Origin of the sequence: Pseudomonas sp. Leaf15, assembly GCF_001421425.1 — a bacterium.
Lineage (GTDB): Bacteria > Pseudomonadota > Gammaproteobacteria > Pseudomonadales > Pseudomonadaceae > Aquipseudomonas > Aquipseudomonas salomonii.
Genome location: NZ_LMKI01000001.1, coordinates 54,697 through 109,782 on the forward strand (window position 1 = coordinate 54,697; position 55,086 = coordinate 109,782).

Genomic DNA, 55,086 nt, shown 5'->3' on the forward strand with positions numbered 1-55,086 from the left:
CCACATAGCTGCGCTGAACTTCATCGAAAAGCATCAGGCCATGCTCGGTGGGAATCAGCTTTGCGCCCGCGCGTTTGAACAAGGTCAACTGAGTCAAGGTTTCAAACCGACTCAGCTCGCGGCTGATAGTGGGCTGCGAGGTATGCAGGAGAGCAGCGGCAGCGGTTGCACTGCCGGTGGTCATGACCGCCCAGAACACTTCCACGTGGCGAAAACTGAAATTCATGAGCAAACCCACGCACTGAATTGAATGGGTCGAACCATATCAGAAATGAATAGATGGCCATCATTTTGATATTTTTTCTTTATTTTTTCGCCATGCACACTTGCATCGTCTGCGCTGAGAAAGTTGTCAGTGCGTTAATTGAGGTAGGAAGATGGACCATTTTAATTTTATCAACGGCCACTTACATGCAGAACAAGTGGATGTACGTGCCATTGTCGAACAGCACGGCAGCCCTGTTTATCTTTATTCGGCACAGTCGCTGAAAAATCACTATGCCGTACTCCAAAACGCATTTTCTGCACTGTCGCCTTTGATTTGTTTCTCGGTTAAAAGCTGCAGCAATCTCAGCGTCCTCAAGCTGCTGGTCGATCAAGGTTCCGGCCTCGACGTGGTCAGTGGCGGTGAACTCTGTCGGGCACTGATGGCAGGTGTGACCGCAGACAAGATAGTGTTCGCGGGTGTCGGCAAGTCCCATGAAGAAATCAGCTATGCCGTTGACGTGGGCGTATTCCTTTTTAATGTGGAGTCCGAGGCAGAGCTGCTGCGCCTGGATGCGGTCGCGTCGGCGGCCAACAAGCGGGTAAAGGTGGCCATTCGGGTCAATCCGGATGTGGCGGATGCCGGCACCCATGAGAAAACGGCCACCGGCGGCCGCCAGACAAAATTTGGCATACCGATTGAACGCGCCTATGAACTGTTTGCCACAAAGCGTTACGCGAGCGTCGATGTCGTTGGCATTCATATTCATCTCGGGTCTCCGATCCCGTCGGCCCACACTTACTTGTCTGCCATCGACAAGATTGAAGCAATGGTCAACCGGCTTCAGGCCGCTGACTGCTCGATTGAGTTCATCAATATCGGCGGAGGTTTTCCAGCGCAATACGGCAACGAAAGTAATCCCGTCTGTTCATTGACTGAAACGGGCGCGCTTATTTGCGAGCGTCTGCAAGAACTGAAACGTCGTGGTCTGCGCTTCATCATTGAGCCGGGCCGTTCGATCAGCGCGAACGCGGGCGTTTTACTCACCACGGTCGAGTACATCAAACAAGGCTGGGACCGCAAGATCGCGATTGTTGATGCGGGTATGAATGTTCTGCTGCGCCCCACTTTATACGGCGCGAATCACGTCATCTGGCCAACCCGATTTGGCGACTTTTCCGGCCATTGGACGGCGTTGAGCGAGAGCGTCCGTAAGACGGGAGCCGCGCCTCTGGAAGAAATCGACATTGTTGGCCCCATTTGTGAAACCGGCGATCACTTCGCATTAGGTCGGCCTTTGCCCGTCCTGGAGGACGCAAGCTTATTGGCGATTTTCTCATGTGGCGCTTATGGGATGAGCATGGCCAGCCAATACAACTCCCGAGGGCGCCCACCAGAAGTGCTGGTGGAGGGAGCACACGCCAGATTGATACGGCGGCGCGAATCCCACGATGACTTGATCGCGCATGAGCGCTGTGGTCTGGAGAACACTTAAAGCGCTTGAACAACCAAAGCCTGGTGGTCGACAAACCACCGGGCTCGCGCTACTTGAGAAAGTTGACCACCTGTTCGGTCTCGAACGGCCAATCCAGCTCCGCCCCGGTATCCAGGCGCCGAAGCACCGGGATGCGCAGCCCGTAGACTTCGGTGAGATCGGCGGGGTCGGTGATATCCACCAACTCCACCAACAAACCGTGTTCGACGAGCGGCATGATTTCGTCTTCGGCAACCTCACAAAGATGGCAACCCAGGGTGCCGAACAACTGGCATTCAGGCAGCATGGCGAATGGACCCGATCAAAAACAGGCAACCATTCTAAGCCCACCCACTCGACTGTGGCGAGCGGGCCAGTCGGTTGCCAAGCGGCCGATCAATCCTGGCTGACCGCGCCAATCTTGTGAATCGACAAATCCGCCCCGTAATACTCCTGCTCCTGGCTAAGGCGTAGCCCGTGCACGCGCTTGATCACGCCGTACACCAGCAAGCCGCCGCCCATCGCCACGGCCACGCCCAGTGCAGTGCCGATCAACTGGCTGATCAGGCTGACGCCGCCCAGGCCACCGAGTGCGGTCTGGCCAAAGATGCCGCAGGCGATGCCGCCCCACACGCCGCACAGGCCATGCAGCGGCCATACGCCCAGCACGTCGTCGATCTTCCAGCGATCCTGGGCGGCGATAAAGCACCACACGAACAAACCACCGGCGATCACACCGGTGACCAGCGCGCCCACCGGGTGCATCAGGTCGGAGCCGGCACAAATCGCCACCAGCCCGGCCAGCGGGCCGTTGTGCAGGAAGCCTGGGTCGTTGCGGCCGATCACCAAGGCCGCGACCGTGCCGCCGACCATCGCCATCAGCGAGTTGACCGCCACGAGGCCGCTGACGCCGTTGAGGGTTTGCGCGCTCATCACGTTAAAGCCGAACCAGCCGACGATCAGAATCCACGAACCCAACGCCAGGAACGGAATGCTTGAAGGCGCAAACGCGACCAGCCGCCCTTCTCTGTAGCGCCCATTGCGCGGGCCCAACAGCAGCACCGCCGCCAGCGCCAGCCAGCCGCCCATGGCGTGCACCACCACCGAGCCGGCAAAGTCATGGAAGCTGGCGCCAAAGCGCGCAAGCAACCAGGCTTGCAGGCCGAAATTGCCGTTCCACACCATGCCTTCGAAAAACGGGTAGATAAACGCCACGATCAGCGCGGTGGCACACAATTGCGGGGCGAATTTGGCCCGCTCGGCAATGCCGCCGGAAATGATCGCCGGGATCGCTGCGGCGAAGGTCAACAGAAAGAAGAACTTCACCAGGCCATAGCCGTGATCGGCGCTGATCACCGCGGCCGGCTGCATAAAGCTCACACCGTAGGAGATCCAATAGCCTATAAAGAAATAAGCCAGGGTCGAGATCGCGAAGTCACTGAGGATTTTCGACAGGGCGTTGACCTGGTTTTTCTGGCGCACGGTGCCGACTTCCAGGAACGCGAAGCCGGCGTGCATGGCCAGGACCATGACCGCACCAATCAGGATAAACAGGGTGTTGGAGCTGTGAACGAGGGTGTCCACTGCGCTTTGCAAATTTTCCATGGAGGTTGGCAGGCCTGCATTCAAGGCAAAAAGCACCAAAGCGGTTCAAGCCAGGGTTTCGCGCACTAAATTGGCACCACTGGCCCCGCCCCTCTTGAGGAGGCGTGAACCGCTTTAGCGCAGCGATCAACACAACGGGCCGTTGCCGACAGGGTTTTTCCGCGAGTTTGTGTGATTTAGGGTAAGGTTTTTCCAGGCATTGGCCTCGATCCGCCCTGACTCGGCGCAAGCCCCAGGGCCTGCGCACCAAGGCAAAGCAAAAGCTGTACCAGACAATTGAAGTGAACCTTCACCGAAACCGGTGACTCGAAACCACAAGTACGAAACAGATCAGCCAATCACGGAGATACCCATGGCCAGAAGAACTGCTCAGACTGCTCAAGAAATACTGATGGCGGATTTCCAAACCCTGGTCAGCGACACCGAAAAGTTGCTCGACGACACCGCCGTACTCGCCGGTGACCAGGCCGATGAGCTGCGCAGCAAGATTCACGAAAGCCTGCTCAAAGCCCGTGAAACCCTGCAACTGACCGAAGATTCCCTGCGTGAACGCGGCCAGGCCGCGGTCACGGCCACCGAAGATTACGTGCAGGCCAACCCTTGGCAGTCGGTGGGCATTGCCGCCGGCGTGGGCTTCCTGATTGGTCTGCTGGCTACAAGGCGCTAACTATCATGTCTATCGGCGAAACCGGCTCGTCCACGGGCACAAGTTCCACTTCACGACGCCTGGGCGCAGCCGTTCTGGGCCTGCTGCACAGCCACGTCGAATTATTTGGCATCGAGCTACAGGAACAGAAGGCCCGCACCGTTAGCTTGCTGCTGTTTGCAGGCTTGGCGCTGGTGTTTGCCCTGTTATTGCTGGTGGGGTTGTCGACGCTGGTGATGATCCTGGTGTGGGACACCGGTTACCGCCTGACCGGGATCATTTGCCTCTGCGTGTTCTACAGCCTGGCTGCGGCCTTCTGTGGGGTGCGTTTGAAAGCGGCGGTGTTCGATGAGTCCACGCCCTTCCATGCCACCCTCGAAGAGCTGGCCAATGATCGGGAGCGCCTGCTGCCATGAGCATGACTGAAATCCCGCAAAACACCTCGCGTCGGGAAATGCGCAAGGCGTTGATTCGCCTGCGCATGGAAATGCATCGCCAGGAGATCCGTCACGAGTCCCAGCAACTGATGGCGCCGCTGAACAAAATGCGCGACATGCGCCACAACTGGCAAGACAGCCTGGGCATTAAACACGCGCCGCTGTGGGGCGTGGCGGCGGTGACCCTGATGGGCTTTTTTACCGGCAAGGGCGCCAAGGGCGGCGGCATCAGCAGCCTGACGCGCCTGGTGCGGCTGGGTGCCGGTTTGATCCCGCTGATCAAATTGGCCATGCAGCGTAAAGGCTGAAGCTGGCTGGCTGCATTCTTGCAAACAGAATCGGCCCGGCCCTCGTTACTGAGGGCCGGGCCTTTTTTCGCCAGCTCTCTTAAGGAGGCCCCGTGATCGACGGGCAACCGCTCGCCTGCTTCCAACCCTTCATCGATACCGCCACCGGGCGCATTGCCGGCGTCGAAGCCCTGGGCCGCTTGCGTCAGGCCGACGGTCACTTGCAGTCGGTAGGCCCGCTGTTTGCCGACCCGCGCACACCGGGTGTGGCCCTGCGCCGCCTCGACCGGCAGATCCGCGAAAACGCCTTGAGCCGCCTGCATGAAGCACCCGTCGACTGGTTTCTGAGCCTGAATATCTCACCGCGCTGGATCAACCGCCTGCGCCCTGGCCAAGCCTTGCCCAGCCTGAAACAAATGCAGGCCCACAATGTCGATCCGCGGCGCATTGTGTTTGAAATCACCGAACTGGGCGGCGACATCCAGCGCCTGGCCGAGGTGGTCGCACGCTATCGCGACGCTGGCGCACGCATCGCCATCGATGACTTCGGTGCCGGCTATTCGCAACTCGACCGCGTACTGGCGCTGCAGCCGGATATTCTCAAGCTCGACATGCGCCTGTTCCAGGAAGCCGCCAAAGGCGGGCCGAGCAGTGACGTGGTGCGGGCACTGGCGCAAATGGCCGAAAAAACCGGCTGCTGGATCATTGCCGAGGGCGTGGAAACCGAGGCGCAACTGAATTTTGCCCTGGAGTGCGGCGCACGTTATGTGCAGGGCTATCTGTTTGCCCAGGCCCAACTGGACTGGTTTGCGGCCGATGCGTTCGTCGCGCGCTTTGCCCAACTGCGCGGGGTTTACGTGCAACACAAACTCGCCGAGCGTGGCCGTGTGATGCAGTTGCGCGTGCAATTGGCCGAGCTGATGAGCATCCTCCAACGCTGGGCGCAGGCCCGCGCGCCGCTCGATCAACTGCCCCAATTGCCGGATTTTCCATGGCTGCTGCGCTTTTACCAGTGCGACCGCCATGGCACCCAGCTGACGCCCAACTTCGAGTGGCGCCAGGATGCCTGGCAAGCCGACAGCCGCTACCTGGGCCACAACTGGTCATGGCGGCCGTATTTCTATTACCTGCTCGCTGAAGGCTGGGAGGAGCGGCGCCTGACCCTGTCGTCAACCTACCGCGACGCCACCACCAACCAGTATTGCCTCACCGCCGGACAGTTCTTCGATAACGGTCAGCGCTTGCTGTTAATCGATATCGATGCGGCCGGCCTGTAGATTTTTGCTTGCCGATGCCGCGCTGAACCGGGAAGCTGGGAGGGTCATTCACCGCACGGAGAGTAACCGCCTTGGATTGGCCCACCCTGCTTACCCGCGAACGTCTTGGAAAACCCCTGCACAGCCCGGAAGAACTCGGCCGTAGCCCGTTCCACAAAGACCACGACCGGATTATTTTCTCCGGCGCGTTCCGCCGCCTGGGCCGCAAGACCCAGGTGCACCCGGTGTCCAGTAACGACCATATCCATACGCGCCTGACCCACTCCCTGGAAGTCAGCTGCGTCGGCCGCTCCCTTGGCATGCGCGTCGGCGAAACCCTGCGCAGCGCCCTGCCCGACTGGTGCGAGCCAAGTGACCTGGGCATGGTGGTGCAATCGGCTTGCCTGGCCCATGACATCGGCAACCCGCCGTTCGGTCACTCGGGTGAAGATGCCATTCGCCACTGGTTCCAACAGGCGGCCGGACGCGGCTGGCTGGATGACATGAGCACGGCCGAGCGCAATGACTTCCTCAATTTCGAAGGTAACGCCCAAGGTTTCCGTGTGCTCACCCAGCTGGAATACCATCAGTTCGACGGCGGCACACGCCTGACCTACGCCACCCTCGGCACCTACCTGAAGTACCCCTGGACCGCCCGCCACGCGGATTCGTTGGGCTACAAGAAGCACAAGTTCGGCTGTTATCAGAGCGAGTTGCCGATCCTTGAACAGATCGCCCACAAGCTCGGCCTGCCGCAGTTGGAAGAGCAGCGCTGGGCGCGTCATCCGCTGGTCTACCTGATGGAGGCGGCCGACGATATCTGCTACGCCTTGATCGACCTCGAAGACGGCCTGGAAATGGAGCTGCTCGACTATGCCGAAGTCGAGTCGCTGTTGCTCGACCTGGTGGGTGACGATTTGCCCCAGACCTATCGGCAACTGGGCCCGCAGGATTCACGTCGGCGCAAGCTGGCGATTTTGCGCGGCAAGGCCATCGAGCACCTGACCAATGCGGCCGCACGCGCCTTCGTCGAGCAGCAGGACGCCTTGCTCGCCGGCACGCTGCCAGGCGACCTGGTGGAACACATGCACGGCCCGGCCAAGCGCTGTGTACTGGACGCCAAGGACATGGCGCGCAAGAAAATCTTCCAGGACAAGCGCAAGACCCTGCACGAAATCGGCGCCTACACCACCCTGGAAATCCTGCTGAACGCCTTTTGCGGTGCCGCCCTGGAGCAGCATGGCGGGCGCACGCCGTCGTTCAAGAACCGGCGCATTCTCGACTTGCTGGGCAACAGCGCGCCGAACCCGGCCTGGTCGCTGCACGCTTCGTTTCTGCGCATGATCGACTTTATCGCCGGCATGACCGACAGCTACGCCACCGAAATGGCACGGGAGATGACCGGGCGCTCCAGCCCACAATAAAACGTTGATCTCGCCGCCTGCGTCTCGTACAGACTTTACCTACGACGGGAACAGAGCGGCCTGATCGAATTCGCACATCGGCTCGAGGAATAATCGCGCAGGCTTCTTGCGAACCTGACACACAATTCCTACGTCACGCCCCTCTGACTGAGCCATGTGCCTTCTATGCCCATACCCTGTCTTCGAATCCTATTGGTGGAGGATCATCCCTTTCAGCTCCTGGCCACACAGTGCCTGCTCAAGAGCTTCGGTTTCGAGCAACTGACCCTTGCGGAAAATGCCGAACAGGCGATCCGCTCGATGTCCAGCGCTACCCACCCCTTTGACTTGATGCTGTGCGATCAATGCCTGCCTGACCTGCCTGGGCTGGAACTGGTAGACATTGCCCATCGCGGACACTTCATCACCGGCGCCATCTTATTGAGCAGCCTGCCGGCAACAGAATTGTCCAACCTGACACTCCAGGCCCGGCAGCGCGGTTTGCCTCTACTGGGTTACTTATTGAAGCCGCTGAATAAAGAGGCGCTGGCAGAATTGATTGCGCCACTGCACTCGATATAAATGTAGGACTATAAACACTGTTCACCGGTCAATTATCGCTGCAATACCCTCGTTGAATCCCTGACACCGCTCCAGGGCTGACTGATTCAACTATTGCTTACATCCGACGACGCAAAGCCTTATCGAACGGTAGGTCGTTACCTTTTATTATGTAGGAATTCTCCTGTTTTATATCTACTCCCCCCAACGCTCATCCTCCTCCCTCATCTTCTGAGCTAATGTGCCCGCTTTATTTGCACTTGCATGGAATATGATTATGAACACGGTTTTTATCATTGATGACCACCCGGTTATCCGGCTGGCCATTCGCATGTTGCTGGAACACGAGGGTTATAAAATCGTTGGCGAAACGGACAACGGGTGTGACGCGATACAGATGGTTCGCGAATGCCTGCCCGACCTGATCATTCTGGACATCAGTATTCCCAAACTCGACGGCCTCGAAGTGCTCTGCCGATTCAACGCGATGAACACCTCGATGAAAACCCTGATTCTGACGGCCCAGAGCCCGACGTTGTTTGCCACGCGCTGCATGCGCTCGGGTGCAGACGGCTATGTGTGCAAGGAAGGCGACCTCAGCGAATTGCTGAGCGCCATTCGTGCGGTGCTGTCGGGTTACAACTACTTCCCCAGCCAGGCACTCAATTCCAATGGCGTCGACAGCAAGGACGCACTGGAACTTGAACTGTTCAAGGCCGTGAATGACCGCGAACTGATGGTGTTGCAACTTTTCGCACAAGGTCGCACGAACAAAGAAATCGCCAAAGGTATGTTTCTAAGTAACAAGACAGTAAGCACTTACAAAAAAAGGCTGATGCAAAAACTTAAAGCCAAGTCCTTGGTAGAACTTATCGAGATGGCAAAACGAAACGCGCTAGTGTGAGAAAGCGGATGCCAAGGCGTATAAAGGACTATCTGATTATATTATTGGCCGGCCTGTGCTTGAGCACGACCGTGCCCGCAGCCCTTCAAATCGGACCGGAACACTTCACCTTATTGAGCCGCGTGGGTACCGTTCAACTCGATACTCAACTGGATAAGGCCCAGCGCCAGTGGCTACTGTACAAACGCGAGCTGGTACTGGGCACCTCGGCACCCGACTATCCGCCCTTCGACCTCACCTCCAGCGGTCGCGACTACGAGGGCCTGACCGCCGATTACGCAGGGCTGCTGGCCAAAGCCATGGCCTTGCCCGTCAAGGTGTTGCGCTACCCGACACGAGACGCCGCGATCCATGCGCTTGAAACCGGGGAGATCGACCTGCTGGGCTCTTCCAACGGCTTTGAGGCTGCCAACCCCAAGCTCATGCTGTCGCAGCCGTATGCGGTGGACCAGCCCGTACTGGTGACCCGCGAAGGTGAAACCCGCAGTTTGAGCGATGGCCTGGCCGGCCTGCGCTTGAGCCTTGTCTATCACTACCTGCCGTTGAGCGAAGTGGAAAAGTTGTACCCGCAGGCGGATATCCGCGCGTTTCCCTCTTATCAGAACGCGCTCAATGCCGTGGCTTTCGATCAGGCGGACGTGTTCCTGGGGGACACTATTTCCACCCATTACATGATCAACAAGGGCTACCTGAAAAACATCCACATGGCCAACTTCGGCAAGCATGAAGCCTATGGGTTCAGCTTCGCCTTGCGCCACGATCAGGACGTTCTATTGAGCATCGTCGACGCGGTGCTGGCGGCCGTCCCCATTAATGAGCGCGACAGCATCGCCAAGCGTTGGAGCGCCGGCAGCGATATCCTGCTGACCGACAAGAAACTGCAACTGACCCAGCGTGAAGAGCGCTGGCTCAAAGAACACCCGGTGGTCAAAGTCGTGGTCAATGAGACGTTCGCGCCGTTGACGTTCTTCGATGCCGACGGCAACTTTCGCGGTATTACCGCCGACCTGCTGGAATTGATCCGCCTGCGCACCGGCCTGCGTTTTGAAATCCAGCGCAGTCGCGAAGTCAGCACCATGATCGAGCAGCTCACCACGGGTAAAGCCGATGTCATCGGGGCCATTGTCCCCAGCGCCGAACGCGAGGCTCAGCTCAGCTTCAGCCGCCCTTACCTGGAAAATTCCTACGTCCTGCTGACCCGCAAGGAGCCCGACGCGGCCGCAAACCTGGAGCAGATGGCAGGCAAGCGCCTGGCAATCACCCTGGGCAACCCGCTGGAGAAAACCTTGCAAGAGGACTTCCCACAGATTCGTCTGGTGGAAGTCAGTGATACCTTCAAGGCTTCGGAAATGCTGGCCCAAGGCAGTGTGGACGGCGCGGTGAACTCGTTGGTCATCGCCAACTATTTCCTGGCCTCCCAGGTGTTCCAGGACAAACTGCAGATCAGCGCCAGCATCGGCACACTGCCCGCGACCTTCGCGCTGGCCACGCCACGCGGCGCCGTTGAACTGAGCTCAATCCTGGACAAGGCGCTGCTGAGCATCGCACCGGACGAAATGGGCGTGATCAACAGTCGCTGGCGCGGTTACACGCCGGCCTCCGACAGTTACTGGCGCAATTACCACCAACTGATTGCGCAAATCATCGTTGGCACCGGGTTGCTGCTGCTGATTTCACTGACCTGGAACGCCTACATGCGCCGCCAGATCAAGCACCGCAAAATGGCCGAGCGCGCCCTCAATGACCAGTTCGAGTTCATGCGTGCACTGGTCAATGAAACACCGCACCCGATCTATGTACGCGATCGCAAGGGGCTGTTGCAGACCTGCAATGACAGCTACCTGCAAGTGTTCGGGGTCAAACGCGAAGAGGTGATCGGCAAGAGTGTGGTGCAAATGGACATGGCGCTGGCCCCTGAGGCCGCGCAGTACCATGCCGACTACCAACGAGTGGTGGTGGAAGGCACTCCGCTGATCCTCGATCGCACCCTGCACATTCACGGCAAAAAACTCACGATCTACCACTGGATCCTGCCCTACCGCGACTCGGACGGCGAAGTGCAGGGCATCATCGGCGGCTGGATCGATATCAGTGACCGGCGCCAACTGTTCGACGAGTTGCGCACCGCCAAGGAACGCGCCGACGAGGCCAACCGGGCCAAAAGCACCTTCCTCGCCACCATGAGCCATGAAATTCGCACGCCGATGAATGCCGTGATCGGGATGCTCGAGCTGACCCTCAAGCGCGCCGACCAGGGCCATCTCGACCGCCCGGCGATCGAAGTGGCCTACAACTCGGCCAAGGACCTGCTGGAGCTGATCGGCGATATGCTCGACATTGCACGCATCGAATCCGGCCGCCTGAGCCTGGCACCCGAGCGCGTGAACCTGCGCGAAGTGATCGAGTCGGTGGTACGCGTCTTCGACGGCCTGGCCCGCCAGAAAACCCTCAGCCTGTTGCTCGAATTCGACACCCACCTCGACAACACCGCCGTGCTGATAGACCCGCTGCGCTTCAAGCAGGTGCTGTCCAACCTGGTCAGCAACGCGATCAAGTTCACCGAGCGTGGGCAGGTGAAGATCAAGGTGCAGGTGCAAGCCACCGAGCAGCCCCACGAGGTGCAGATGAAGCTGGTGGTCGAGGACACGGGCATCGGCATCAGCCGCGACGACCAACTGCGCCTGTTCGAACCCTTTGCCCAGGCGGACAACTCCGGGCACCTGGCCAGGAGTGGAGCGGGCCTTGGGCTGGTGATCTGTCGCAGCCTGTGCGAGATGATGGGTGGGCAACTGAGCCTGAGCAGCGTGCCCATGGTGGGCACTCAAGTACAGGTCAGCCTGAGGATGACCTGCCTCAAGCCCATTGAAGCGCTGGACGAGCTCAAGTCCCAGGCGCCGACAGCTGCGGCGGTGCTCAATGTGCTGGTGGTGGACGACCACCCGGCGAACCGTTTGCTGATGTGCCAGCAATTGGGTTACCTGGGGCACCAGTTCACGGCGGCGCAACATGGTGCCGCCGGGTTTCAGGCCTGGCGCCAGGAGCACTTCGATCTGGTGATTGCCGACTGCAACATGCCCGTGATGAATGGCTATGAGTTGAGCCGTTCGATCCGTGAATACGAGCAGCGAGAGCAACAGCTGCCCTGCGTGATCCTCGGTTTCACCGCCAATGCCCAACCCGAGGAAAAACTTCGTTGTGCGCAAGCGGGCATGAATGACTGCCTGTTCAAGCCCATCAGCCTCACGGCACTGGAGCAGCATCTGGCACAGATCAAACCGCAATCCGGCGGCCAGCGGCTGGAACTTGAGTGCCTGGACGCACTGACCGGCGGCGACCCGCAATTGAGCCGACGTTTGCTGGCGGAACTGTTGAGCAGCAGCCGTCAGGACCGCGAGGACCTGGTGGCCTTGATGGCCCGCCAAGCGGCGCCCCAGGCGATCATTGAGCAAGCCCACAAGATCAAGGGCGCCGCGCGTATCGTCCAGGCAAGTGCATTGGCCGCGCAATGCGAAGCGCTGGAACAGGCCTGTGCCCGCAACGAAGCGCGCGCCACGCTGGACGTGGGGGTCAAGGCCCTGGAAAAACTCATGCTGGAGCTGGAGAGGACGCTGCAGGTGCAGCTCCATAAGCTGGGCAGTCAATAACGGCGAGCCGCCCTCTCCTGCTGGATCAGCAGTCGGTCAACCGCAGGAAAATCGCCGCCAACTGCTCGATGCCTGCCTGGTCCTGCTCGCTGAAACGGGCCAGCGACGGGCTGTCCAGATCCAGCACACCCACCAGCAGGCCATCCTTGACCAATGGCACCACCAGTTCGCTGTTGGAAGCGCTGTCACAGGCAATATGGCCCGCGAATGCATGCACATCTTCCACCCGCTGGGTTTGGCGCGATGCCGCCGCCGCGCCGCAGACGCCACGCCCGAAAGGGATACGCACGCAAGCGATCTGGCCCTGGAACGGGCCAAGCACCAGTTCTTCATTGCGATTGAGGTAGAAGCCCGCCCAGTTCAAGTCGTCCAACTGGTTGAACAGGAACGCCGAGAACTGCGCACTGTTGGCGATAAAATCACGCTCATCGGCGAGCAGCGATTCCAGCTGCGCGCAGAGCATGGCATAGCCGTTCAGGCCGGTGCCGGCCTGTTGTAAATCGATCATGGTTGACGCTCCAACAACTTGAGACCCACCCAGTAACGGGCGAATTGATACGCGCACCGGCCGTTGCGGTTGCCACGCCCGGTGGCCCAGCGCACGGCCAGGATATCGAGGGCTTCATCACGCTGCCACTGCAAGCCGGCCTTGCCGGCCAGTTCGCCGATCCAGTGTTCGACCACGTCCAGGAAGTGCTCCTGGCTGAACGGGTAGAACGACAGCCATAGGCCAAAACGGTCGGACAAGGCAATCTTGTCTTCCACTGCCTCACTGGGGTGCAACTCACCGTCCACGCGCTTCCAATTGTCATTGTCGCTCTGGTTTTCCGGCACCAGGTGACGACGGTTGGACGTGGCATACAGCAAGACGTTTTCCGGCGCTTGCTCAAGGGAGCCGTCCAGCACGCTCTTGAGTACGCGATAATCGCCCTCACCCGCTTCGAAAGACAGGTCGTCACAGAACAGGATAAACCGCTGCGGCAGCTTGAGCAGTTGCTCGACCACACGCGGCAGGTCAGCCAGGTGGTCGCGCTCGATTTCAATCAGGCGCAAACCGGCCTTGGCATGCTGGGCCAGCAAGGCGCGCACCATGGAGGATTTGCCGGTGCCGCGCGAGCCCCACAGCAACGCATGGTTGGCGGGCAGGCCATCGAGAAATTGCTGAGTGTTGCGCGCCAGTTGCTCACGTTGCTTGTCCACGCCGATCAGGTCGGACAGGCGCATGTCCAGGCTCACGTCCAGCGGCAGCAAAAAGCCGCTGCGGCCTTCGCGCTGCCAACGGGCGGCGAGGCAATTATTCCAGTCGATGGCTTGACGCGGTGCCGGTAACAGCGGTTCCAGGCGAGCCAGAACCGCATCGGCCCGCTCAAGAAAGGCATTCAATCGAGAGTCCACGATTATTCCTCTGGCAAGTTCTTGCAAAAGATGGCGTATTGGCAACCCTGTGGCAGACCCCACGAGGCTGCGTATAAAACGATTCATGCCGGCCAAGCCAAAGCCTGTGGATGTTCAGCTATGCTTGCCGAGCGAAGGGAAACGTGAAGTGGTTCAACACCCGATGGATATCAAGTTCGCCCACCGCTTGTCTTATAAACAAGCTCGATTGACTGTGCTGGTCGGTTTCGTCTTGGGAACCTTGCTCAGTCTGATCCAAATCGGCATTGATTATGCCAGCGAAGACGCCTCGATCAACCGTGAAATACGCTCACTGATCGAAATCAGCCATAACCCTGCCTCACGTATCGCCTACAACATTGACGCCGAGCTCGCCCAGGAACTGGCCCTGGGCCTGTTGCACTCGCCGGCCATCATCCACGCGCAACTGGTCGATAACAATGGCGTGGTGCTGGCCGACGTGAACCGGCCGCGCAAGGAGAGCGCGTACCGGCCCATCAGTGACTTCCTGTTTGGCGCCAACCGCTTGTTTGAAGACCGACTGTTCCTGAGCCACATGCCCGAGGATTCCCTCGGCGTGCTGCGCCTGGACGTCGACACCTACGCCTTTGGCAGCCGTTTCCTGCACCGTGCCGAGATCACCCTGCTCAACGGGTTCGCCCGCAGTCTGCTGCTCACCGGCATTCTGCTGGGCCTGTTCTACGTGATGCTGACCCAGCCGCTGGTGCGCATCATCCGTGCGCTGAGCACCAGCAAGCAGGCCCGCCTGGATTGCCCGCCGGGTCACGAGAACGATGAAATCGGCGTGCTGGTGAACGTCGCCAACCAGCAATTCGAAAACATGCAGACCGAAATCCAGCAACGGCGCCATGCCGAGGACCGCCTCACCGAGTACCTGGGCCAACTGGAAGATATCGTCTCGGCACGCACCCTGGAGCTCAAGGCCAGCAACCAGCGCTTGAGCCAATCCAACGATGAACTCGAAGCCGCCAAATTGACCGCCCTGGCCATGGCCCAGGCGCGCGCCGCGTTCCTGGCCAATATGAGCCATGAGATCCGCACGCCGCTCAATGGTTTGCTGGGCATGATCGCGCTGTCGCTGGACAGCCCGCTGAACGCCGAACAACGCCAGCAACTGTCCATCGCCCACGATTCGGGCAAAGTGCTGGTGGAACTGCTAAACGACATCCTCGACCTGTCGAAATTCGACGCCGGCCAGTTGGAGCTCGAACGCATCCCGTTCGACCTCGGTTCATTGGTGGAAGACACCGCCAACCTGCTGTCGCAGAACGCGGCGCCGAGTGTCGAGTTGACCTGCTTGATCGACCCGCTGTTTCCGGCGCAGGTGATTGGCGACCCGACACGGGTACGGCAAATCGTCAGCAACCTGCTGTCCAATGCCTTGAAGTTCACCCGCTTCGGCCGCGTGGACGTGCGCCTCAGTGCCGAGGATGGCCGGGTAAAAATTGAAGTCTGTGACACCGGCATCGGCATTGCCCAGGAAGCGCAGGTGAAGATATTCCAGCCGTTTACCCAGGCAGGTGCGGGTATCACACGCCAGTTCGGCGGCACCGGGCTGGGGCTGGCGTTGACGCATAACCTGTGCGAAGCGATGAAGGGCCGCTTGAGCATCAGCTCGGAAGTCGGCTTTGGCAGCCAGTTCTGCGCCGACCTGCCGCTGCCCACACATTTGCCGGCCGCACGCCAAGCGCCACTGCTGGGCGAAGTCATCGCCATCACCAACGCCGGCAGTGGCCTGGCGGAATTGCTCGGCACCTTGCTGCCGGCTTGGGGGTTGGCGCTGCGCTGCTACTCCCAGGACGATGACTTGACCGGGCTGCGCCCCGACCTGCTGATCACCGATTGCCCGGAGTGCCTGTTCCGCCTGCGCCCAGGTATCAGCGCGCCGATCCTGCTGGTGACGGCCTATGGCAACTTCATGCCCAGTGAAGAAGTCGCGGCCCTGATGCCGCTGCAGCAACAGGCACGCCCGTTGAGTCGCAATGCGCTGTACCAGACTCTGCAACGCAACCTGCGCAGCGAAGCGCAACTGATCCTCGACCCTGTCCAGATGGACACCGCGCCCCTGGCACATCGCGCGCGCATCCTGCTGGTAGAGGACAACCCGGTCAATCAACTGGTGGCCAAGGGCATGCTCAGCAAGCTCGGCTGCGAAGTGATCGTGGCTGCCCATGGCGGCGAAGCGCTCAAATTGCTGGAAGAACAGCGCTTCGACATGGTGTTGATGGACTGCAATATGCCGGTGATGGACGGCTACGAAGCCAGCCGGCAGATTCGCCGCAGCGGGCGCTGGCCGGACCTGCCTATTGTCGCCCTGACCGCCAACGCCCTGGCGGAAGAGCGCGAACGCTGCCGGGCGGCGGGAATGGATGACTACCTGGCCAAACCGTTTCGCCGCGAAGAGCTCAAGGCCCTGCTGGACCTGTGGGTGCGGAACTCGACAAGCCTTTGATCTGCGCCAGCAACTGGTCCAGGCCATCGCGCAAGGCCTCGGCCTGATTCAGGTCGACGCCGCTGTCGCATAACAGCCGGGTTTTCAACGCATGGGCCTGGTCTCTTAGCTGCAAACCCGCCTTGCTCAAACTCAGGTGCATCTCACGCTCGTCCAACGTGCTGCGCTGACGCTTGACCAACGCCAGCTGTTCCAGGCGCTTGAGCAGCGGCGTCAACGTGCCCGAGTCGAGCATCAGGCGCTCGCCCAAGGCTTTGACCGTGGGTTGCGCCGGGGTCGCGCAGTGCCATTCCCACAACACCAGCATCGCCAGGTATTGCGGGTAGGTCAGGCCCAACTGATCGAGCATGGGCTTGTAAGCCCGCGTCACCGCTCGGGACGCGGCATAGAGCTTGAAGCACAGCTGGTCGTCCAGGGCCAGGGACACACGGGGCACGTCGGTCATTTGAGCAGGGCTTCGATCTCTTGGGTCAGGGCTTCGGGCTTGGTGGTCGGAGCAAAACGCTTGACCAACTTGCCATCACGGCCGATCAGGAACTTGGTGAAGTTCCACTTGATGCGTTGGGAGCCCAGCAGCCCCGGCGCTTGTTTTTTCAGCTGCACGAACAGAGGGTGGGCGTCGCTGCCATTCACGTCGATCTTCTTGAACAGCGGGAAGCTGACGCCGAAGTTCAGCTCACAGAACTCGGCAATCGCCCCTTCATTGCCTGGTTCCTGTTTGCCGAACTGATTGCAGGGAAAGCCCAGCACCACCAGACCTTGGTCCTTGTACTGCTGCCAAACCTGCTCCAGGCCCTTGTATTGCGGGGTGAAGCCACATTTGCTGGCGGTGTTGACCACCAAAATGGCCTTGCCGGCAAAGTCGGCCAAGGTCTTTTGCTCACCCTTGATGGTGGTGCACGGGATGCTCAGCAGGTTGTCGCTCATGGCAGCGCCTCGGATACGGGGAAAGAACTGCAAAGATAGTAGGCAATTTAATTGTGTGCAATTTAATTGACCGCAGTGATGCTTTTACATAGATCGTTCCCGCGCTCTGCGTGGGAATGCAGCCCAGAACGCTCTGCGTTCGCGTCTGAAGTCGTGACGCGGAGCGTCACAGGAGGCATTCCCACGCGGAGCGCGGGAACGATCAGTCACGATCAGTCAGCGTGGAACCAGGTCCAGGCACACCGAGTTGATGCAGTAACGCAGGCCGGTGGGCGGCGGGCCGTCGGGGAACACATGCCCCAGGTGCGCGTCGCACTTGGCGCAGGTGACTTCGGTGCGGATCATGCCGTGGCTGACGTCACGGATCTCGATCATCGCGCTGTCGGCAATCGGCGCGTAGAAACTCGGCCAGCCGCAGCCGGAATCAAACTTGGTGGTGGAATCGAACAGCGGCTCATTGCAGCAAATGCAGTGGTACACGCCATCGGTCTTGGTGCCATTGTATTTGCCGCTGAAAGGTCGCTCGGTGCCTTTGAGACGGCACACGTTGTACTGCTCCGGATCGAGCATCGCCTTCCATTCTTCAACGGTTTTCTGCAACTTATCCATCGGTACACCTCGGCAACTGAAAAACCCTGATCTGTGTCTTTTCCATGGATCAGGCGGCACGTATGATTGCGCCTCTTCAAAACGCCAGTCTGGCACCCGCGCTACCGGCATTCAAACGTATTTATGGGTGCGGGCCCCGCAGGTTTCGCAGTACGGTAGTGTCCACGCCGTCTGGATCGTTCATTTTCAGGATCACATCGCCATGCAGGTCAGCAAATCGAACAAGCTCGCCAACGTCTGCTACGACATTCGCGGCCCGGTGCTCAAGCACGCCAAACGCCTGGAAGAGGAAGGCCATCGCATCCTCAAGCTGAACATTGGCAACCCGGCGCCCTTTGGTTTCGAAGCGCCGGACGAAATCCTCCAGGACGTGATCCGCAACCTGCCGACCGCCCAGGGCTACAGCGACTCCAAAGGCCTGTTCAGCGCGCGTAAAGCCGTGATGCAGTACTACCAGCAAAAGCAGGTGGAAGGTGTCGGCATCGAAGACATCTACCTGGGCAACGGCGTGTCCGAGCTGATCGTGATGTCCATGCAGGCCTTGCTCAACAATGGCGATGAAGTGCTGGTGCCGGCGCCCGACTACCCGCTGTGGACTGCCGCCGTAACCCTGGCCGGCGGCCACCCGGTGCATTACCTGTGCGATGAAGGCGCGGACTGGTTCCCGGACCTGGCCGACATCAAGGCCAAGATCACCCCGAACACCAAGGCCCTGGTGATCATCAACCCGAACAACCCCACCGGCGCGGTCTATTCCAAGGAAGTGCTGCTGGGCATGCTCGAACTGGCGCGCCAGCACAACCTGGTGGTGTTCTCCGACGAGATCTACGACAAGATCCTCTACGACGACGCCGTGCACATCTGCACCGGCTCCCTCGCGCCGGACCTGCTGTGCCTGACCTTCAATGGCCTGTCCAAGTCCTACCGGGTGGCAGGCTTCCGCTCCGGCTGGATCGCCATCTCCGGCCCCAAGCACAACGCCCAGAGCTACATCGAAGGCATCGACATGCTGGCCAATATGCGCCTGTGCGCCAACGTGCCGAGCCAGCATGCGATCCAGACCGCCCTCGGCGGCTACCAGAGCATCAACGACCTGGTCTTGCCCCAGGGCCGTCTATTGGAACAACGCAACCGCACCTGGGAACTGCTCAACGCGATCCCGGGCGTCAGTTGCGTGAAACCCATGGGCGCGCTGTATGCCTTCCCGCGCATCGACCCGAAAGTCTGCCCGATTCTCAACGACGAGAAATTCGTGCTCGACCTGCTGCTGTCGGAAAAACTGCTGGTGGTGCAGGGAACGGCGTTCAACTGGCCGTGGCCGGATCACTTCCGCGTGGTGACCTTGCCGCGTGTGGATGACCTGGACATGGCCATTGGTCGCATCGGCAACTTCCTCAAGTCCTATCGCCAGTAATGTAAAAGTCGCTGTACGACCACCATTCGGTCGTACAGCGAGTATCTGGCAACACTTCTCTAGCCTGCCTCCCCTCCTCGCTTGCCGCTGCACACCACGGACCGGTCAGCCCCTTGTAATTACAGGGCGCCAAGGCATGAGCGGGGTGATCAGCGGTCACTTTTCAGGTCAGAAATTCCCTTCAAGGCTCTACATTGATGCTGTAGGACACAGTTTGAAATAGTCGCTCGGTTGAATCACCCCAGGCCGCACCTTATATACCCCGCAGTACGCGACATATTAAGCATGAGGAGAACTCTACAACCATGATGCGCATCCTGCTGTTCTTGGCCACTAACCTGGCGGTCGTGCTGATTGCCAGCATCACCCTGAGCCTTTTCGGCTTCAACGGGTTCATGGCGGCCAACGGGGTTGATCTGAACCTCAATCAGCTGCTGGTTTTCTGTGCGGTCTTTGGTTTTGCCGGCTCGCTGTTTTCGCTGTTCATCTCCAAATGGATGGCGAAGATGAGCACCAGCACCCAGGTCATCACCCAGCCACGCACCCGGCATGAGCAATGGTTGCTGCAAACCGTTGAGCAACTGTCCCGCGAGGCCGGCATCAAGATGCCTGAGGTCGGGATCTTCCCCGCCTATGAAGCCAACGCCTTCGCCACCGGCTGGAACAAGAACGACGCGCTCGTTGCGGTGAGCCAGGGCATGCTCGAACGCTTCTCCTACGACGAAGTGAAGGCCGTGCTGGCCCACGAGATCGGCCACGTGGCCAATGGCGACATGGTCACCCTGGCGCTGGTACAAGGCGTGGTGAACACCTTTGTGATGTTCTTCGCACGGATCATCGGCAACTTTGTCGACAAGGTGATCTTCAAGAACGAAGAAGGCCGCGGTATCGCTTACTTCGTGGCGACTATCTTTGCCGAAGTGGTACTGGGCTTCCTGGCCAGTGCAATCACCATGTGGTTCTCGCGCAGACGCGAGTTCCGCGCAGACGAAGCCGGCGCCCGCCTGGCCGGCACCGGGGCGATGATCGCAGCGCTGCAACACCTGCGCTCCGAACAGGGCCTGCCGGTACACATGCCCGACAGCCTGACCGCGTTTGGCATCAACGGTGGCATCAAGCAAGGCTTTGCCCGCTTCTTCATGAGCCACCCGCCGCTGGAGGAGCGTATCGACGCGCTGCGTCGCCGGGGCTGATGCGACACAAAAAAGGGGCGACTTGGTCGCCCCTTTTTTGTGGGTGCTGATAACGCCATCGCGGGCAAGCCCGGCTCCCACAGTGAACGCATTCCAATGTGGGAGCCGGGCTTGCCCGCGATGGCGATGGCTGGGTCAACGCATAGTCAGCTGATACACACGCTCATCAAGCCGCGTGACGCCATCCTGCATAGCCTTCCAGCTCTCACTCAGGATGTCTCGCTCCTCCAATATCTCCAAGCTCCAACGCAAACCCAGCAACACCCTGACTTCTTCGTCAGTCACCGCAAACGGCGGCCCAGCCTTCTGCGTCTGATCATAATCCAGGGTAATCAGCAGCCCCTTGCAGCCAGGGCGCACAAGCGTATTCAGATGCTCAGCGTATTGCGCCCGCATCAGCGGCGGCAAAGCGATCAACGCCGCGCGGTCATAGAGTGCAGTGCAATCGCTCACCGCCTCGGCGTCGATGGCGAAGAAGTCGCCGCACCACACCTCGATCAAGCCGGACACATACACCTTGAACGCGCCTTGCTGGCGGATATGCGGCGTCAACGATTGCTCATTGAAGAAGGCTTCAACCGCCTGCTCCGAGAGTTCGACGCCCATTACGCGATACCCAAGGCTTTCGAGCCAGATCAAATCCAGGCTCTTGCCACACAACGGCACCAGCACTTTTGCGCCGTCCGGCAGTGCCAGTTTCGGCCAATGCCGTTGCAGGTAAGGGTTGACGTCGGGCTGGTGAAAGCCAATCTGATTGCGCGCCCAGCGCTCTTGCCAAAACTTAGGCTCCATAAATCACCCTGAAAATTCGATCAAAAGGCGCTAAAACTTATATTAGATTTAGATCAATGATCTGATTGAAGATGGGCATATGTTAACCCTCAGGACCCGACTTATGCTCCCCAGCCTGTTTATCTCCCACGGCTCGCCCATGCTCGCCCTGCAGCCCGGTGCCAGTGGCCCGGCGCTGCGCCGTCTGGCGGCTGAACTGCCACGGCCAAAAGCGATTGTGGTGGTATCGGCGCATTGGGAAAGCCACGAATTACTCGTCACGGGCAGCGCCGCCCCAGAAACCTGGCACGACTTCGGTGGCTTCCCTGCCGAACTGTTTGCCGTGCAGTACCCGGCACCGGGCAATCCGCAGCTGGCTGCGCAGATCGTCGAGCTGTTGCAAGCCGATGGCCTGGATGCGCAAGTCGATGCGCGTCGGCCCTTCGACCACGGCACCTGGGTGCCGCTGTCACTGATGTACCCGGCGGCGGATATTCCGGTGGTGCAGGTGTCCCTGCCCAGCCGCATGGGTCCGGCGCTGCAAACCCGAGTCGGGCATGCCCTGGCGAGCTTGCGTGACCAGGGTGTGCTGTTGATCGGCTCCGGCAGCATCACCCATAACCTGGGTGAGCTGAACTGGCGCGCCGGACCAGAGAGCATCGAGCCCTGGGCACGGGATTTTCGTGATTGGGTGGTGGATAAACTTGCCGCCAACGATGAAGCGGCCCTGCACGACTACCGCCGCCAGGCGCCACACGCCGTGCGCAGCCATCCCAGCGATGAGCACTTGTTGCCGTTGTACTTTGCACGGGGCGCCGGTGGGGATTTCAGTGTGGCGCATCAGGGCTTTACCCTGGGCGCGCTGGGTATGGACATCTACCGCTTCGGTTGACGGAGATCCAAAGGTGGGAGCTGGCTTGCCTGCGATAGCGGTGGTTCAGTTAGCCTATTTGCCACTGATACACCGCTATCGCAGGCAAGCCAGCTCCCACATTTGATCGGGTGCTGATCCGAAATAAATGCCAGGCAAAAAAAATCCCCGAACCAGTCGGGGATTTTTTATGTGCGATCAATCAGCCCAAGGGCGGATCAATCTTCGCGGTAGCGACGCAGCTTGAGCTGCTTACCGGCAACGCGAGTGTCTTTGAGCTTGGCCAGCAGTTTTTCCAGGCCGTCTTCCGGCAGTTCCACCAGGGAGAAGCTGTCACGCACCTGGATGCGACCGATGGCTTCACGTGCCAGGCCACCCTCATTGAGGATAGCGCCCAGCAGGTTCTTGGCGGCGATACCATCACGCGCACCCAGCGCGGTACGGCAGCGAGCACGGCCTTCGGCCAATGGAACCGGAGCGCGACGCTCACGATCACCACGGTCCGGACGGTCGCCAGTACGCTCTGGACGATCACCGCGTGGCGCGTTGTTCGGTACCAGTGGGCGTTCTTTCTCGATCGCTGCCAGGGTCAGGGCCTGACCGTTGGTGGCTTTGCGCAGCAGAGCTGCAGCCAGTGCACGTGGGGTGCAACCGATATCGGCAGTCAGGCGGTCCAGCAGGTCGCCGTGGGTCGATTCAGCGTCAGCCACCAGCGGCGACAGGCTGTTGGTCAGTTTCTTGATGCGCGCATCGAGAACGGCCTGGGCGTCCGGCAGGCGGACTTCGGCAACTTTCTGACCGGTTACACGCTCGATCACTTGCAGCATGCGGCGCTCACGTGGAGTCACCAGCAGCAGTGCACGGCCTTCGCGACCGGCACGGCCGGTACGGCCGATACGGTGAACGTAGGACTCTGGATCGTAAGGCATGTCAACGTTGAACACGTGGGTGATACGTGGAACGTCGAGGCCACGGGCGGCAACGTCGGTCGCAACAACGATGTCCAGACGGCCATCCTTGAGGGAATCGATCACGCGCTCACGTTGGTTCTGGGCAATGTCACCGTTCAGCGCAGCGGCTTTGTAGCCTTTGGCTTCCAGGGCGCTGGCCAGGTCCAGGGTCGCTTGCTTGGTGCGCACGAACATGATCAGGGCGTCGAAGTCTTCGACTTCCAGCAGGCTCAATACAGCCGAGGTCTTCTGGTCAGCGTGAACCAACAGGTGAGCCTGTTCGATCGCGGTAACGGTCTGAGTCTTGGTCTGGATCTTCACGTGTTGCGGATCGCGCAGGTGGCGTTCGGCAATGGCACGGATCGACTGTGGCAAGGTGGCCGAGAACAGTACGGTCTGACGGGTCGGTGGCAGCGCTTTAAAGATGACTTCCAGGTCATCCATGAAACCCAGCTTCAACATTTCGTCAGCTTCGTCCAGAACCAGGTGGTTCACGGTCGACAGCACTTTCTCGTCACGACGCAGGTGGTCGCACAGACGGCCCGGGGTGGCGACAACGATCTGTGCGCCGTTACGGATTGCTTTCAGTTGTGGGCCCATAGGCGCGCCGCCGTAAACGGCCACAACGGTTACGCCTGGCATTTGCTTGGCGTAGGTTTCAAAAGCGGTTGCTACTTGCAGCGCCAACTCACGGGTTGGCGCCAGGATCAGGGCTTGCGGCTCGCGCTTGGCAGGATCGATGCAGTGCAGGATAGGCAGGGCGAACGCGGCGGTTTTACCGGTACCGGTTTGCGCCTGGCCAATCATGTCCTGGCCGGCCATGATGATCGGGATCGATTGCTGCTGAATAGCCGAAGGTTCTTCGTAGCCGGTCGCGATGACGGCAGCAAGAATGTTCGGGTTAAGATTAAAAGCGGCGAAGCCGCCGGTTTCCTGGGTCATGGGTCTGCCTCTAAGTGCATCCGCAAAGACCCATGCTCCAAAGCTGCGCATGCCGTGTTGAGACTCAAGAGTCGCCCTGGCTGCTTTGTCGGCGGGGATTTGCGAAAACGAATGAATGAAAAAGATTCGTCAAGGGAGAGTCCGCTGTGCGGACGTGCAGCCGAAGCTGACTTCGGGGAATTGCGCTACCTAAACGCGGCCCGGTTAAAGGCCGGCGCGCACTATACCGGAAATAGCTGAAAAAGGGAGCTTTTTTTATCCGAAAGTGCCGATATACCGCGCTGCGTCACAGCCTTTGCGTATACCCGCACCAAGGTCTATTTTTCAAAGGCCCGGCCCTGTTGGTCACAACACTTAAACGGTTCACCTGCCCATCAAGACCCACGGGTCTGAAAACCTACCCAAGCCCCCGAGGCCACCCCCGATGAATCAAGCCAGCAGCAGTCGCGTCAGCCGTGAATTACAGGGTCATGTCCTGCTGTTGGGGCTGGATCGAGTGGCCAAGCGCAACGCCTTTGACCTGGACCTGCTCAATGAGCTGAGCCTGGCCTATGGCGAATTTGATCGAAACGACGACGCTCGGGTGGCCGTGGTATTTGCCCACGGCGAGCATTTTACCGCCGGGCTGGACCTGGCCAATGTCAGTGGCGTGATGTCGGGAGGCTGGCAACCACCCTTGGGCGGCTGCGATCCGTGGGGCGTGTTTGCCGGCCCCCGCGTCAATAAACCGGTGATCGTCGCGGCCCAGGGTTACTGCCTGACCATCGGCATCGAGTTGATGCTGGCGGCGGATATCAACCTCTGTGCCAGCAACACGCGCTTTGCCCAGATGGAAGTGCAGCGCGGGATCTTCCCGTTCGGCGGCGCGACCCTGCGCTTTCATCAGATAGCCGGCTGGGGCAACGCCATGCGTTGGCTGCTGACCGGCGATGAATTCGACGCCCATGAGGCGCTGCGGCTGGGGCTGGTGCAGGAAGTGATGGCCAGTGAAGACCTGCTGCCGCGCGCCATCGAACTGGCCAGCCGCATTGCCCGCCAGGCGCCGCTGGGGGTGCAGGCGACATTGATGTCGGCGCGTCTGGCGCGCATGGAAGGTGAAGCCGTGGCGGCGGCCGGGTTGCAGGGGGTGGTGGAGAAATTGTTGAACAGTGAGGATGCCAAAGAAGGTGTGCGGGCCATGGTTGAGAAGCGGCCGGGGGTGTTCAAGGGGATTTGAGTGGGCTGTGCGGGCCTCATCGCGGGCAAGCCCGCTCCCACAGGTGGAATGCATTTCAACAGGAAAATGCTATTCAACTGTGGGAGCCGGGCTTGCCCGCGATGGCGTCAGAACAGGCAACTAGGTCGCCGGCCGAATCGCCTTGATCAACGCCTGCAACGAATACCCCAACCGCGGCGCCAAGGCCTCGGCGCGCGCGGTGAGGGCTCCCAGATCAAGCGCCTGATCCAGCTCCGAAGGCACCAGCAAAATCACATTGCCCTCCTTCACCGGCAGTTCCCAGTAATGCCGGTGATACAACCCACGCAACAACGCCGCGCCCAATGGTTTACCGTCATCGGTCGCCCACTGGTTGATCACCAGCCAGCCGCCGGGGTTGAGTTTTTTCTGGCAGTTCTCCAGGAAGGTCCAGGCCAGGTGCCCGACGCCTGGGCCGACATCGGTGTACAGGTCGACAAAGATCAGGTCGGCCGACTCGGCGGTATCGAGCAATTGCAGCGCGTCACCAATGCGGATGTACAAGCGCGGGTCGTCATCCAGCCCCAGGTACTCGATGGCCAGGCGCGGCACATCCGGGCGCAGTTCAATGGCCTCGACGTCTTCCAATGGCAGGAACTTGAGGCACGCCTGGGTCAGCGTGCCGGCGCCCAGGCCGAGGAACAGCGCGCTCTCCGGTTGCTCATGGCACAACGCGCCAATCAACATCGCACGGGTGTAGTCGTACTCGAGCCAGCTCGGGTCGGCGGTAAACACGCAGCTTTGCTCGATGGCATCGCCAAACTCGAGAAAACGGTAATCGGCCACTTCGAGCACACGGATCATGCCGAAATCATCATGGACTTCGGCCAGCAGGCGCTCGACACGCTCCTCGCTCATCACTACTCCTAAGGGTTTACCGCACGGCAAAGGCGCGATTGTCGGCCAAGCGGCGGCAACAGGTCACGCACTAATTGCTGCTAACATTGGCGCCCGACCGTCAATCAACCTATCGAGTTCATGATGAGCCAACCCTGGAGCCCCGACAGCTGGCGCGCCCTGCCGATCCAGCAACAACCCCAGTACCCGGACGCTGCGCACTTGCTGCACGTGGAGCAAAGCCTGGCCAGCTACCCGCCACTGGTGTTTGCCGGGGAAGCCCGCGAATTGCGCCGCCAGTTTGCCGAAGTGACCCAGGGCCGCGCCTTCCTGTTGCAGGGTGGCGACTGCGCCGAGAGCTTTGCCGAGTTTTCTGCGGCAAAAATCCGCGACACCTTCAAGGTGCTACTGCAGATGGCGATCGTGATGACCTTCGCCGCCGGTTGCCCGGTGGTCAAAGTCGGACGCATGGCCGGCCAGTTCGCCAAGCCGCGCTCGGCCAACGATGAAACCATCGACGGCGTCACCCTGCCCGCCTACCGGGGCGACATCGTCAACGGCATCGGCTTCGACGAAAAAAGCCGCGTGCCGGACCCGGACCGCCTGCTGCAGTCTTACCACCAGTCCACTGCCACCCTGAATTTGCTGCGCGCGTTTGCCCAGGGCGGGTTTGCCGACCTGCATCAGGTGCATAAGTGGAACCTGGACTTTATCGCCAACTCCGCACTGGCCGAAAAATACAGCCAACTGGCCGACCGCATCGACGAAACCCTGGCATTCATGCGCGCCTGCGGCATGGACAGCTCGCCGCAACTGCGCGAAACCAGCTTCTTCACCGCCCACGAAGCGCTGCTGTTGAACTATGAACAGGCCTTCGTGCGCCGCGACAGCCTGACCAACGACTACTACGACTGCTCGGCCCATATGCTCTGGATCGGCGACCGCACCCGTCAACTGGACGGCGCCCACGTCGAGTTCCTGCGCGGGGTCAACAACCCGATCGGGGTCAAGGTCGGCCCGAGCATGAACCCTGAGGACCTGATCCGCCTGATCGACATCCTCAACCCGGACAACGACCCAGGCCGCCTTAACCTGATCGCGCGCATGGGCGCCGGCAAGGTCGGCGACCACCTGCCCAACCTGATTCGTGCGGTGCAGCGCGAGGGCAAGCAGGTGCTGTGGAGTTCGGACCCGATGCACGGCAACACCATCAAGGCCAGCAGTGGCTACAAGACCCGCGACTTTGCGCAGATTCTTGGCGAGGTGAAGGAGTTCTTCCAGGTGCACCAGGCCGAGGGCAGCTATGCCGGCGGGATCCATATCGAGATGACCGGGCAGAACGTCACCGAATGCATCGGCGGTGCGCGGCCGATTACCGAAGATGGTTTGTCGGACCGTTATCACACCCACTGTGACCCACGGATGAATGCCGACCAGTCGCTGGAATTGGCGTTTCTGATTGCCGAGACGTTGAAGCAAGTCAAACGTTGACTCATAGGCTTGTTGTGGCGAGCGGGCTTGCCCCGCGTTGGGTGGCGAAGCCACCCTGAAACCAGCCACCCCGTTCTTCCAGATATACCGAGGTGTTTGTGATGGGGCTGCTTCGCAGCCCAACGCGGGGCAAGCCCGCTCGCCACAAAAGCCCTCGACAACTCATATTTGCAACATCGCCACCCGAAGCCGCGCCGCACTCGGCCGCTGGCAATTGAGCTGCACCTGTTCCAGCCCAAGCCAGTCCGCCATCTGCCGCAGATTCAGGGCCAACGCCTGCATCCCTTCCTCATCCAGCCCCGGCTCCTCCTCATGCACCGCGTGCACCGCCAGGCGCCCATTGGCGCGCTCGGCGCGCAGGTCAACCCGTGCGGCGATCCGTTCGTTATGCAAAAACGGCAGCACGTAGTAGCCATACACCCGTTTGTGTTGCGGGGTGTAGATCTCAAGCCGGTAACGAAAATCAAACAAACGCTCGGTGCGGCTGCGCTCCCAGATCAATGAATCGAACGGCGAGAGCAAGGCGCTTGCGGGCACTTTGCGCGGCACTTTGGGTTCAGGCAGGCAGTACGCCGGCTGCTTCCAGCCTTGCACCTGGCACAGCTGCAACTGCCCATCCTCGACCAACTCGGCCAGGCGGCCACGGCTGTCGGCGGGGTCGAGGCGGAAATAGTCGCGCAGGTCTTTTTCGGTGGCGACGCCCAATGCGGTCGCGCTGTGCAGCAGCAAGCCGCGCTGAGCGTCGGCCTCGCTCACCGACGTTTGAAGAATGTCGGCGGGAATGACCCGTTCCGGCAAATCATAGAGCCGCTCAAAACCGCGCCGCCCCGCGACAGTGACCAAACCGGCAGCGAACAGCCATTCCAGCGCGTGTTTTTCCTCACTCCAATCCCACCAGGGGCCGGCACGCTCCTCGCGGGTCGACAAGCTGCCCGCGCCCAATGCGCCTTGCTGCTCGACGGTGTGCAGCACGCGCTCAATGGTGGGCTGCTGCTCACGCCCAAAGCGCGCCATCTGCGAATAGATGCCCTGCCCCAGCTTCGCCCGCTCCATACGCCAGCGCATCAACGGGTACAGCGCCATGGGCAGCAAAGAGGCCTCGTGGCCCCAGTATTCAAACAGCGAGCGGCGCCGGCCCTGGCTCCAGGCAGCGTGTTCAAGGATCAACGGGGAGTAATGGCCCAGACGCGAAAACAGCGGCAGGTAATGGGAGCGCACCACGGCGTTGACCGAATCGATCTGTAATACGCCCAACCGCTCAATCAAACGGTTGAGGTGCGCAGCCTTGATCAATGCCGGCGCCTGGCGCCCGGAAAAACCCTGGGCCGCCAGCGCCATGCGGCGTGCTTGCTTGAGGGAAAAGGACAGGTCGGCGGGCATGGGTCTCTCCGTGTGGGCTCGCCGACCACCCTACTGCATCCTGGCTTATTTTCGCAGCGGGTCTTGCCAGAAATGCAGATGACGCTCCTGCTCGACATCCCCGCGATTGAGCCCGATGTCCTTGAGCGCTTCATCGCTCAAGCTTGCCAGGGTATGGCGCTCTTCATGCAGCGCCTGCCAGCGGGCGACCGTGCGCAACAGCCCGGAAAACGGGCGTTTGCCCAGTAACACAAAACCTCTCTGACCTTTCATCTTCTCGCCCTCCAGTGGGGATGGCGCAAGTGTGTGCCTGGCCTTATGATCAATCCAACGAATGTTTCTTATGCAATACATCTCGGAGATTGATCAATTGTCCGGCTACCCAAGCATCGACACCGACGTGCTGCGCACCTTCGTCGCCATTGCCGACCAGGGCGGCTTTACCCGCGCCGGCGAGTTGGTCAACCGCACGCAATCGGCAGTGAGCATGCAGATGAAGCGGCTGGAAGAAGACGTGCTGCAACGCAAGCTGTTCGAGCGCGATGGCCGCCAAGTCAGGCTCACGCCGGAAGGCGAGGTATTACTGGGTTATGCACGGCGCATCCTGAAACTGCACAGTGAAGTGTTCAACACCCTGCGCGAGCCGCATATGGTGGGATTGGTGCGCATCGGCACGCCGGATGACTACGTGATGCGTTTTCTGCCGGGCATTCTCAAACAGTTTTCCAAGGCCTACCCGCTGATCCAGATCGAGATGCACTGTGAGTCGTCATCGGTGTTGATGCAGCGCAGAGACTTGGCGCTGACCGTCATCAGCCGCGAGCCCGGTAAGGAAATCGGCGAGTTGCTGCGTACCGAGCGCATGGTGTGGGCGGCCGCGCCGTGCTTCTGCGTGGACGAGCACGAGGCACTGCCCCTGGCCGGTTCCGGTACGGACTGCCTCTACTACCAGTGGACCCGCGCAGCGCTGGATGCGGCCGGGCGTGATTATCGCATGGCCTACCACAGCTCTAATGTGGCAGCGATCCAGGCGGTGGTTAACGCGGGCCTGGCCGTGATGGTGTGCATGGAAAGCCTGGTGACCGACGACTTGCGAGTGCTGAGCAGCGACGAAGGCTTCCCGCCACTGCCTTCGATGAACCTGCACTTGTTGCGTAACCCGGCGATGACCTCGCCGATCACCGAATGCCTGGCGGACTACATCGTCGAAGGCTTCAGACTTTAAAGGTCAACATCACCGCACACACCGCCAGGAAGGCGCAGAACAGCCCGCGCAACACACGCTCGGGCAGTGCATGAGCGACTTTCACCCCCCAACTGATGCTCAGCAGGCCGCCCACCGCCAACGGCACGCCGATCATCCAGTCCACCTCATGGTGCCAGGCGTAGGTGACCAGCGTCACGCTGGTGCTGGGCAATGCCAGGGCCAGTGACAGGCCTTGCGCGACCACTTGGGTGGTGCCGAACAGACTGGTCAGTACCGGCGTGGCAACCACCGCGCCGCCCACGCCGAACAAGCCGCCCATGGAACCGGACGCGGCCCCCAGCACGCCAAGCCATGGCCAGGAATAACGCATTTGCGCGGTCGGCGGTGCGTTGCGGGTGAACAGGCGCAGCAGGTTGTACGCCGCCAGCGTCAACAAGAACGCGATGAAGCCGATGCGCATGGCCCCGGCGTCAAGGCCCACCGCCCAGATCGAACCCAGCCAGGCAAAGCTGAAGCCCATGACCCCCAGCGGCAACGCGTGGCGCAATTCAATCCGGTTGCGCTGGTGGTAACGCCACAGGGCCAGCATCACGTTGGGCACGACCATCACCAAGGCCGTGCCTTGGGCAATCTGTTGATCCAGGCCGAACAACACCCCCAGTACCGGAATTGCGATCAGCCCGCCACCAATGCCAAACAAGCCGCCGACCGTGCCGAGCGCCGCGCCCAATACCAGATACATCGCCAAATCCACCACAGCTCACCACTCCAGAAGCCCAGGCCTTGCATGCTACGCAGTCGGCTCTAGCGCGGAAACGCACAGCAACGCACAATGGCTGTGCCAATCTCGCATAAGCACATGCCCATGAACCCCAACACCCTGACCGAACAACTGAGCCTGTTTCTGGATGTATTGGAAGCCGGGAGCTTTTCCGCCGCCGCGCGCCGCCATCCACTGACACCCTCGGCGGTGGCGCGGCGCATCGACAGCCTGGAAAGCTCGGTGGGCAGCCGCCTGTTCCAGCGCAGCACCCACGCGGTGGTGCCCACGCCGGCGGGCCTGGCCTTTGCCGAGCGGGCGCGGCGGATCGTCAGCGAATTGCAACTGGCCCGCGCCGAAGCCGTGTCCTTGAGCCATGCGCCGGAAGGCTTGATCCGGGTCGACGCCCCCGCCGCCTTTGGTCGACGGCACTTGGCGCCGGTGATTGCCGACTTTTTGAATGTGTACCCTGGGCTCGATGTGCACCTGCACTTGATCGACAGCTTTGTCGATATGCAGGGTGCGCACCTGGGCAAAGTCGATTTGGTGCTGCGCGCCGGGCATATCGTTGACACGCGCCTGGTGGCCACGCCCCTGGCGAGCATTGTGCGCATCGCCTGCGCCAGCCCGGCGTACCTCAAAAGCCATGGCACGCCGAGCCACCCACGCGAGTTGAGCGAGCACGATGGCCTGGACTGGGACGGCCTGGCGCCGATGTTCGCCTGGCGCTTCGAACTGGATGGGCGCCGCACCCTCTACCGGCCGCGGCGTATCCGCATGAGCGCCAACAATGCTGAAGCCCTGCTGTCTGGCGCCCTGGCCGGGCTGGGCATCGCCCACCTGCCCACGTGGCTGGCCAGCGAATACCTGGTGCGCGGCGAGCTGCTGCCGCTGTTTTGCGAAAACGGACTGCCCAGCCCGGAAACCGCCGGCATCTATGCGTTGCGCCTGGAACAGCAACCGAATGCGCGCAGCCGCTTGCTGCTGGAATACCTCAAATCGCGTTTCAGCCCCGTGCCGCCATGGGATCTGGCGCTGCAAAGCGGCTTGGTCTGACCGATGCGCCAGAATTATCTGGCGCATTAAAGGTTTGCCCGCTAGATTCCTGGGCAGACATGCTTTTTAAGGCACCACCATGAGTAAAAATCCCAACCCGTGCGAAAACCTGATGCTGGATAACCAGCTGTGTTTCGCCCTGCACTCCACGTCGCTGCTGATGACCAAAGTCTACAAGCCGCTGCTGCAAGCCCTCGGCCTGACCTACCCGCAATACCTGGCCATGATGGTGCTGTGGGAAGAGGACGGCTTGACCGTCGGCGAAATCAGCCACCGCCTGCTCACCGACCCAGGCTCCCTCACGCCATTGCTCAAGCGCCTGGAAGCCGAAGGCCTGCTCAGCCGCACCCGCAAGCGTGAAGATGAGCGAGTGGTGGTGGTGGAGCTGACCGAAGCGGGACGTGCCCTGCAGGAAAAGGCGATGGGGATTCCGCAATGCATTCTGGGGGCGAGCGGTATGCAGCTTGAGCAGTTGCGCAAGCTGCAGGCGGATCTGATTGCGTTGCGTAGTCATTTGCAAGCAAGCGTCTAACTCCGTAGACCAAGCATCAGATACTCAAAATGTGGGAGCGGGCTTGCTCGCGAAAGCGGAAGATCAGTTAGCACATCTGGCGACTGACACACCGCATTCGCGAGCAAGCCCGCTCCCACACTGGATTTTTGTTAAGCCAAAACATTTTGCAAATTTATCTTGCGCACTAAATATTAGCGCTATATATTCGCCTCACCAACTACTTAGCGCGCAAACATTTAGCGCTAAACAACAGAGGACGACACCATGCAAACGCTCTATACCGCAGTAGCCACCGCCACCGGCGGCCGTGATGGTCGCGCTGTTTCCAGCGACAACATCCTCGACGTCAAACTCTCCACGCCCAAAGAGCTGGGCGGCGCTGGCGGCCAGGCCACCAACCCGGAGCAACTGTTTGCCGCCGGCTACTCGGCCTGCTTTATCGGCGCGCTGAAATTCGTCGCGAGCCAGACAAAACGCAAAATCCCGGATGACGCATCGATCACCGCCCACGTCGGCATCGGTCAAATCCCCGGCGGTTTCGGTCTGGATATCGACCTGCACATCAGCCTGCCGGGCCTGGCACAAGACGAGGCGCAAAGCCTGGTCGACGCCGCGCACCAGGTCTGCCCGTACTCCAACGCTACCCGTGGCAACGTCGATGTGCGCCTGCACGTGACGGTCTGATTAACAGACGCGCACAAAAAAGCCCGACGTCAGGTCGGGCTTTTTGTGTCGTACGGTTTGGCCAGAATTACTTCTTGGCGCGACCTTTGTACGAACCACCTTCACGGGTGTCGATCTCGATCAGGTCGTCGATTTCGATGAAATCAGCAACCTGCAGTTCGGTACCGTTAGCCAGTTTGGCAGGCTTCATCACCTTGCCCGAAGTGTCGCCGCGAGCGGAACCTTCGGTGTAGGCAACTTTACGCACGATGGTGGTCGGCAGCTCTACGGAAACCAGACGGTCTTCGAAGAAGATCGCTTCGCAGACGTCTTCCATGCCTTCTTCCACGAACGGCAGAACGGCTTCGATATCTTCAGCGTTCAGCTCGTACATGGTGTAGTCGGTGGTGTCCATGAACGTGTAGGTGTCGCCGCTGATGAAGGACAGGGTCGCTTCTTTGCGGTCGAGGATCACGTCGTCCAGTTTGTCATCGGCGCTGTAGACGATCTCGGTCTTGTAACCGGTCAGCAGGTTCTTCAGCTTGGTCTTCATGATTGCGCTGTTACGACCAGACTTGGTGAACTCAGCTTTCTGAACCAGCCAAGGGTCGTTTTCGAGACGGATCACTGTACCGGGTTTCAGTTCTTTACCAGTTTTCATTGCATATATCCGAAATTTGGATGGGATTTACAAAATTCAAGGTGGCGTATCATATCCAACTTTCATAAAACTGTACCAGCGCCGTCGCAAGATCGGCCTGCAAGCCCTGTTCCAGACACCAGGTTTGCGCGTGCAGGTGTACCTCCGGCCAGTGTTCCATGAGCATTTTCCACGCTTGAGCCATATCGCCATCAGCGTTCCAGGCTTGCCACAGGGTCACCACCGCGACCTTGGCGGCGGGCGACAACGCGGCGGTATACAGCGCCAGGAAGGCATCAAGCTTGTCCAGGTGGATGTCTTCGTCCTGGCGGTAGATGTGCCACAGCAACGGCCGCCCGGCCCACTGGGCACGCACGAACGAGTCTTCGCCGCGCACGGCGTTGAAGTCGCAGCACCACAACAGGCGGTCGTATTGCTCCTGGCGCACGAACGGCAGCACCTGCACGGTCAGCGCCGCGCGTTGATGCACATCGCCCACCGCCAGCGCCTCGACACCGAGCCAGCGCTGCACGTCGCCGAGGATGCGGCCTTCCGGCACCAGCAGATGAGTGGCATGCCCATCCGTCGCCAACACCTCCAGCCAGCTGGCGAGCCCGGCATTTTCATAGGCAAACAACGACATCAGCCGCGCACCGGCTGCCGGAACGACGCCTATGGACTGTAGGAATTGTTGTTGCGCTGCGCCGTCTTGTTGAAATGCCTGACGCTGTTCCAACAACCCGCTTTCACGCAAAAGCCCGCCCGTGCCCGGACGAAACCCCGGAAAGAAGAAGTACTTCTGCACGCCCTTGAACTTCACCGACGGCAGGCGGTGGCAGCCCACCACCCAATCTTCGGCGCTGAGGTAATCCAGGTTCATCCACAACGGCGTGCGTTCGCACGCCGCCATGGCCTCCATATAATCGGCCGGCAACTGGCAAGCAAAGGCGGCGATCACCACGTCGGCAGGTTGCGTCTGCGGCCAGTCGGCCGGCCAGTGACGCACTTCAACGCCTTCCTGCCATTGCTGATCGCGCTGCACATCGATTTCGGGGCACATGCGCTCGAAGGCGCGCAGGTCGTCGACCCACAGGCGCACTTGGCACCCGTGCTCCACCAACAGTTGCCGGGCCAGGCGCCAGGTCACGCCGATGTCGCCGTAGTTGTCGACGACGCTGCAAAAAATATCCCAGCGGGCTTTCATTCCGGGCTCCAACCTTCAAAGGCTCGATTGTCCGCATAAATGCGCCGATGCAGAAGGCTTGATCGCGATTATTCTGCACAGTGCCTGTGCGACAATCGCCGCCACGCCGTCAATGCCTGCCAGGAGGCCAACATGTCTGAACGTCCATTGTCGCTGTTCAAGCTCAGTGCTGCCGTGGCCTTTGGCCTGTGGCTGGGGTTTATCGCCATTGTGCTGACCGCCTGGCTGGCCTCGCGCTACCTGTTCCCGCAAAGCCTCGCCCCCGTGGCTCAAGCCGTTCAACAGATCGGCAAACCGGCCGCTGTGGCGCCGGAGCCGCCCAACCGTATGTTCGAGCAGTACACCGAGAACCTGCGCAAGCAGGAACAGCAACAAAGCCTGGACCAGGCGCGCAACAATGCGCGCAACCTGTCCAACCCCAAATGCCAGTTCTGGCTGCAACAAGACCAGAACGCGCCCAATGAAAAGAGCAAGGCGAATGTCCTGCAATTTTGCGAATGACCCAGCACACCCATGAATAAACATGCCGTTCACCAGTTGATCCTGGAAAAACTCAGCGTCGACCTCGACATCGCCCAGCGTGCCGCGCAGACCGCCTACGAGACCGCAACCCACGAAGAAAACATCGCCGAGAACAAGTACGACACCCTGGGGCTGGAAGCTTCCTACCTCGCAGCCGGGCAGGCCAGGCGCGTCGAAGAGATCAAGCAAGCGCTGGCGTTGTGCCAGAACCTGCAACTACGCGCCTACGAGGATCAACGCGGGATAGGGGTCGGCACGCTACTGGGCCTGGAGGACGAGAACGGCCGCCAGCAGTGGCTGTTCCTGGCGCCGGATGCGGCCGGCTTGAAAGTCGATGTGGTGGGCCAGCCGGTGACCGTCATCACCCCACGCTCGCCCTTGGGCAAAAGCCTGATGGGCAAGTTCGAAGGCGATGAGGTGGAGATTCTGGTGGCGGGCGCTCGGCAACACTTCACGGTTACCGAGGCCAAATAAACCACTCCTGCAATAACCAATATCAGTGTACGGGCAATTCAACCCCGTCAAACAGCTCTTCCAGTTCCTGCTTGTTATGGCACTGGATCGCCTTGGCCATGACTTCACGGGTCAGGTGCGGCGCGAACTTCTCGATGAAGTCGCACATGAACCCCCGCAGGAAGGTGCCACGGCGGAAGCCGATCTTGGTCACACTGGACTCGAACAGCTCGCTGGCGTCGAGTACCACCAGGTCTTTATCGAGGTTGGTGTCGACCGCCATCTTGGCAACGATGCCCACGCCCAGGCCCAGGCGCACGTAGGTCTTGATCACGTCGGCGTCGGCGGCGGTGAACACCACTTTCGGCGTGAGGCCGCGATGGCTGAACGCTTCGTCGAGCTTGGAACGGCCGGTAAAGCCGAACACGTAAGTGACGATCGGGTATTCAGCCAGGGCTTCGAGGGTCAGTTTCGGCAGCTTGGCCAACGGGTGGCCCTGGGGCACGACCACGCAACGGTTCCAGCGGTAGCACGGCATCATCACCAGGTCGCCGAACAGCTCGAGGGCTTCGGTGGCGATGGCAAAATCGACGGTGCCGTCAGCGGCCATCTCGGCGATCTGCATCGGCGAACCCTGGTGCATGTGCAGGGCCACATCGGGGTATTGCTTGATGAAATCGCGAATCACCGGCGGCAAGGCATAACGCGCCTGGGTGTGGGTGGTGGCGATCGACAGGGTGCCTTTCTTCTCGTTGGAGAATTCCTGGGCGATCTGCTTGATGCTTTCGACTTTGCGCAGGATCTCGCCGGCGGTGGTGATGATGCGCTCACCGGCCGGGGTGACTCGGGTCAGGTGTTTGCCGCTGCGCGCGAACACTTCGACGCCCAGCTCGTCTTCGAGCAGGCGGATCTGCTTGCTGATACCGGGTTGCGAGGTGTAAAGGCTTTGAGCGGTAGCGGAAACGTTGAGGTCGTGGTGCGCCACTTCCCAGATGTAGCGCAGTTGTTGAAGCTTCATATATGTCCCTCAAAGCGGATAGACGCCACGGGTATCAGCGACGGTATATAACTATATTAAAGGTCAGACAGATAAATCTAGAACTTTTTATCGTTTTTACCCATCACGTGTCATCAGTGCGTCGACGCTGCAGCGACGGCACCATGTAAACCGGCACTGTGGCCAGTTGCAGTACCCGCGCCGCCGTGCGCCCAAGCGGTGTGGCGGCCGCGGTTGCGTGGCTATGACTACCTACGATCAACAGGTCCACGGAAAGTTTACGCAACTGGTCGAGAATCACCTCGCACGGGTCCCCCTGGATCACGCGCACCGAGCGAATCAACTGCAGGTCTTGCTCGCCCTCCCCCAACTCCTCGCGGAAACTGTCGAGCACCCGTTGCTCGATGGTCGCCATCACCGTGTTCAGGCCCTGGCTCTGCCATTCACTCAGGGCCTGCTCATCAAGGTAGCTTTGCAACACCGATTCGGCGAACAACCCGATCGGCTCAACCACATGGATCACATATAGATCCGCCTTGAACGTTCGGGCCAGCGCCAGCGCATGTTGCATGACATATGGCGCATACAGACCGAGGTCCGTGGCATACAGCATCGAACGAATCATAGAACCTCCTGGACTGCCAGGATGGCGGCGATTAATTGAGCTTAGCAGCTAGTGCTCGCTCTGGATTTTCAACTCATTGCTGATGCCATGGGGCACATGCCCGGTGGTCACCACCTCCCTGGCTTTCTCACAATGACCGGCCTGGTCATCGAAAAACACATCGGCAGCGAACGCTTCCAGGAACGCGGATTTTTCCAGGCCGCCAAGGAACAGTGACTCATCCAGGCGGATGTCCCATTCGCGCAAGGTGCGAATCACCCGCTCATGGGACGGCGCCGAACGCGCAGTGACCAGGGCGGTGCGGATCGGGCAGGCGTCGTCCGCAAACTCGCGCTGCAACAGGTTGAGCGCTGCCAGGAAGCCCTTGAACGGGCCACCGTGCAAAGGCTCGCGTGCCGACTCGCGCTCGCTGGCGTGAAACGCCGCTATCCCGCCGGTTTGATACACCCGCTCGGATTCATCGGAAAACAGCACCGCATCGCCGTCGAACGCAATGCGCAGTTCTTCACTCGATGCCCGGCGTGCGCCGCCGGACAGAATCGTCGCCGCAGCGAAACCAGCGTCCAGGGCACTGCGCACGTCTTCAGCATGGGTCGATAAAAACAGATGGCAACCAAACGCGGCCAAATAAGGATAGGGACTACGCCCACCGACGAAAGCGGCGCGGGAAATATCCAGGCCGTAATGCTGGATCGAGTTGAACACGCGCAAACCGGTGTCGGCGCTGTTGCGTGACACCAACACCACTTCGACGCGGGCACGCCCGAGGCTGGCGTTGAGGCTCAGGAGCTTCTTGACCAACGGGAAGGCGTCGCCGGGTTCGAGGGTTTCTTCCTCGTGTTCGATCTGGTATTTGCGATACGCCTCCACCCCTTCGGTCAGGTAGACCTTGTGGCTGTCGCTCAGGTCGAACAGTGCCCGCGACGAAATCGCCAGCACCAGTTTGTCGCCCAATCCCTTCGCCATGGTGTTTCTCCCCCATTCAGCGATTGCGCCGATCAATAAAACTCAAGGCCTGGTAAAGCGCCTGCATGCGTGGCAACTCACAGCCCGCCGCTTTGGCAGCGGCCAATGGCCGAGCGTAGATCGCTGCCAGTTCCAGTGGGCGTTTGTGCACGTGGTCGTGGTACATGCTGGGCAGGTAGTCAGCCATGGTGTCGGTCATGGTGAGCATTTGCTCGACGTAACTGCCGGGAATTTCATGGCCGCAGGCGTGGGCGCCCTTCACCACTTCAGTCATCAGGGCCTGGATCAGCTCGCGGCTGGACTCATCGGCCATCATCGCGCTGGTGCCGGTGCCCAGCAACACCGAGAGGCCATTGAACGGCACATTCCAGACCAATTTATGCCACCGCGCCTGGTGCACATTGGCCATGGCCTGGGACTCGATGCCGGCCTGGTGAAACAGCGCGGCGCCCTCCTCGACAATGGCTTTCTGCTGCGCCTCATCATCGGCCGCCGTGCCACTGTGATAGCCAAGATTCACCCGGCCCAACGCCTGATGCTCGACGACACCCGGCCCGGAACGATGCACGCCGATGTAACACAGGCCGCCCAACAGGTGCAGCGACGCTGGCAGGTGTTCGCGCAGGCTGTCTTCGACGTCGAGGCCGTTTTGCAGGAGCACCACCTTGGCGCCCGGTGCGGCGACCTGGGCAAGGGTCGGGGCCAGCTCCACGTTGCCGGTGGATTTGGTGCCGACCAGCAGCCAGTCGCACGCCGGCATATCGGCCGCCTGGGCATAGGCCTGCACCGGGTGCAGGTGCAGCTTGCCGTGCAAGGTACTGTTGAGGTGCAGGCCGTGCTCGGCGACCGCCGCGTATTCGCTGCGCAACAGAAAGTGCACATCGAACCCGGCACGCGCCAGCATCAGGCCGTAGAAACCACCGATGGCACCGGTGCCGATAATGCCGATGCGGGGCGACTGGGGTGTCATGGCAGATCCTCTGGAGTTCGGGTAAGTGCTTGATTAATCGCGTCCGCAAGCACGGGCTGGGTAAGACGCGCGTGTAATTGCCCAAGGAATTGACCCTCGCACACGAGGAACAACGCAGGCAAATGAAAGATCTGGTAGCGTTCGACCGCACCGCCGTTGTGCCCTGCATCCACCCAGCACACCCGCTCAACCGGCAAGGTCCAGCCGGGCAGTTGCTGGCGTGCCCAACGGCAACTGGAACAGCCTGCGCTGGTAAACACCAGCAGCGAAATACCTGGCAATCCCAGCAATTGCTGGTCAATATCCAGGTCGGTCAATTCCAGTTCCTTCACTATACTGCTGCCACTGCCGTCAATTGGACGGTGCTCGGAGTCCGTGTACATGGGTCGTTTTTTACCTCACCCTGATGATGTCGCTGTCGAGTTAATCCAACGTCCCGCCCCCGCTCTTCCCCGCCAACGCCTGCACACTATCGGCCTGGGCGGCGTCGCCTGCAATTGCCCGCGTGCCTGGCGCCAGGGCACGGCGGTTGATCTGCGTATCCCGTCCCTGGGCGCCAGCGCCCGTTATCCGGGCTATGTAGCCTGGTGTCGCAAAGTCGAAAATGGCTACCGTATCGGCATTTCCTTTACCGATGAACATGCCTTGTTCGGGGCGCGCATGGGCGAGCAAGTGTGCCAGATCGAACGCTACTGCCGCTTGCACGAAGACGCCGAGCCAACCCCTGCCCAGCTCGAGACCATGGCCCGTGAGTGGGTTTCGCGCCATGCCAGTGAGTTCGCCCACGACACCTTTGTGGCGCCGGCGCTGGATTAAAGCCGGCTTTGCCCATTGTCGCGGCCCCGTGTTACGCGCTAAGGTTCCTCCCCCCTGCATTCAAATCATGCTGTGCCCGCCGCACGGGGATAGCAGGCGGCCGGCACCCGTGACCCTGGCGAGTAACACGATGGCTGATTTACCGATCAATGACCTTAACGTCGAATCCAACGAGACCCTGATCACCCCTGATCAGCTCAAGCGCGAAATCCCTTTGAGCGATGCTGCCCTGCAGACCGTGACCAAGGGCCGCGAAGTCATCCGCGAGATTCTCGACGGCACCGACCACCGCCTTTTTGTAGTGATCGGCCCCTGCTCGATCCATGACCTCAAGGCCGCCCACGAATACGCCGAGCGCCTTAAAGTGCTGGCGGCTGAAGTGTCCGACACCTTGTACCTGGTGATGCGCGTCTATTTCGAGAAACCACGCACCACCGTCGGCTGGAAAGGTTTGATCAACGACCCGTACCTGGACGACTCGTTCAAGATTCAGGACGGCTTGCATATCGGTCGTCAATTGCTGCTGGACCTGGCCGAAATGGGCCTGCCGACCGCGACCGAAGCGCTGGACCCGATCTCCCCGCAGTACCTGCAGGACCTGATCAGCTGGTCGGCCATCGGCGCCCGCACCACCGAGTCCCAGACCCACCGCGAAATGGCGTCCGGCCTGTCGTCGGCCGTGGGCTTCAAGAACGGCACCGATGGCGGCCTGACGGTTGCGATCAACGCCCTGCAATCGGTGTCCAGCCCGCACCGCTTCCTGGGTATCAACCAGGAAGGTGGCGTGTCCATCGTCACCACCAAGGGCAACGCTTATGGCCACGTGGTATTGCGCGGCGGCAACGGCAAGCCCAACTATGATTCGGTCAGCGTGGCGCTGTGCGAACAGGCGCTGAACAAGGCCAGCATCAAGCCGAACATCATGGTCGACTGCAGCCACGCCAACTCCAACAAGGACCCGGCCCTGCAACCCCTGGTGATGGAAAACGTCGCCAACCAGATTCTCGAAGGCAACCAGTCGATTATCGGTTTGATGGTCGAAAGCCACTTGAACTGGGGCTGCCAGTCGATTCCCAAAGACCTGGCCGATTTGCAGTACGGCGTGTCGATCACCGATGCCTGCATCGACTGGTCCGCCACCGAGACCACCCTGCGCAGCATGCATGCCAAGCTCAAGGACGTGTTGCCCAAGCGCAAACGCACCTGACCTTACACTGCGCACACAAAAACGCCGGGCTTAGCCCGGCGTTGATCGTTCCCACGCTCTGCGTGGGAATGCAGCCTGGGACGCTCCGCGTCCCGCCTCACTCAATATTCAGAGCTTCGCGGCATGGCGCTGGTGGCGCTCCATGTAGCGCTCTACGTAAGAGCACGAAGGAATCACGGTGTACCCGGCCTCTTCGGCGAACTTCAACGCTTCCTCGGTCAACGCAGCAGCAATGCCGCGCCCGCGCAAAGCGTTGGGCACGAAGGTGCGATAGATGTCCAGGGTCTGTTTGCCCAGGTCCATATAGGTCAGATAGGCACGATGACCGTCCACATTGGTCTCGAACTGATGACCAGCCTGGTCATGGTGGATGGACAACGCCTCGCTCATCACTACTCCTCGCGGGTCTTGGATTTCGACCCCTACCTTACCGATGTTTTTCCGGCGAAGGAACATCTACGCCACCCCGTGCCGGTTTCGACAACGAGAAAACCTATAGCGCTCACAACCAGCACGTAGAGAATAGTAGGCACCAATGCTGCAATAGCTCAAGGCGCACTCGTCATCCCTTGCCGCTGGCGGTTACAGAAAGGGCTTCGATCAATCGATGATCGATAGCCTGAACATTGCCGGCAGTTGAAGCTTGAGACGAACTGCCGCTCTTAAAGTCACCTCTAGATGCGCCTACATGCGCAAAAGATGCCGGACCAGGCAAAGACCCACTGAAAAAAAGTGTCATCGTAGATATATAAATCTACACCTGCTTACCCAGCCGGACACAGGCTGGACGGACCTCTCAGCCTGGATCCAGTTCCCGCCGAAATGAAAATTTCTGAGCAGTTTTTATACAAACCTCCAAAAGATTAGCCAAAATAGATACGGCACAAGAATTTTTTTTGCTTCTTGCGCTACGTCAGTTTACTTACTACAAGTAATGAGTAGTATGTACGCCGGCTATCAGCTCACCCTGAGAAAGTAGCCATTTAATAGAAAGTCCTTGAAGGGGAACACGATGAACAACGTTCTGAAATTCTCTGCTCTGGCTCTGGCCGCAGTTCTGGCTACCGGTTGCAGCAGCGTCTCCAAAGAAACCGAAGCTCGTCTGACTGCAACTGAAGACGCAGCAGCTCGCTCCCAGGCTCGTGCAGACGAAGCCTACCGTAAAGCTGATGAAGCGCTGGCTGCTGCTCAAAAAGCACAACAGACTGCTGACGAAGCTAACGAGCGCGCTCTGCGCATGCTTGAAAAAGCAAGCCGCAAGTAATAATCCTTCGGGGTTGTTATCAAGCCGATCCATTCTTGGATCGGCTTTTTTATTGCCCGGCATTCAGCCCTGAATCCGGCGCAATAAAAAGCCCGCCGCAGCGCAAGGCCTTGGCGGGCTTGTGATCCAACAGGCTTATTGCTGCAGATCGACCGGCGTACTGGACACCACCGGTGTGCTGGCACCCGGTACCCCAATCTCGGTAGGCAGGCCGTCTTCGGCGGCCACTACGTCACGCACCTGATCCCAATTGACGCGCAAATTGTTGGCCAGGTCTTCGCGCTTGAGCAGGGCATTGATGACGGCGGTGTGCTTGTCGACCACCGAAGGCGTGCCATCGTCGTTCAACGGCGTATGCGCTTCAAGGTAGACCTTGCCGCCACTGCTGCCGAACTTGTAGGCATCGTTGATGATGCGCACCGATGTGCCGACCGGCACCATGTCGGCCATCTCCAGCACGTTATTGTTGAACATGCGGAAGCAGCCGTGGCTTGTACGCGTGCCGATACCAAATTTCATGTTCGAACCGTGGATCAGGTAACCCGGCGTGCCCAAGGTGAACTTGAACGGCCCCAGTGGGTTATCCGGCCCGGCCGGCACCACATTGGGCAGCGGGTCGCCATTGGCGGCGTGCTCGGCCTTGATCGAGGCCGGCGGGGTCCAGGTCGGGTTGGGGATCTTGCCGGTGATGGTGGTGTGCGCGACCGGCGAACCCCAGCCCTCACGGCCAATGCCCAACGGGAAGGTGTACACCACGTTCTGGCCCTTGGGATAGTAATAGAGCCGGTATTCCGCCAGGTTGATCACGATGCCTTCGCGCGGGCCGGGTGGCAGGATAAACCGCGTAGGCAGCACGATCTCGGTGCCCGCGCCTGGCAACCAGGCATCCACACCGGGGTTGGCCGCGACCATTTCCGAATAGCCCAGGTCATAGGTGGTGCCGAGGTCGGCGAAGGTGTCTTCGTACTTGGCCTTGATCACCTGGACCTGACCGACGATGTCTTCACCCGGCGGCGGCAAGGGCAACTGCAAGGCTGACGCCGAACCGGCTGCACACAGGGCAGCAAGAGACAGGCAGCAGGTAACGACGGAAAGGCGCGACAACATCCGGAAAATCCTTCGCAGAACGACGGGTAGGAAAACACTGATTGTATACGTGAAGCGCGATCCAGGCATCACCCTGCCCGCGGCTACTCGAAGCGCAGCTCCGGCCAGATCAGCGGCGTGCCACGCTTTTGCGATTCGAGAATCGCCCGGCACAGCGGGCACAGGCGCTGGTCCTGAAAAATAGCACGATCCACCGATGACCAGCGTGGTTGCGCCGGCAATAACGTGCCGCAGAGCGTGCGGTCGATCGAGCCACCCAACTCCAGCTGACGTGCGACCAGATGCACCCGGACTTCCTGGCAGGCGAACAGATCCAGCTGCTCGTCAGGCTCGATCAGTTGGTAGTTGAACAGGGACCAGGCAGGGCGCGACATCGGGGGCTCCAGATCGGGGGGGCGCCACCTTAGCCGAAAGCCTGCCGGTAGAAAAGCGTCATAGCAGCGGTTTTAGCGTCGGCCAGACATTTTCCAGCAACTTGCCCTGTGCACCGACTGCCGGGTGAAGCTGATCGGCCTGCATCAACTCGGGATGACCGCCCACGCCTTCAAGGAAAAACGGCACCAGCGGGATGTTTTTTTCCTTGGCCAAGGCACCGTAAACCTCGGCAAATGCCGTGGTGTATTTGGGGCCGTAATTAGGTGGCAACTGCATACCCAGCAACAGCACCTTGGCGCCCTTGGCCCTGGACTGCTCAATCATCGACGCAAGATTTTGTTTCAATTGCGCTGGCGGCTGGCCACGCAGGCCATCATTGCCGCCCAACTCGAGAATCACCACATCCGGTTTATGCTCTGCAAGCGCCGCCGGCAGCCGCGCCAGGCCTCCGGCACTGGTGTCGCCACTGATGGAGGCATTGACCACTTTATCGTCGAAACCTTCGCTCTTGAGCCGTTGTCCCAGCAACGCTACCCACCCTTTGCTGGTATCCAGCCCGAAACCGGCACTGATACTATCGCCAACGATCAGGACTGTACCCGCCGCTGCGTTCTGGGCCATGCACATCAAGGCCAGGCCAGCACTCAAAAACCACATTCGCATCGGATTCTCCATGGGCGCAAGCATTCTCACCGCGCGGAACCTTAGCAAAGTGGTTCCCAGCGCGGAAGGTGAACTGACTATCCTGCACGAACTGAGCCTGGAACTGAACAAGGGCGATAGCCTGGCTATCGTCGGCAGCTCCGGTTCCGGCAAATCCACCCTCCTCGGCCTGCTGGCCGGCCTCGATCTGCCCAGCAGCGGTGAAGTCACCCTGGCCGGGCAAGCCTTGAGCACCCTCGACGAAGACCAGCGCGCACGCATACGCGCCGAGCACGTGGGGTTTGTCTTCCAGTCATTCCAACTGCTCGACAGCCTCAACGCGCTGGAAAACGTCATGTTGCCGCTGGAACTGGACGGCCGCAAAGACGCCCGCGAACGCGCCACCCACCTGCTGGACCGGGTGGGCCTGGGCCAACGCCTGACCCACTCGCCGCGCCAGCTTTCCGGTGGGGAGCAACAGCGTGTCGCCATCGCCCGGGCCTTCGCTGCCGAACCGGATGTGCTGTTTGCCGATGAACCCACCGGCAACCTCGACAGCCACACCGGCGAGCGCATCAGCGACCTGCTGTTCGAACTCAACAAAGAAAGCGGCACGACCCTGGTGCTGGTCACCCACGACGAGCGCCTGGCCCACCGTTGCCGACGCCTGATCCGCCTTGAAGCCGGCCTGATGGTCGCGCCCCTGGAGCCTTGATGGCACGTTTGCCGCTGTTGCGCCTGTTCAGCCTTGCCCTGCGTCAATTGTTGCGCGACGCCCGCGCCGGCGAATTGCGCGTGTTGTTTTTCGCCCTGCTGGTGGCGGTCACGGCCAGCACCGCCATCGGCTACTTCGGTGCACGCCTGAACGGCGCCATGCTGTTGCGGGCCACCGAATTCCTCGGTGCCGACCTGGTGCTCGAAGGCAGCTCGCCGGCCCGCCCCGAGCAAATCAGGTCAGGCACAGAGCTGGGCCTGGATCACGCGCGCATTGTTGAGTTCTCCAGCGTTATCGCGACCGATAATGGCATCCAGCTCTCCAGCATCAAGGCGGTCAACGAGCAGTACCCGTTGCGCGGCGAACTCAAGAGCGCCACTGAGCCCTTCGGCGCAGAAACCGCAGGAGGCGGCCCCAAACCCGGCGAAGCCTGGGTAGAGGCCCGGCTGCTGACCGCGCTGGACCTCAAAGTCGGCGACAGCATCGACGTGGGCATGAAAACCCTGCGCCTGACCCATATCCTGACCTACGAGCCCGACCGCGCCGGTAACTTCTACAGCCTCACGCCGCGCGTGATGATCAACCTCGCCGACCTGGATGCCACCGGCGTGGTGCAACCCGGCAGCCGCGTGAGCTACCGCGAACTGTGGCGTGCGCCCCAGGGCAGCACGGCGCTGCAAACCTATCGCGACCTGGTCAAGCCGGGCCTTGCCGCCAACCAGCGCTTGCAGGATTCGCGTGACGGCAACCAGCAGATCGGTGGCGCCCTGGGCAAGGCCGAGCGTTACCTGAACATGGCCAGCCTGGTGGCAGTGCTGCTGGCCGGCGTGGCCGTGGCGCTGTCGGCCAACCGCTTCGCCAGCCGCCGTTTCGACGCCAGTGCGCTGCTGCGCTGCCTTGGCTTGTCACGCCGCGAAACGATGCTGCTGTTCAGCCTGCAATTAAGCGTACTGGGCCTGCTGGCCAGCCTCACCGGCGCCGTGCTCGGCTGGCTGGCGCAATTTGGCCTGTTCTATTTCCTGCATGACTTGCTGCCGGCCGACGTGCCGCCCGGCGGGCTGCTGCCGGCAGTGGCGGGCATCGGCACCGGGCTGGTCGCCCTCGCCGGCTTCGCATTGCCGCCGCTGGCAGCGTTGGGCCGGGTGCCGCCGCTGCGGGTATTACGACGCGACATGCTGCCGATCCCCTCCAGCACCTGGATGGTCTATGGCGCCGCGCTGTTCGCCCTCGGCCTGATCATGTGGCGCCTGAGCCTCGACCTGGTACTGACCTTCGCATTGCTCGGCGGTGGCGTGATGGCGGCGCTGATTCTGGGTGGTTTGCTGTTGTTGTTATTGCAAAGCCTGCGTCGCTTGCTGGCCCGTGCGTCCCTGCCCTGGCGCCTGGGCCTGGGCCAGTTGCTGCGCCATCCATTGGCAGCGGCCGGGCAGTCCCTGGCGTTTGGCTTGATCCTGTTGTCCATGGGTTTGATCGCCCTGCTGCGCGGCGAATTGCTCGACACCTGGCAAAACCAGCTGCCCAAGGACGCCCCCAACTATTTCGCCCTGAACATCCTGCCGGCCGACAAAGACGCCTTTGGCGCCCGCCTGCTGGAGTTGCAAGCGCAAGCGGCGCCGCTGTACCCGGTGGTGCCGGGCCGCTTGATCAGCATCAACGGCGAGCCGGTGCAGGAGATTGTCAGCAAGGATTCCAGTGGTGACCGCGCCGTGCAGCGCGACCTGAGCCTGACCTGGGCGGCCGACCTGCCACCGGGCAACCTCCTCACCGCAGGCGCTTGGTGGTCACAGCAACCGGGCGATGGCATGCCAGGGGTGTCGGTAGAAGCCAAGGTCGCTGAAAGCCTGAAGCTGAAGCTCGATGATCATCTGGTGTTCACCGTCGGTGGCGAGAACCGCGAAGCACGGGTGACGAGCCTGCGGACCATTAACTGGGACAACTTCCAGCCCAACTTCTTCATGATCTTCCAGCCGGGCACCTTGAAGGACCTGCCCGCCACTTACCTGACCAGCTTCTACCTGGCACCGGGGCATGACCAGCAGATCGTCGACCTGTCCCGGGCCTTCCCGGCCGTCACCATCCTGCAGGTCGAAGCCTTGCTGGAGCAGTTGCGCAGCATCCTCGCCCAGGTGACTCTCGCGGTGGAGTACGTGTTGCTGTTTGTGCTGGCGGCGGGCATGGCCGTGTTGTTTTCGGGCCTGCAGGCCACCCTGGATGAGCGGATTCGCCAAGGCGCGCTATTGCGTGCCCTAGGGGCCGAGCGCAAGTTGCTGGTCAAGGCGCGGCGCATCGAGTTCGGCTTGCTCGGCGCGGTCAGTGGCCTGCTGGCGGCCCTGGGCACCGAGTTGGTGACCTGGGTGCTGTACCGCTACGCCTTTGACCTGGCCTGGCATCCGCATGCGTGGCTGCTGCTGCTGCCAGTGATCGGCGCCGTGCTCATCGGTGGCGCCGGCGTCTTCGGCACACGGCGCGCGCTGAATGCCAGCCCGTTGACGGTATTGCGCGAAGGTTGAAACCAGCGGTGGCCGGCACGCCCGACGGCGTGCCGGCCAGCGTTTATTTCACATACTCGATACCGGTAATCCACCAGCACACTTCGCCGGTCGGCGTCTGCACCATGGCCTCATCGTCGACTTCCTTGCGCAGCAGCGCCCGGGCCATCGGCGAGTCGATGGAGATGTAATCCATGCGCTCATAAATTTCGTCATAGCCGACGATCCGAAAACGCTTGGTCTCGCCCTGCTCATTTTCGATATCGACCCAGGCGCCGAAGAACACCTTGCCCTCCTGCTCGGGCATGTACTCCACCACGCGCATGTCTTCCAGGCGCTTGCGCAGGTAACGCACCCGCCGATCAATCTCGCGCAGCAGTTTCTTGTTGTACTGGTAATCCGCGTTCTCGCTGCGATCTCCGAGAGACGCCGCCCAGGTCACCTTGCGCGTAGTATCCGGGCGTTTTTCACGCCACAGGTAATCCAGCTCTTTTTTCAGCGCCTCATGACCTTCTTTGGTAATCAGCTTGGTACTCAAACGCGTGCATCCCCAGACAATGTCCAATGGTGCCGATACGCCAAGGCATCATGCCCTGGCGCCGGCCGGCTGGGGTTGATGATAAATGAACCCTGAAAAGTAGCCAGACCGCAGAACACATCAGCTTCAAGCCTGGCCATCCAGGGTTTGATCCAGTTCCAGAAGCACACTCTGCAGGCGCTGGCGTATTCCCGCCACCTGCGACAGCGCCAGCGTCAACTTCTCAGCCTTCTGGCCAACCTCAACGGTTCGCGCCTGCAACTGCGTAGCCTGTTGCTGCAACGCCTGGCTCTTTTCGTCCAGTTCACCCTGTTCCTGCTCGAGTCGTGCCTGCCACTGCATCAGCATTTCTTCGCGCTCGTTCACCGCGAGTTGCTGTTGCGACAGCTCTTGGGCCACTTTGGCCAGGCTGGTCAACGTGCTGTCTACCTCAACCATCGAGGCATGCTCCATCTTGGCCGCAGGCGGGCGCGTTGCAGGCGCTGCCGGTTCAACCTGAGCAGGTGGCGCAGTGCGTTCAACGGGCGCCGGTTCTGGCTCAGGTTTTGGTTCTGGCTCAGGTTCTGGCGCTGGCTCAGGAGCTGGCACATGAGCTATCGCGACAGGGGCCTCCAAGGGTTGAGCCTGGGCCGGCTCCGACGCCGGCGGCTCGGCAGGCCTGGCGGAATGCGTCGCCCTGGGCGGCGAGATCATCTGCGACGAAAAACGAATCGAGGGCACGATCAACGAAGCACTTTCGATGGCCGGCAGTACCGGCGCAGACATGCCCAGAGTGATGACCTTCATGACCAACGCCTTCTTGATGATCATCGAATGATGGTCCTCAGGCCTGGCGGGCGGCAACTTGCAGCCTTTCAAATCAATAAAATGAAAAGGGACTGCGGATTCGATAACGGTGCCGTTCTTGGTGCCCGAAGCGGCGGCCGCCATGAGGATTTGCTTGAACACTTGCATGGCAACTTGCAGGTCTTCCTTGGACTCGACCCCGCCGAGGAAGTATCGGTCGAGTTTCTTGCGTAGCGCCGCGATGTAGACCCTGGAGTTACCAGGCTCAGTTTCTTCATCCAGGCTGTAGACCAGAAAGTTGGAATCGGTCTGAGCAACGGCAAACCCACAAAGCAGTGCACCGTTGACCGGCGTGTCCTGACCGCTGCGTTCAAGAACAAGCGTGCGAAGAAGCATCATGATATTCAGGCCTTATTGCGAAAGAGTAAACCTTATATAAGCGCCAGATAAATACCCGGCCATTAACTAACCTCGGAACAACGCAATTGTTTCAGCAAGTTATCTAATTCGGCGTAGGACTTATCTGATAAACATGTCCCCTTGTTCCCAAGTCCAATGATTAAACGTATCTTTCTCGGCGCTTACCGTGCATGACGGTACAAGTTCCTACGCCTCGCAAAACTTATTCGGTAAAAAGATGCTCGAGATAAGCAGCCTGACAAAGCGTTTGGGTAAAAGAAACGTCATCACTAATCTCTCGTTCAGTGCTCAACGCCAGGAATGTATAGGCGTATTCGGGGAGAGTGGCGCGGGCAAAACCACCCTGTTGAATGTGATCTCCGGTTTGGCCAGCCCCTCTGCCGGGCATGTCATTGTCGAAGGCTTTGATACCCAGGCACATCCTCAGCAAGCGCGAAGAGCCTTGGGCTATCAGCTCCAGGGCGGCGTTAGCCATCCCACGATGTCGGTCAAAGGCCTGCTCAACTTCATTGCCGCCGTACGCGGCTTCAGCGGTGCAGAAAAACGCAGCCGGGTCGATCGAGCCGCCATGCGCCTGGAATTGTCACGCGTACTCGATACACCGATCGACACGCTTTCCATCGGCTTGAAGCGCAGAGTCGCCATCGCCCAGGCGATCCTGCACACCCCCGGCCTGCTGCTGCTGGATGAACCGGCTGAGGGGTTGGCGCCGGATGAATTGCTCAAGTTCAAGACCCTTGTCCAGTCGCTGACCGAAGACATGGCGGTCATGATCGCCTCCCGGCATTGTGACAACCTGTCCAGCCTCTGCACGCGCGCCTTGGTCATTGCTGCCGGGCACCTGGTGGCAGACACGCCGCTGCCCGACTTGCAGCGCAACTCCAGGCACTACCGAGCCGTCACGCTGGCTGCAGAGACACCGCTGGATTTACTCGCCCTCGCCGTATTACCCGGCGTGGCAGGCATAGAAGAAGACCGGCATGCACCCGGCACCGTGACCGTTCTGGCCATGCCCGGTCACACCATCTACCCGCATATAAATGCACTTATCGCCAGCCGTGGCTGGAATATAACCTCATTGAATCTGGAGCCAGGGCGCCTGAACGAAGTTGTTCACCACCTGAGCCACGAGGCCACCCTGTGAAACTGCTGCCTGTTATTTTCAAGCGTCAACTGGCCAGTTACGCCGGTACCCCCAGCACTTACCTGAGTGTTGCGGCGTTTCTGGTGCTGTGCGCAACACTGGGGTTGTACACAAGCGATTGGCTGGAACACGACAGCGGCGATCTGCAGGTGTTTTTCCAATTGCACCCCTGGCTCTATCTGCTGCTGATTCCCATGTTGTCGACACAACTGTGGGCGGACGAACAGCAGACCGGCATGCGCGACATGATGAAAACCCTGCCTATCACGAGCGCAGAACGGGTCATCGGAAAATTTCTGGCCGCGTGGGTCGTGTGCGGCATCGCATTGTTGTGCACTTTTCCGACAGTGATCCTCGCCAACTACCTGGGCACAGCCGACAACGGTGTTATTACCTCACAGTTTCTTGCCAGTTGGTTGTTGGCGGGCGCCTATCTTTCTGTCGGATGTTTTACATCTGCCCTTACCCAACAACGCCTGGTTGTTTTCCTGGTGACGGTGGTGTTGTTACTGGCAGCCAGCGGACTTTCATGGGTGCTGGATGCCCTTGAGCATCAGGCGCCAATCTGGGTCATAGACAGCCTGATCTCGATCAACCCGATTTCGCGATTCGGCGCTGTCGACAACGGCAAACTGACACTGCACGACAGTTTGTACTTCCTTAGCATGATCCTTGCCTTTCTCTCGGCAACGACTGTCACGCTCAATTACAAAACCAGTTGAGAAGGAAAGCCAGCGATGCGTTCCACTCTGAGTACAGGTATGACACTGCTGGTCATACTGTTGCTTTTTCTCGCGTTCAACCTGGCCTGGGTCGGTAAACTTCCGAATCTCCGCTGGGACTTTTCACAACAGAAAATCCACACTTTATCGCCACCGGCGCGGCAACTGCTCGCCGCACTGGAACACCCACTGGATTTGTATTACTTCAACTCCAGCAATGACCCGAGAAGAAGCCAGGCAATTAACCGCTACGGCGAACGAGTTGCAGATTTACTAAAGGAATTCGAAAAAGCCTCACAAGGGATGATTAACCTACATGTTATTGATCCGACACCTTATTCAGAAGATGCCTACAAAGCCGGCCTGTTCGGTCTGGACGACAAGCAAGGCTTCCTTGGCCTCATCGGCACCCGCGCCGGCCAGGCCGCACAACGTATCGACGTGCTGCGCCTGGATGACGAGCCTTTGCTTGAGTACGAAATCAGCCATCTGATTTCCCAACTGATGCACCCCGAGCCACCCACCGTCGGCGTACTGAGCGGGCTGGCATTGAACGTGGCTGGCGAACAGATGTTGGCGCAAATGCATCAGCATTTCGACCTGGTGGGCCTGGCATCAACCACCCCGACGGTACCCGAATCGATCAAAACGCTGATGGTGGTGCACCCGCGCGCGCTGCCCGAACAGACCCTGTATGCAATTGAACAGTTTGTATTGAGGGGCGGCAAACTGATGATCTTCGTTGACCCGGTGAGCGAGGCAGAAGCAAACGCCAAGCCGGCAAGCACAAAGCTCGACGGGCTACTGGCGGCATGGGGCATACAGATGCCGGCGGACAAACTGCTGATCGATCACACCTTCGGCTCAGGCGCACCCACGGTAGTGCATCCGGCCAAGCTGAACCTGCCACGGCAAGCGATGGCAGCGAATGACGTGAGTGCCTGGAAAGTGGATACCGTGGTGGTATCAAGCAGCGGCGCACTTTCGCGCGTCAGGAAAAGCCGCACCACCCTCGTGCCCCTGCTGCAAAGCTCCAGCCGCTCGGCCCTGCTGGACGCTGGCCGCTTCGCCGCCACGCCTGCAACCGCCTTGCTCGCCGAAGAGATGCCGACGGCCGGGCAACGCCAGGTGATCGCTGCGCGCCTGGAAGGCCCTGCCTACTCCGCCTTTCCAGAGGGTATTGACGGACAGCCTGCCGGTCTGCAAAAGGCTGCGCAAATCGAGGTGGTAGTGGTGGCCGACACGGACTTGCTGATGGACGCTGTGATCAACTCCGCGCCCAACCACAACGTGATGTTTGTCCTGAACACATTGGATAATCTCGCGGCCCCCCATGCGCTCGCAAACATTGAACCGCGTGTGAGGCTCAGCCATTCCCCCAGCACTCTGGAGCGCCTGCGCGAAGTAGCCGCGCAGGCTTATGCGCAAAAGGCCGGGGAGCTGCAAAGTCGGCTTGAGCATACCGAGCAGGAATGGCAACGCTTGAACCCACCGAGTATGGGCTTCGGCACCCGCGCGGTGGACACCAATATCCAGTTGCAGGCGCTCAACAAGGAACGCCTGCGGCTGCCCATGGAGTTGCAGGCACTCAAGGTCGAGGCGTATGCATCGGTGCATCGAGCGGAACGCAACCTCACGTTGCTGATGATTGGCGCAGTACCGCTGCCGTTATGCCTGATCGCCTGGGCCGTGTACCTCTACCACCGGCGACGCCGATCGGCGATTGTCGTTCACTGATCAGCCGTCAACGACGTGCAATCAACCCTTGCCGGGCGATGCGCGTCAGTTGGCGGATCACCTCCTCGGCATCGCCCGCACTGGGCGCCTGGATAACGGCAAGATCAAAGCTGTTGCTGGCAAATCGTGCCAGGGAATCGCCATCTTCCACAAACTGGATCAGAAACGCTGAAGGGCGCCCTGTGCGGCGCGGCCAGCCGTCGAGGTACCGCAACAAGGTCGGCTGATGCTTGCCACCCAGCAGGATCTTGGGGTTGCGTTGAGTCAGGTCCGCAGTGATCGGGGCCAGGCGTATGAGGGGGCGTAGTGCATTCATCGTGTCGTGTCTCTGCCTCAAAAGTCTGCGGGCAGGTGAGAGGCAACACCGAACCAGCGCTTTAGCGGTATTTCGAAACCTGACTCGTGATGAGTGCATGCTTCTGTCGGGCTGCATTGAGTCCCAGTGGCGCCCCGCAATTAGCTGTTTAAATCGGCGCATGAGCAGCATCCTAGAGAAGCCTGTAGGGCGCTGTCAAGAATCCCGAGCAATGAAAAAGCCCGCTCATGGCGGGCTTTTTCAGGGGGTTGCGCGACTGATCAGTGGGCGATGGCACGGTCGACGGACAGTTTGCCGGCGCCTTCGAACAACACCGCCAGCGCACCGCCGAGCAAGGCCAAGGCGAACTCATAACCGTTGTTGGCCATGAACAGGCCGTTATGGATATGCACCGAGAAGATCGCCACCAGCGACAGGAAGGCCAGGCCCAACGCCGCCGGGCGCGCCAGCAAGCCGATGATCAAGGCCAGCCCGGCGAAGAACTCCGTACCGCCGGACAACACCGCCATCAGCGTGCCTGGGGTCAGGCCGAGGCTTTCCATGTACTGCGCAGTACCGGCCAAACCGCCGCCGCCAAACCAGCCAAACAGCTTTTGCGAACCGTGGGCGGCGAAAACGATGCCGACAAAAATTCGCAGGATGGTCAGGCCGTAACCGGCGCGAGTGGACAGAATGCGAGTGATCAGTGGGCTCATGGTGAGAATCCTTTTCAAAGTAGGGGTTGGTTGGCCGCTATATTAATCGGATCAGACAATGATAAAAGCGCAAAAATCGCCTAATACTTATCGATAAAACCGATTATTTTCGTGAGGCAATTTTTGGCGCCGAGGGCTCCAGGGAGTCACGCTCCCGATCAAACGCCAAGTAATACTTGTTCACGCTATTAACATAGCTGACGCCGCCCATTCCCACCTGCTCCATGGCAATACGCTCGACCTGGAAGAACCACTGATTGGGGTTCAAGCCCCTCCGGCGAGCCTCTGCACGCATACCCTGGACCCGCTCCGGCCCCATGTTATAAGCCGCCAGCACAAAGGCCATGCGCTCGCGCTCGTTGAGTTTGGGGCTGGCGAAGAACTTGCGGCGGATCATCGCCAGGTAGCGCGCACCGGCCTGCACATTGCTGTCCAGGCTCTCGATATTGTTCACCCCCACCCGCTGGGCCGCCGATGGCGTGATTTGCATCAGGCCGGTAGGCCCGCCGCTGTTGCGCGCGCCAGGGTCCAGGGCGGATTCCTTGAATGCCAGCGCGGCCAGGTTCAGCCAGTCCATGCCCTGCTCACGGGCGTGCTTTTGCAGCACCGGACGCAGTTTCTCCAGGCGCTGCCGGTCGGCGCGGGCCA

The 55,086-nt window shown here is 60.3% G+C and carries 59 protein-coding genes (2 of these 59 cut by a window edge); 29 read left to right on the forward strand and 30 right to left on the reverse strand.

Annotated features, from left to right (window positions below; translation table 11 throughout):
- On the reverse strand, nt 1-226 hold the 5' portion of the coding sequence (locus ASE80_RS00295; RefSeq protein ID WP_056857156.1) for a LysR family transcriptional regulator. The gene continues 686 nt to the left of window position 1, outside the view; 226 of the gene's 912 nt are visible here — the first part of the coding sequence; it begins with the start codon at nt 224-226; its stop codon lies beyond the left edge, outside the window.
- 151 nt (nt 227-377) lie between these two features.
- Here ASE80_RS00295 and lysA point away from each other — a divergent pair, with 151 nt between their 5' ends.
- Nucleotides 378-1,700, forward strand: a complete 1,323-nt coding sequence (gene lysA / locus ASE80_RS00300; protein ID WP_056857157.1) for a diaminopimelate decarboxylase — start codon at nt 378-380, stop codon at nt 1,698-1,700.
- A 49-nt stretch (nt 1,701-1,749) separates the two neighbouring features.
- On the opposite strand, the gene ASE80_RS00305 is transcribed toward lysA, so the two are convergent.
- Entirely contained in the window at nt 1,750-1,986 is a 237-nt protein-coding gene (locus ASE80_RS00305) for a glutaredoxin family protein (protein ID WP_056857158.1), read from the reverse strand.
- An 89-nt stretch (nt 1,987-2,075) separates the two neighbouring features.
- Nucleotides 2,076-3,284 (reverse strand): ammonium transporter, encoded by a 1,209-nt coding sequence (locus ASE80_RS00310; RefSeq protein ID WP_056857634.1) that lies wholly within the window; start codon nt 3,282-3,284, stop codon nt 2,076-2,078.
- A gap of 352 nt (nt 3,285-3,636) precedes the next feature.
- Between ASE80_RS00310 and ASE80_RS00315 the strand changes: the two genes are divergently transcribed.
- The 8 genes from ASE80_RS00315 to ASE80_RS00350 all read left to right on the forward strand — a co-directional run bounded on the left by ASE80_RS00315 (nt 3,637) and on the right by ASE80_RS00350 (nt 12,422).
- Nucleotides 3,637-3,951: a DUF883 family protein gene (locus tag ASE80_RS00315; RefSeq protein ID WP_056857159.1), complete on the forward strand. Its 315-nt coding sequence runs from the start codon at nt 3,637-3,639 to the stop codon at nt 3,949-3,951.
- Nucleotides 3,952-3,956: 5 nt separating this feature from the next.
- On the forward strand, nt 3,957-4,346 hold the full coding sequence (locus tag ASE80_RS00320) for a phage holin family protein (protein WP_017136181.1): 390 nt from the start codon (nt 3,957-3,959) through the stop codon (nt 4,344-4,346).
- Nucleotides 4,343-4,675, forward strand: a complete 333-nt coding sequence (locus ASE80_RS00325) for a hypothetical protein (RefSeq protein ID WP_017136180.1) — start codon at nt 4,343-4,345, stop codon at nt 4,673-4,675. Before ASE80_RS00320 ends, ASE80_RS00325 begins: the two co-directional genes overlap by 4 nt.
- Before the next feature lie 92 nt (nt 4,676-4,767).
- The gene (locus tag ASE80_RS00330) at nt 4,768-5,931 is read left to right on the forward strand and encodes an EAL domain-containing protein (protein ID WP_056857160.1); all 1,164 of its coding nucleotides are present in this window, start codon (nt 4,768-4,770) and stop codon (nt 5,929-5,931) included.
- A 71-nt stretch (nt 5,932-6,002) separates the two neighbouring features.
- Nucleotides 6,003-7,334: a deoxyguanosinetriphosphate triphosphohydrolase gene (locus ASE80_RS00335; RefSeq protein ID WP_056857161.1), complete on the forward strand. Its 1,332-nt coding sequence runs from the start codon at nt 6,003-6,005 to the stop codon at nt 7,332-7,334.
- Between the two features lie 165 nt (nt 7,335-7,499).
- On the forward strand, nt 7,500-7,895 hold the full coding sequence (locus ASE80_RS00340) for a response regulator (protein WP_056857162.1): 396 nt from the start codon (nt 7,500-7,502) through the stop codon (nt 7,893-7,895).
- Between the two features lie 256 nt (nt 7,896-8,151).
- Nucleotides 8,152-8,778, forward strand: a complete 627-nt coding sequence (locus ASE80_RS00345; RefSeq protein ID WP_056857163.1) for a response regulator transcription factor — start codon at nt 8,152-8,154, stop codon at nt 8,776-8,778.
- An 8-nt stretch (nt 8,779-8,786) separates the two neighbouring features.
- Nucleotides 8,787-12,422 (forward strand): transporter substrate-binding domain-containing protein, encoded by a 3,636-nt coding sequence (locus ASE80_RS00350; protein ID WP_056857164.1) that lies wholly within the window; start codon nt 8,787-8,789, stop codon nt 12,420-12,422.
- Between the two features lie 25 nt (nt 12,423-12,447).
- On the opposite strand, the gene ASE80_RS00355 is transcribed toward ASE80_RS00350, so the two are convergent.
- Nucleotides 12,448-12,930, reverse strand: a complete 483-nt coding sequence (locus ASE80_RS00355; protein WP_056857165.1) for a GAF domain-containing protein — start codon at nt 12,928-12,930, stop codon at nt 12,448-12,450.
- Entirely contained in the window at nt 12,927-13,817 is an 891-nt protein-coding gene (locus tag ASE80_RS00360; protein ID WP_056857166.1) for an ATP-binding protein, read from the reverse strand. Before ASE80_RS00360 ends, ASE80_RS00355 begins: the two co-directional genes overlap by 4 nt.
- A 163-nt stretch (nt 13,818-13,980) precedes the next feature.
- On the opposite strand from ASE80_RS00360, the gene ASE80_RS00365 reads away from it, so the two are divergent.
- Nucleotides 13,981-16,290 (forward strand): hybrid sensor histidine kinase/response regulator, encoded by a 2,310-nt coding sequence (locus tag ASE80_RS00365; RefSeq protein WP_056857167.1) that lies wholly within the window; start codon nt 13,981-13,983, stop codon nt 16,288-16,290.
- Here ASE80_RS00365 and ASE80_RS00370 read toward each other — a convergent pair.
- From ASE80_RS00370 to msrB, 3 genes are all read right to left on the reverse strand, one after another.
- Nucleotides 16,244-16,735 (reverse strand): MarR family winged helix-turn-helix transcriptional regulator, encoded by a 492-nt coding sequence (locus ASE80_RS00370; protein ID WP_056857168.1) that lies wholly within the window; start codon nt 16,733-16,735, stop codon nt 16,244-16,246. The two genes, ASE80_RS00365 and ASE80_RS00370, sit on opposite strands and share 47 nt — an antisense overlap.
- Complete coding sequence (locus ASE80_RS00375) at nt 16,732-17,217, reverse strand: glutathione peroxidase (protein WP_056857169.1); 486 nt, start codon at nt 17,215-17,217, stop codon at nt 16,732-16,734. Before ASE80_RS00375 ends, ASE80_RS00370 begins: the two co-directional genes overlap by 4 nt.
- Nucleotides 17,218-17,433: 216 nt before the next feature.
- On the reverse strand, nt 17,434-17,826 hold the full coding sequence (msrB, locus tag ASE80_RS00380) for a peptide-methionine (R)-S-oxide reductase MsrB (protein WP_056857170.1): 393 nt from the start codon (nt 17,824-17,826) through the stop codon (nt 17,434-17,436).
- Between the two features lie 202 nt (nt 17,827-18,028).
- On the opposite strand from msrB, the gene ASE80_RS00385 reads away from it, so the two are divergent.
- The gene (locus ASE80_RS00385) at nt 18,029-19,240 is read left to right on the forward strand and encodes a pyridoxal phosphate-dependent aminotransferase (protein ID WP_017136168.1); all 1,212 of its coding nucleotides are present in this window, start codon (nt 18,029-18,031) and stop codon (nt 19,238-19,240) included.
- Nucleotides 19,241-19,545: 305 nt separating this feature from the next.
- A complete protein-coding gene (htpX, locus tag ASE80_RS00390; protein WP_056857171.1) occupies nt 19,546-20,433 on the forward strand; it encodes a protease HtpX in 888 nt (295 codons plus the stop codon).
- Nucleotides 20,434-20,568: 135 nt separating this feature from the next.
- Here htpX and ASE80_RS00395 read toward each other — a convergent pair whose 3' ends face one another.
- Nucleotides 20,569-21,225 carry a thiopurine S-methyltransferase gene (locus ASE80_RS00395; RefSeq protein WP_056857172.1) on the reverse strand — a complete coding sequence of 219 codons (657 nt, stop codon included), beginning with the start codon at nt 21,223-21,225 and terminating at the stop codon, nt 20,569-20,571.
- A gap of 103 nt (nt 21,226-21,328) precedes the next feature.
- Between ASE80_RS00395 and ASE80_RS00400 the strand changes: the two genes are divergently transcribed.
- Complete coding sequence (locus ASE80_RS00400) at nt 21,329-22,096, forward strand: DODA-type extradiol aromatic ring-opening family dioxygenase (RefSeq protein WP_056857173.1); 768 nt, start codon at nt 21,329-21,331, stop codon at nt 22,094-22,096.
- A 197-nt stretch (nt 22,097-22,293) separates the two neighbouring features.
- Here the strand turns inward: ASE80_RS00400 and ASE80_RS00405 are convergent, their stop codons facing one another.
- Nucleotides 22,294-23,967, reverse strand: a complete 1,674-nt coding sequence (locus ASE80_RS00405) for a DEAD/DEAH box helicase (RefSeq protein ID WP_017136163.1) — start codon at nt 23,965-23,967, stop codon at nt 22,294-22,296.
- Between the two features lie 424 nt (nt 23,968-24,391).
- Between ASE80_RS00405 and ASE80_RS00410 the strand changes: the two genes are divergently transcribed.
- Nucleotides 24,392-25,183 carry a crotonase/enoyl-CoA hydratase family protein gene (locus tag ASE80_RS00410; RefSeq protein WP_056857174.1) on the forward strand — a complete coding sequence of 264 codons (792 nt, stop codon included), beginning with the start codon at nt 24,392-24,394 and terminating at the stop codon, nt 25,181-25,183.
- A gap of 120 nt (nt 25,184-25,303) precedes the next feature.
- Here ASE80_RS00410 and ASE80_RS00415 read toward each other — a convergent pair whose 3' ends face one another.
- The gene (locus tag ASE80_RS00415) at nt 25,304-26,059 is read right to left on the reverse strand and encodes a spermidine synthase (RefSeq protein ID WP_056857175.1); all 756 of its coding nucleotides are present in this window, start codon (nt 26,057-26,059) and stop codon (nt 25,304-25,306) included.
- Between the two features lie 123 nt (nt 26,060-26,182).
- Between ASE80_RS00415 and ASE80_RS00420 the strand changes: the two genes are divergently transcribed.
- Nucleotides 26,183-27,529, forward strand: a complete 1,347-nt coding sequence (locus ASE80_RS00420) for a class II 3-deoxy-7-phosphoheptulonate synthase (RefSeq protein ID WP_056857176.1) — start codon at nt 26,183-26,185, stop codon at nt 27,527-27,529.
- Between the two features lie 162 nt (nt 27,530-27,691).
- Here the strand turns inward: ASE80_RS00420 and ASE80_RS00425 are convergent, their stop codons facing one another.
- Together ASE80_RS00425 and ASE80_RS00430 are read right to left on the reverse strand one after the other, a co-directional pair.
- Nucleotides 27,692-28,909, reverse strand: coding sequence for a winged helix-turn-helix domain-containing protein (locus ASE80_RS00425; RefSeq protein WP_056857177.1), 1,218 nt, complete (start codon nt 28,907-28,909; stop codon nt 27,692-27,694).
- Between the two features lie 45 nt (nt 28,910-28,954).
- Entirely contained in the window at nt 28,955-29,161 is a 207-nt protein-coding gene (locus tag ASE80_RS00430) for a DUF1127 domain-containing protein (RefSeq protein ID WP_056857178.1), read from the reverse strand.
- 70 nt (nt 29,162-29,231) lie between these two features.
- Here ASE80_RS00430 and ASE80_RS00435 point away from each other — a divergent pair, with 70 nt between their 5' ends.
- A complete protein-coding gene (locus tag ASE80_RS00435; RefSeq protein ID WP_056857179.1) occupies nt 29,232-30,113 on the forward strand; it encodes a LysR substrate-binding domain-containing protein in 882 nt (293 codons plus the stop codon).
- Here ASE80_RS00435 and ASE80_RS00440 read toward each other — a convergent pair.
- Nucleotides 30,103-30,852: a sulfite exporter TauE/SafE family protein gene (locus ASE80_RS00440; protein WP_056857180.1), complete on the reverse strand. Its 750-nt coding sequence runs from the start codon at nt 30,850-30,852 to the stop codon at nt 30,103-30,105. The two genes, ASE80_RS00435 and ASE80_RS00440, sit on opposite strands and share 11 nt — an antisense overlap.
- 108 nt (nt 30,853-30,960) lie before the next feature.
- Between ASE80_RS00440 and ASE80_RS00445 the strand changes: the two genes are divergently transcribed.
- The 3 genes from ASE80_RS00445 (at nt 30,961) to ASE80_RS00455 (ending at nt 33,109) form a co-directional block, all read left to right on the forward strand.
- Entirely contained in the window at nt 30,961-31,911 is a 951-nt protein-coding gene (locus tag ASE80_RS00445; RefSeq protein WP_056857181.1) for a LysR family transcriptional regulator, read from the forward strand.
- 79 nt (nt 31,912-31,990) lie between these two features.
- Nucleotides 31,991-32,443: a MarR family winged helix-turn-helix transcriptional regulator gene (locus ASE80_RS00450; protein ID WP_056857182.1), complete on the forward strand. Its 453-nt coding sequence runs from the start codon at nt 31,991-31,993 to the stop codon at nt 32,441-32,443.
- 246 nt (nt 32,444-32,689) lie between these two features.
- Entirely contained in the window at nt 32,690-33,109 is a 420-nt protein-coding gene (locus ASE80_RS00455; protein ID WP_056857183.1) for an organic hydroperoxide resistance protein, read from the forward strand.
- Between the two features lie 67 nt (nt 33,110-33,176).
- Here ASE80_RS00455 and ASE80_RS00460 read toward each other — a convergent pair whose 3' ends face one another.
- Together ASE80_RS00460 and earP are read right to left on the reverse strand one after the other, a co-directional pair.
- Nucleotides 33,177-33,749, reverse strand: coding sequence for an elongation factor P (locus ASE80_RS00460; protein WP_003218698.1), 573 nt, complete (start codon nt 33,747-33,749; stop codon nt 33,177-33,179).
- Nucleotides 33,750-33,798: 49 nt separating this feature from the next.
- Entirely contained in the window at nt 33,799-34,932 is a 1,134-nt protein-coding gene (earP, locus tag ASE80_RS00465) for an elongation factor P maturation arginine rhamnosyltransferase EarP (protein ID WP_056857184.1), read from the reverse strand.
- Between the two features lie 132 nt (nt 34,933-35,064).
- On the opposite strand from earP, the gene ASE80_RS00470 reads away from it, so the two are divergent.
- Together ASE80_RS00470 and ASE80_RS00475 are read left to right on the forward strand one after the other, a co-directional pair.
- Entirely contained in the window at nt 35,065-35,433 is a 369-nt protein-coding gene (locus ASE80_RS00470) for a hypothetical protein (protein WP_056857185.1), read from the forward strand.
- Nucleotides 35,434-35,445: 12 nt separating this feature from the next.
- Nucleotides 35,446-35,928: a GreA/GreB family elongation factor gene (locus ASE80_RS00475; RefSeq protein ID WP_056857186.1), complete on the forward strand. Its 483-nt coding sequence runs from the start codon at nt 35,446-35,448 to the stop codon at nt 35,926-35,928.
- A 22-nt stretch (nt 35,929-35,950) separates the two neighbouring features.
- Here ASE80_RS00475 and cysB read toward each other — a convergent pair whose 3' ends face one another.
- From cysB to ASE80_RS00500, 5 genes are all read right to left on the reverse strand, one after another.
- Nucleotides 35,951-36,925, reverse strand: coding sequence for an HTH-type transcriptional regulator CysB (cysB, locus tag ASE80_RS00480; protein WP_003189876.1), 975 nt, complete (start codon nt 36,923-36,925; stop codon nt 35,951-35,953).
- A gap of 103 nt (nt 36,926-37,028) precedes the next feature.
- Nucleotides 37,029-37,529, reverse strand: coding sequence for a universal stress protein (locus ASE80_RS00485; protein ID WP_056857187.1), 501 nt, complete (start codon nt 37,527-37,529; stop codon nt 37,029-37,031).
- A gap of 48 nt (nt 37,530-37,577) precedes the next feature.
- A complete protein-coding gene (locus ASE80_RS00490) occupies nt 37,578-38,495 on the reverse strand; it encodes a 5'-nucleotidase (protein WP_056857188.1) in 918 nt (305 codons plus the stop codon).
- 16 nt (nt 38,496-38,511) lie between these two features.
- Complete coding sequence (locus ASE80_RS00495; RefSeq protein ID WP_056857189.1) at nt 38,512-39,465, reverse strand: putative 2-dehydropantoate 2-reductase; 954 nt, start codon at nt 39,463-39,465, stop codon at nt 38,512-38,514.
- Nucleotides 39,462-39,848, reverse strand: coding sequence for a hypothetical protein (locus ASE80_RS00500; RefSeq protein WP_056857190.1), 387 nt, complete (start codon nt 39,846-39,848; stop codon nt 39,462-39,464). The genes ASE80_RS00495 and ASE80_RS00500 overlap by 4 nt, the downstream gene beginning before the upstream one ends.
- Between ASE80_RS00500 and ASE80_RS00505 the strand changes: the two genes are divergently transcribed.
- Both ASE80_RS00505 and ASE80_RS00510 read left to right on the forward strand, forming a co-directional pair.
- A complete protein-coding gene (locus ASE80_RS00505) occupies nt 39,847-40,281 on the forward strand; it encodes a PilZ domain-containing protein (RefSeq protein ID WP_056857191.1) in 435 nt (144 codons plus the stop codon). The two genes, ASE80_RS00500 and ASE80_RS00505, sit on opposite strands and share 2 nt — an antisense overlap.
- 130 nt (nt 40,282-40,411) lie before the next feature.
- Nucleotides 40,412-41,488, forward strand: coding sequence for a 3-deoxy-7-phosphoheptulonate synthase (locus ASE80_RS00510; protein ID WP_056857192.1), 1,077 nt, complete (start codon nt 40,412-40,414; stop codon nt 41,486-41,488).
- 108 nt (nt 41,489-41,596) lie between these two features.
- On the opposite strand, the gene ASE80_RS00515 is transcribed toward ASE80_RS00510, so the two are convergent.
- Nucleotides 41,597-41,878, reverse strand: coding sequence for a GNAT family N-acetyltransferase (locus ASE80_RS00515; RefSeq protein ID WP_003189869.1), 282 nt, complete (start codon nt 41,876-41,878; stop codon nt 41,597-41,599).
- Between the two features lie 622 nt (nt 41,879-42,500).
- On the opposite strand from ASE80_RS00515, the gene oprI reads away from it, so the two are divergent.
- Nucleotides 42,501-42,752: an outer membrane lipoprotei OprI gene (gene oprI / locus ASE80_RS00520; protein ID WP_003172710.1), complete on the forward strand. Its 252-nt coding sequence runs from the start codon at nt 42,501-42,503 to the stop codon at nt 42,750-42,752.
- Nucleotides 42,753-42,887: 135 nt separating this feature from the next.
- Here oprI and ASE80_RS00525 read toward each other — a convergent pair whose 3' ends face one another.
- The 3 genes from ASE80_RS00525 to ASE80_RS00535 form a co-directional block, all read right to left on the reverse strand.
- The gene (locus tag ASE80_RS00525) at nt 42,888-43,859 is read right to left on the reverse strand and encodes a L,D-transpeptidase family protein (RefSeq protein ID WP_056857193.1); all 972 of its coding nucleotides are present in this window, start codon (nt 43,857-43,859) and stop codon (nt 42,888-42,890) included.
- Nucleotides 43,860-43,942: 83 nt separating this feature from the next.
- The gene (locus ASE80_RS00530; RefSeq protein WP_017136142.1) at nt 43,943-44,233 is read right to left on the reverse strand and encodes a hypothetical protein; all 291 of its coding nucleotides are present in this window, start codon (nt 44,231-44,233) and stop codon (nt 43,943-43,945) included.
- Nucleotides 44,234-44,291: 58 nt separating this feature from the next.
- Complete coding sequence (locus ASE80_RS00535; protein WP_056857194.1) at nt 44,292-44,897, reverse strand: arylesterase; 606 nt, start codon at nt 44,895-44,897, stop codon at nt 44,292-44,294.
- Nucleotides 44,898-44,907: 10 nt separating this feature from the next.
- On the opposite strand from ASE80_RS00535, the gene ASE80_RS00540 reads away from it, so the two are divergent.
- Both ASE80_RS00540 and ASE80_RS00545 read left to right on the forward strand, forming a co-directional pair.
- The gene (locus ASE80_RS00540) at nt 44,908-45,591 is read left to right on the forward strand and encodes an ABC transporter ATP-binding protein (RefSeq protein ID WP_056857195.1); all 684 of its coding nucleotides are present in this window, start codon (nt 44,908-44,910) and stop codon (nt 45,589-45,591) included.
- Entirely contained in the window at nt 45,591-48,101 is a 2,511-nt protein-coding gene (locus tag ASE80_RS00545; protein ID WP_056857196.1) for an ABC transporter permease, read from the forward strand. Before ASE80_RS00540 ends, ASE80_RS00545 begins: the two co-directional genes overlap by 1 nt.
- 43 nt (nt 48,102-48,144) lie before the next feature.
- Here ASE80_RS00545 and greB read toward each other — a convergent pair whose 3' ends face one another.
- Nucleotides 48,145-48,618, reverse strand: coding sequence for a transcription elongation factor GreB (gene greB, locus ASE80_RS00550; RefSeq protein ID WP_056857197.1), 474 nt, complete (start codon nt 48,616-48,618; stop codon nt 48,145-48,147).
- A gap of 126 nt (nt 48,619-48,744) precedes the next feature.
- Nucleotides 48,745-49,803: a hypothetical protein gene (locus ASE80_RS00555; protein ID WP_056857198.1), complete on the reverse strand. Its 1,059-nt coding sequence runs from the start codon at nt 49,801-49,803 to the stop codon at nt 48,745-48,747.
- A 238-nt stretch (nt 49,804-50,041) separates the two neighbouring features.
- Here ASE80_RS00555 and ASE80_RS00560 point away from each other — a divergent pair, with 238 nt between their 5' ends.
- Genes ASE80_RS00560 through ASE80_RS00570 form a run of 3 tightly spaced genes read left to right on the forward strand, consistent with a single transcriptional unit; the run spans nt 50,042 to nt 53,427 of the window.
- Entirely contained in the window at nt 50,042-50,968 is a 927-nt protein-coding gene (locus ASE80_RS00560) for an ABC transporter ATP-binding protein (protein ID WP_056857635.1), read from the forward strand.
- Complete coding sequence (locus ASE80_RS00565) at nt 50,965-51,690, forward strand: ABC transporter permease (RefSeq protein ID WP_056857199.1); 726 nt, start codon at nt 50,965-50,967, stop codon at nt 51,688-51,690. Before ASE80_RS00560 ends, ASE80_RS00565 begins: the two co-directional genes overlap by 4 nt.
- 15 nt (nt 51,691-51,705) lie before the next feature.
- On the forward strand, nt 51,706-53,427 hold the full coding sequence (locus ASE80_RS00570) for a Gldg family protein (RefSeq protein WP_056857200.1): 1,722 nt from the start codon (nt 51,706-51,708) through the stop codon (nt 53,425-53,427).
- A gap of 7 nt (nt 53,428-53,434) precedes the next feature.
- Here the strand turns inward: ASE80_RS00570 and ASE80_RS00575 are convergent, their stop codons facing one another.
- The 3 genes from ASE80_RS00575 to ASE80_RS00585 all read right to left on the reverse strand — a co-directional run.
- Nucleotides 53,435-53,743: a hypothetical protein gene (locus ASE80_RS00575; RefSeq protein ID WP_056857201.1), complete on the reverse strand. Its 309-nt coding sequence runs from the start codon at nt 53,741-53,743 to the stop codon at nt 53,435-53,437.
- 260 nt (nt 53,744-54,003) lie between these two features.
- Complete coding sequence (locus ASE80_RS00580; protein WP_056857202.1) at nt 54,004-54,438, reverse strand: DoxX family protein; 435 nt, start codon at nt 54,436-54,438, stop codon at nt 54,004-54,006.
- A gap of 103 nt (nt 54,439-54,541) precedes the next feature.
- Nucleotides 54,542-55,086, reverse strand: the 3' end of a protein-coding gene (locus ASE80_RS00585) for a transglycosylase SLT domain-containing protein (protein ID WP_056857203.1). The gene runs 877 nt beyond the window's last position; 545 of the gene's 1,422 nt are visible here — the last part of the coding sequence; the start codon falls outside the window, past its right edge; it ends in the stop codon at nt 54,542-54,544.

Excerpts from the sequence above, each read along its gene's own strand:
- lysA (WP_056857157.1), top strand. The coding sequence starts at position 378 with ATGGACCATTTTAATTTTATCAACGGCCACTTACATGCAGAACAAGTG.
- ASE80_RS00305 (WP_056857158.1), bottom strand. The coding sequence starts at position 1,986 with ATGCTGCCTGAATGCCAGTTGTTCGGCACCCTGGGTTGCCATCTTTGT.
- ASE80_RS00310 (WP_056857634.1), bottom strand. The coding sequence starts at position 3,284 with ATGGAAAATTTGCAAAGCGCAGTGGACACCCTCGTTCACAGCTCCAAC.
- ASE80_RS00315 (WP_056857159.1), top strand. The coding sequence starts at position 3,637 with ATGGCCAGAAGAACTGCTCAGACTGCTCAAGAAATACTGATGGCGGAT.
- ASE80_RS00320 (WP_017136181.1), top strand. The coding sequence starts at position 3,957 with ATGTCTATCGGCGAAACCGGCTCGTCCACGGGCACAAGTTCCACTTCA.
- ASE80_RS00325 (WP_017136180.1), top strand. The coding sequence starts at position 4,343 with ATGAGCATGACTGAAATCCCGCAAAACACCTCGCGTCGGGAAATGCGC.
- ASE80_RS00340 (WP_056857162.1), top strand. The coding sequence starts at position 7,500 with ATGCCCATACCCTGTCTTCGAATCCTATTGGTGGAGGATCATCCCTTT.
- ASE80_RS00345 (WP_056857163.1), top strand. The coding sequence starts at position 8,152 with ATGAACACGGTTTTTATCATTGATGACCACCCGGTTATCCGGCTGGCC.
- ASE80_RS00350 (WP_056857164.1), top strand. The coding sequence starts at position 8,787 with ATGCCAAGGCGTATAAAGGACTATCTGATTATATTATTGGCCGGCCTG.
- ASE80_RS00355 (WP_056857165.1), bottom strand. The coding sequence starts at position 12,930 with ATGATCGATTTACAACAGGCCGGCACCGGCCTGAACGGCTATGCCATG.
- ASE80_RS00365 (WP_056857167.1), top strand. The coding sequence starts at position 13,981 with ATGGATATCAAGTTCGCCCACCGCTTGTCTTATAAACAAGCTCGATTG.
- ASE80_RS00370 (WP_056857168.1), bottom strand. The coding sequence starts at position 16,735 with ATGACCGACGTGCCCCGTGTGTCCCTGGCCCTGGACGACCAGCTGTGC.
- ASE80_RS00375 (WP_056857169.1), bottom strand. The coding sequence starts at position 17,217 with ATGAGCGACAACCTGCTGAGCATCCCGTGCACCACCATCAAGGGTGAG.
- msrB (WP_056857170.1), bottom strand. The coding sequence starts at position 17,826 with ATGGATAAGTTGCAGAAAACCGTTGAAGAATGGAAGGCGATGCTCGAT.
- ASE80_RS00385 (WP_017136168.1), top strand. The coding sequence starts at position 18,029 with ATGCAGGTCAGCAAATCGAACAAGCTCGCCAACGTCTGCTACGACATT.
- htpX (WP_056857171.1), top strand. The coding sequence starts at position 19,546 with ATGATGCGCATCCTGCTGTTCTTGGCCACTAACCTGGCGGTCGTGCTG.
- ASE80_RS00395 (WP_056857172.1), bottom strand. The coding sequence starts at position 21,225 with ATGGAGCCTAAGTTTTGGCAAGAGCGCTGGGCGCGCAATCAGATTGGC.
- ASE80_RS00400 (WP_056857173.1), top strand. The coding sequence starts at position 21,329 with ATGCTCCCCAGCCTGTTTATCTCCCACGGCTCGCCCATGCTCGCCCTG.
- ASE80_RS00405 (WP_017136163.1), bottom strand. The coding sequence starts at position 23,967 with ATGACCCAGGAAACCGGCGGCTTCGCCGCTTTTAATCTTAACCCGAAC.
- ASE80_RS00410 (WP_056857174.1), top strand. The coding sequence starts at position 24,392 with ATGAATCAAGCCAGCAGCAGTCGCGTCAGCCGTGAATTACAGGGTCAT.
- ASE80_RS00415 (WP_056857175.1), bottom strand. The coding sequence starts at position 26,059 with ATGAGCGAGGAGCGTGTCGAGCGCCTGCTGGCCGAAGTCCATGATGAT.
- ASE80_RS00420 (WP_056857176.1), top strand. The coding sequence starts at position 26,183 with ATGAGCCAACCCTGGAGCCCCGACAGCTGGCGCGCCCTGCCGATCCAG.
- ASE80_RS00425 (WP_056857177.1), bottom strand. The coding sequence starts at position 28,909 with ATGCCCGCCGACCTGTCCTTTTCCCTCAAGCAAGCACGCCGCATGGCG.
- ASE80_RS00430 (WP_056857178.1), bottom strand. The coding sequence starts at position 29,161 with ATGAAAGGTCAGAGAGGTTTTGTGTTACTGGGCAAACGCCCGTTTTCC.
- ASE80_RS00435 (WP_056857179.1), top strand. The coding sequence starts at position 29,232 with ATGCAATACATCTCGGAGATTGATCAATTGTCCGGCTACCCAAGCATC.
- ASE80_RS00445 (WP_056857181.1), top strand. The coding sequence starts at position 30,961 with ATGAACCCCAACACCCTGACCGAACAACTGAGCCTGTTTCTGGATGTA.
- ASE80_RS00450 (WP_056857182.1), top strand. The coding sequence starts at position 31,991 with ATGAGTAAAAATCCCAACCCGTGCGAAAACCTGATGCTGGATAACCAG.
- ASE80_RS00455 (WP_056857183.1), top strand. The coding sequence starts at position 32,690 with ATGCAAACGCTCTATACCGCAGTAGCCACCGCCACCGGCGGCCGTGAT.
- ASE80_RS00460 (WP_003218698.1), bottom strand. The coding sequence starts at position 33,749 with ATGAAAACTGGTAAAGAACTGAAACCCGGTACAGTGATCCGTCTCGAA.
- earP (WP_056857184.1), bottom strand. The coding sequence starts at position 34,932 with ATGAAAGCCCGCTGGGATATTTTTTGCAGCGTCGTCGACAACTACGGC.
- ASE80_RS00470 (WP_056857185.1), top strand. The coding sequence starts at position 35,065 with ATGTCTGAACGTCCATTGTCGCTGTTCAAGCTCAGTGCTGCCGTGGCC.
- ASE80_RS00475 (WP_056857186.1), top strand. The coding sequence starts at position 35,446 with ATGAATAAACATGCCGTTCACCAGTTGATCCTGGAAAAACTCAGCGTC.
- cysB (WP_003189876.1), bottom strand. The coding sequence starts at position 36,925 with ATGAAGCTTCAACAACTGCGCTACATCTGGGAAGTGGCGCACCACGAC.
- ASE80_RS00485 (WP_056857187.1), bottom strand. The coding sequence starts at position 37,529 with ATGATTCGTTCGATGCTGTATGCCACGGACCTCGGTCTGTATGCGCCA.
- ASE80_RS00490 (WP_056857188.1), bottom strand. The coding sequence starts at position 38,495 with ATGGCGAAGGGATTGGGCGACAAACTGGTGCTGGCGATTTCGTCGCGG.
- ASE80_RS00495 (WP_056857189.1), bottom strand. The coding sequence starts at position 39,465 with ATGACACCCCAGTCGCCCCGCATCGGCATTATCGGCACCGGTGCCATC.
- ASE80_RS00505 (WP_056857191.1), top strand. The coding sequence starts at position 39,847 with ATGGGTCGTTTTTTACCTCACCCTGATGATGTCGCTGTCGAGTTAATC.
- ASE80_RS00500 (WP_056857190.1), bottom strand. The coding sequence starts at position 39,848 with ATGTACACGGACTCCGAGCACCGTCCAATTGACGGCAGTGGCAGCAGT.
- ASE80_RS00510 (WP_056857192.1), top strand. The coding sequence starts at position 40,412 with ATGGCTGATTTACCGATCAATGACCTTAACGTCGAATCCAACGAGACC.
- ASE80_RS00515 (WP_003189869.1), bottom strand. The coding sequence starts at position 41,878 with ATGAGCGAGGCGTTGTCCATCCACCATGACCAGGCTGGTCATCAGTTC.
- oprI (WP_003172710.1), top strand. The coding sequence starts at position 42,501 with ATGAACAACGTTCTGAAATTCTCTGCTCTGGCTCTGGCCGCAGTTCTG.
- ASE80_RS00525 (WP_056857193.1), bottom strand. The coding sequence starts at position 43,859 with ATGTTGTCGCGCCTTTCCGTCGTTACCTGCTGCCTGTCTCTTGCTGCC.
- ASE80_RS00530 (WP_017136142.1), bottom strand. The coding sequence starts at position 44,233 with ATGTCGCGCCCTGCCTGGTCCCTGTTCAACTACCAACTGATCGAGCCT.
- ASE80_RS00535 (WP_056857194.1), bottom strand. The coding sequence starts at position 44,897 with ATGCGAATGTGGTTTTTGAGTGCTGGCCTGGCCTTGATGTGCATGGCC.
- ASE80_RS00540 (WP_056857195.1), top strand. The coding sequence starts at position 44,908 with ATGGGCGCAAGCATTCTCACCGCGCGGAACCTTAGCAAAGTGGTTCCC.
- ASE80_RS00545 (WP_056857196.1), top strand. The coding sequence starts at position 45,591 with ATGGCACGTTTGCCGCTGTTGCGCCTGTTCAGCCTTGCCCTGCGTCAA.
- ASE80_RS00555 (WP_056857198.1), bottom strand. The coding sequence starts at position 49,803 with ATGATGCTTCTTCGCACGCTTGTTCTTGAACGCAGCGGTCAGGACACG.
- ASE80_RS00560 (WP_056857635.1), top strand. The coding sequence starts at position 50,042 with ATGCTCGAGATAAGCAGCCTGACAAAGCGTTTGGGTAAAAGAAACGTC.
- ASE80_RS00570 (WP_056857200.1), top strand. The coding sequence starts at position 51,706 with ATGCGTTCCACTCTGAGTACAGGTATGACACTGCTGGTCATACTGTTG.
- ASE80_RS00575 (WP_056857201.1), bottom strand. The coding sequence starts at position 53,743 with ATGAATGCACTACGCCCCCTCATACGCCTGGCCCCGATCACTGCGGAC.
- ASE80_RS00580 (WP_056857202.1), bottom strand. The coding sequence starts at position 54,438 with ATGAGCCCACTGATCACTCGCATTCTGTCCACTCGCGCCGGTTACGGC.